General features: G+C 70.4%; 48 protein-coding genes, 1 tRNA gene and 4 pseudogenes. 29 read left to right on the top strand and 24 right to left on the bottom strand.

What is annotated here, in order from left to right; all coding sequences use genetic code 11:
* Positions 1 to 355: 355 nt before the first annotated feature.
* Both ACFYR3_RS17560 and ACFYR3_RS17555 read right to left on the bottom strand, forming a co-directional pair.
* Positions 356 to 3,331, bottom strand: a complete 2,976-nt coding sequence (locus ACFYR3_RS17560; protein ID WP_389283703.1) for an SUKH-4 family immunity protein — start codon at positions 3,329 to 3,331, stop codon at positions 356 to 358.
* A gap of 7 nt (positions 3,332 to 3,338) precedes the next feature.
* Positions 3,339 to 4,373, bottom strand: coding sequence for an SMI1/KNR4 family protein (locus ACFYR3_RS17555; protein WP_355845924.1), 1,035 nt, complete (start codon positions 4,371 to 4,373; stop codon positions 3,339 to 3,341).
* 229 nt (positions 4,374 to 4,602) lie between these two features.
* Here ACFYR3_RS17555 and ACFYR3_RS17550 point away from each other — a divergent pair, with 229 nt between their 5' ends.
* Entirely contained in the window at positions 4,603 to 5,106 is a 504-nt protein-coding gene (locus ACFYR3_RS17550; RefSeq protein WP_389283701.1) for a YwqJ-related putative deaminase, read from the top strand.
* A gap of 107 nt (positions 5,107 to 5,213) precedes the next feature.
* Complete coding sequence (locus ACFYR3_RS17545; protein WP_356785445.1) at positions 5,214 to 5,744, top strand: SUKH-3 domain-containing protein; 531 nt, start codon at positions 5,214 to 5,216, stop codon at positions 5,742 to 5,744.
* Positions 5,745 to 5,978: 234 nt separating this feature from the next.
* On the opposite strand, the gene ACFYR3_RS17540 is transcribed toward ACFYR3_RS17545, so the two are convergent.
* The gene (locus ACFYR3_RS17540) at positions 5,979 to 7,286 is read right to left on the bottom strand and encodes a histidine kinase (RefSeq protein WP_356785447.1); all 1,308 of its coding nucleotides are present in this window, start codon (positions 7,284 to 7,286) and stop codon (positions 5,979 to 5,981) included.
* A gap of 304 nt (positions 7,287 to 7,590) precedes the next feature.
* On the opposite strand from ACFYR3_RS17540, the gene ACFYR3_RS17535 reads away from it, so the two are divergent.
* The 6 genes from ACFYR3_RS17535 (at position 7,591) to ACFYR3_RS17510 (ending at position 12,449) form a co-directional block, all read left to right on the top strand.
* Positions 7,591 to 7,662 (top strand) — tRNA-Gln (locus ACFYR3_RS17535).
* A gap of 118 nt (positions 7,663 to 7,780) precedes the next feature.
* Positions 7,781 to 9,229: a bifunctional UDP-N-acetylglucosamine diphosphorylase/glucosamine-1-phosphate N-acetyltransferase GlmU gene (gene glmU / locus ACFYR3_RS17530; protein WP_355845913.1), complete on the top strand. Its 1,449-nt coding sequence runs from the start codon at positions 7,781 to 7,783 to the stop codon at positions 9,227 to 9,229.
* Between the two features lie 131 nt (positions 9,230 to 9,360).
* Complete coding sequence (locus tag ACFYR3_RS17525; RefSeq protein ID WP_355845910.1) at positions 9,361 to 10,335, top strand: ribose-phosphate diphosphokinase; 975 nt, start codon at positions 9,361 to 9,363, stop codon at positions 10,333 to 10,335.
* A 221-nt stretch (positions 10,336 to 10,556) separates the two neighbouring features.
* Positions 10,557 to 11,141, top strand: a complete 585-nt coding sequence (locus tag ACFYR3_RS17520; protein WP_355845907.1) for a 50S ribosomal protein L25/general stress protein Ctc — start codon at positions 10,557 to 10,559, stop codon at positions 11,139 to 11,141.
* 73 nt (positions 11,142 to 11,214) lie between these two features.
* Complete coding sequence (gene pth, locus ACFYR3_RS17515; RefSeq protein WP_355845905.1) at positions 11,215 to 11,826, top strand: aminoacyl-tRNA hydrolase; 612 nt, start codon at positions 11,215 to 11,217, stop codon at positions 11,824 to 11,826.
* 125 nt (positions 11,827 to 11,951) lie between these two features.
* Positions 11,952 to 12,449 carry a hypothetical protein gene (locus ACFYR3_RS17510; RefSeq protein ID WP_355845903.1) on the top strand — a complete coding sequence of 166 codons (498 nt, stop codon included), beginning with the start codon at positions 11,952 to 11,954 and terminating at the stop codon, positions 12,447 to 12,449.
* 88 nt (positions 12,450 to 12,537) lie between these two features.
* Here ACFYR3_RS17510 and ppc read toward each other — a convergent pair whose 3' ends face one another.
* A complete protein-coding gene (gene ppc, locus ACFYR3_RS17505; protein WP_355845900.1) occupies positions 12,538 to 15,270 on the bottom strand; it encodes a phosphoenolpyruvate carboxylase in 2,733 nt (910 codons plus the stop codon).
* A gap of 350 nt (positions 15,271 to 15,620) precedes the next feature.
* On the opposite strand from ppc, the gene ACFYR3_RS17500 reads away from it, so the two are divergent.
* The gene (locus ACFYR3_RS17500; RefSeq protein WP_355845897.1) at positions 15,621 to 16,634 is read left to right on the top strand and encodes a fatty acid desaturase; all 1,014 of its coding nucleotides are present in this window, start codon (positions 15,621 to 15,623) and stop codon (positions 16,632 to 16,634) included.
* The gene (locus ACFYR3_RS17495) at positions 16,631 to 17,308 is read left to right on the top strand and encodes a TetR/AcrR family transcriptional regulator (RefSeq protein WP_355845895.1); all 678 of its coding nucleotides are present in this window, start codon (positions 16,631 to 16,633) and stop codon (positions 17,306 to 17,308) included. The genes ACFYR3_RS17500 and ACFYR3_RS17495 overlap by 4 nt, the downstream gene beginning before the upstream one ends.
* A gap of 106 nt (positions 17,309 to 17,414) precedes the next feature.
* On the opposite strand, the gene ACFYR3_RS17490 is transcribed toward ACFYR3_RS17495, so the two are convergent.
* Both ACFYR3_RS17490 and ACFYR3_RS17485 read right to left on the bottom strand, forming a co-directional pair.
* A complete protein-coding gene (locus tag ACFYR3_RS17490) occupies positions 17,415 to 17,783 on the bottom strand; it encodes a VOC family protein (RefSeq protein ID WP_355845892.1) in 369 nt (122 codons plus the stop codon).
* Positions 17,783 to 18,601: a trans-aconitate 2-methyltransferase gene (locus ACFYR3_RS17485; protein WP_389283695.1), complete on the bottom strand. Its 819-nt coding sequence runs from the start codon at positions 18,599 to 18,601 to the stop codon at positions 17,783 to 17,785. Before ACFYR3_RS17485 ends, ACFYR3_RS17490 begins: the two co-directional genes overlap by 1 nt.
* A gap of 191 nt (positions 18,602 to 18,792) precedes the next feature.
* On the opposite strand from ACFYR3_RS17485, the gene ACFYR3_RS17480 reads away from it, so the two are divergent.
* The gene (locus tag ACFYR3_RS17480; protein ID WP_261703948.1) at positions 18,793 to 19,290 is read left to right on the top strand and encodes a MarR family winged helix-turn-helix transcriptional regulator; all 498 of its coding nucleotides are present in this window, start codon (positions 18,793 to 18,795) and stop codon (positions 19,288 to 19,290) included.
* Here the strand turns inward: ACFYR3_RS17480 and ACFYR3_RS17475 are convergent.
* Entirely contained in the window at positions 19,249 to 20,016 is a 768-nt protein-coding gene (locus ACFYR3_RS17475; protein ID WP_355845887.1) for a response regulator transcription factor, read from the bottom strand. The genes ACFYR3_RS17480 and ACFYR3_RS17475 overlap by 42 nt on opposite strands.
* Before the next feature lie 255 nt (positions 20,017 to 20,271).
* Between ACFYR3_RS17475 and ACFYR3_RS17470 the strand changes: the two genes are divergently transcribed.
* Positions 20,272 to 20,763, top strand: a complete 492-nt coding sequence (locus tag ACFYR3_RS17470; RefSeq protein WP_389283693.1) for a GNAT family N-acetyltransferase — start codon at positions 20,272 to 20,274, stop codon at positions 20,761 to 20,763.
* Positions 20,764 to 20,836: 73 nt separating this feature from the next.
* Here the strand turns inward: ACFYR3_RS17470 and galK are convergent, their stop codons facing one another.
* Genes galK through galT form a run of 3 tightly spaced genes read right to left on the bottom strand, consistent with a single transcriptional unit; the run spans position 20,837 to position 24,041 of the window.
* A complete protein-coding gene (gene galK, locus ACFYR3_RS17465) occupies positions 20,837 to 21,979 on the bottom strand; it encodes a galactokinase (RefSeq protein WP_355846104.1) in 1,143 nt (380 codons plus the stop codon).
* 11 nt (positions 21,980 to 21,990) lie between these two features.
* Positions 21,991 to 22,956: a UDP-glucose 4-epimerase GalE gene (galE, locus tag ACFYR3_RS17460; RefSeq protein ID WP_389283691.1), complete on the bottom strand. Its 966-nt coding sequence runs from the start codon at positions 22,954 to 22,956 to the stop codon at positions 21,991 to 21,993.
* Entirely contained in the window at positions 22,953 to 24,041 is a 1,089-nt protein-coding gene (gene galT, locus ACFYR3_RS17455; RefSeq protein WP_355845881.1) for a galactose-1-phosphate uridylyltransferase, read from the bottom strand. Before galT ends, galE begins: the two co-directional genes overlap by 4 nt.
* A 179-nt stretch (positions 24,042 to 24,220) precedes the next feature.
* Between galT and ACFYR3_RS17450 the strand changes: the two genes are divergently transcribed.
* The 5 genes and pseudogenes from ACFYR3_RS17450 to ACFYR3_RS17430 all read left to right on the top strand — a co-directional run bounded on the left by ACFYR3_RS17450 (position 24,221) and on the right by ACFYR3_RS17430 (position 28,902).
* Complete coding sequence (locus tag ACFYR3_RS17450) at positions 24,221 to 25,927, top strand: sodium:solute symporter family protein (protein WP_389283689.1); 1,707 nt, start codon at positions 24,221 to 24,223, stop codon at positions 25,925 to 25,927.
* Positions 25,928 to 25,967: 40 nt separating this feature from the next.
* Positions 25,968 to 26,282, top strand: coding sequence for a hypothetical protein (locus tag ACFYR3_RS17445; protein WP_355845875.1), 315 nt, complete (start codon positions 25,968 to 25,970; stop codon positions 26,280 to 26,282).
* A gap of 156 nt (positions 26,283 to 26,438) precedes the next feature.
* A pseudogene (locus tag ACFYR3_RS17440) lies at positions 26,439 to 26,597 on the top strand (DUF397 domain-containing protein); the annotation flags it as partial.
* Between the two features lie 94 nt (positions 26,598 to 26,691).
* Positions 26,692 to 27,969 (top strand): bifunctional GNAT family N-acetyltransferase/ATP-binding protein, encoded by a 1,278-nt coding sequence (locus tag ACFYR3_RS17435; RefSeq protein ID WP_355845872.1) that lies wholly within the window; start codon positions 26,692 to 26,694, stop codon positions 27,967 to 27,969.
* A gap of 39 nt (positions 27,970 to 28,008) precedes the next feature.
* Positions 28,009 to 28,902, top strand: coding sequence for an NAD(P)-dependent oxidoreductase (locus tag ACFYR3_RS17430; RefSeq protein ID WP_389283687.1), 894 nt, complete (start codon positions 28,009 to 28,011; stop codon positions 28,900 to 28,902).
* Between the two features lie 31 nt (positions 28,903 to 28,933).
* Here the strand turns inward: ACFYR3_RS17430 and ACFYR3_RS17425 are convergent, their stop codons facing one another.
* The 10 genes from ACFYR3_RS17425 to rsmI all read right to left on the bottom strand — a co-directional run bounded on the left by ACFYR3_RS17425 (position 28,934) and on the right by rsmI (position 42,518).
* Positions 28,934 to 29,635 carry a LuxR C-terminal-related transcriptional regulator gene (locus tag ACFYR3_RS17425; RefSeq protein ID WP_389283685.1) on the bottom strand — a complete coding sequence of 234 codons (702 nt, stop codon included), beginning with the start codon at positions 29,633 to 29,635 and terminating at the stop codon, positions 28,934 to 28,936.
* Positions 29,636 to 29,911: 276 nt separating this feature from the next.
* Complete coding sequence (locus ACFYR3_RS17420) at positions 29,912 to 31,897, bottom strand: PQQ-binding-like beta-propeller repeat protein (RefSeq protein WP_389283683.1); 1,986 nt, start codon at positions 31,895 to 31,897, stop codon at positions 29,912 to 29,914.
* A 79-nt stretch (positions 31,898 to 31,976) separates the two neighbouring features.
* Positions 31,977 to 33,905, bottom strand: coding sequence for a PQQ-binding-like beta-propeller repeat protein (locus ACFYR3_RS17415; RefSeq protein WP_355845860.1), 1,929 nt, complete (start codon positions 33,903 to 33,905; stop codon positions 31,977 to 31,979).
* A gap of 411 nt (positions 33,906 to 34,316) precedes the next feature.
* Positions 34,317 to 36,122, bottom strand: a complete 1,806-nt coding sequence (locus tag ACFYR3_RS17410; RefSeq protein WP_355845857.1) for an ABC-F family ATP-binding cassette domain-containing protein — start codon at positions 36,120 to 36,122, stop codon at positions 34,317 to 34,319.
* A 156-nt stretch (positions 36,123 to 36,278) separates the two neighbouring features.
* Positions 36,279 to 37,181 carry a 4-(cytidine 5'-diphospho)-2-C-methyl-D-erythritol kinase gene (locus ACFYR3_RS17405; protein ID WP_355845854.1) on the bottom strand — a complete coding sequence of 301 codons (903 nt, stop codon included), beginning with the start codon at positions 37,179 to 37,181 and terminating at the stop codon, positions 36,279 to 36,281.
* Positions 37,178 to 38,131 (bottom strand): 16S rRNA (adenine(1518)-N(6)/adenine(1519)-N(6))-dimethyltransferase RsmA, encoded by a 954-nt coding sequence (gene rsmA / locus ACFYR3_RS17400; protein WP_389283680.1) that lies wholly within the window; start codon positions 38,129 to 38,131, stop codon positions 37,178 to 37,180. Before rsmA ends, ACFYR3_RS17405 begins: the two co-directional genes overlap by 4 nt.
* A gap of 26 nt (positions 38,132 to 38,157) precedes the next feature.
* A complete protein-coding gene (locus ACFYR3_RS17395; RefSeq protein ID WP_389283807.1) occupies positions 38,158 to 39,663 on the bottom strand; it encodes a ubiquitin-like domain-containing protein in 1,506 nt (501 codons plus the stop codon).
* Positions 39,664 to 39,979: 316 nt separating this feature from the next.
* On the bottom strand, positions 39,980 to 40,870 hold the full coding sequence (locus ACFYR3_RS17390; RefSeq protein ID WP_389283678.1) for a TatD family hydrolase: 891 nt from the start codon (positions 40,868 to 40,870) through the stop codon (positions 39,980 to 39,982).
* Positions 40,871 to 40,952: 82 nt separating this feature from the next.
* On the bottom strand, positions 40,953 to 41,432 hold the full coding sequence (locus tag ACFYR3_RS17385; RefSeq protein WP_355845843.1) for a hypothetical protein: 480 nt from the start codon (positions 41,430 to 41,432) through the stop codon (positions 40,953 to 40,955).
* A 228-nt stretch (positions 41,433 to 41,660) separates the two neighbouring features.
* Positions 41,661 to 42,518: a 16S rRNA (cytidine(1402)-2'-O)-methyltransferase gene (rsmI, locus tag ACFYR3_RS17380; RefSeq protein ID WP_355845841.1), complete on the bottom strand. Its 858-nt coding sequence runs from the start codon at positions 42,516 to 42,518 to the stop codon at positions 41,661 to 41,663.
* Between the two features lie 96 nt (positions 42,519 to 42,614).
* Between rsmI and ACFYR3_RS17375 the strand changes: the two genes are divergently transcribed.
* The 7 genes and pseudogenes from ACFYR3_RS17375 to ACFYR3_RS17345 all read left to right on the top strand — a co-directional run bounded on the left by ACFYR3_RS17375 (position 42,615) and on the right by ACFYR3_RS17345 (position 49,827).
* Positions 42,615 to 44,354 carry a phospholipid carrier-dependent glycosyltransferase gene (locus ACFYR3_RS17375; protein ID WP_355845838.1) on the top strand — a complete coding sequence of 580 codons (1,740 nt, stop codon included), beginning with the start codon at positions 42,615 to 42,617 and terminating at the stop codon, positions 44,352 to 44,354.
* 428 nt (positions 44,355 to 44,782) lie between these two features.
* Entirely contained in the window at positions 44,783 to 46,411 is a 1,629-nt protein-coding gene (locus ACFYR3_RS17370) for a penicillin-binding transpeptidase domain-containing protein (protein WP_389283675.1), read from the top strand.
* Positions 46,412 to 46,515: 104 nt separating this feature from the next.
* Positions 46,516 to 48,186 carry a penicillin-binding transpeptidase domain-containing protein gene (locus ACFYR3_RS17365; protein ID WP_389283673.1) on the top strand — a complete coding sequence of 557 codons (1,671 nt, stop codon included), beginning with the start codon at positions 46,516 to 46,518 and terminating at the stop codon, positions 48,184 to 48,186.
* A 118-nt stretch (positions 48,187 to 48,304) separates the two neighbouring features.
* Positions 48,305 to 48,835 (top strand): YbaK/EbsC family protein, encoded by a 531-nt coding sequence (locus tag ACFYR3_RS17360; protein WP_389283671.1) that lies wholly within the window; start codon positions 48,305 to 48,307, stop codon positions 48,833 to 48,835.
* Positions 48,832 to 49,067 (top strand): annotated as a pseudogene (locus tag ACFYR3_RS17355) (EamA family transporter); the annotation flags it as partial. The gene ACFYR3_RS17360 and the pseudogene ACFYR3_RS17355, both read left to right, overlap by 4 nt.
* Positions 49,062 to 49,262 (top strand): annotated as a pseudogene (locus ACFYR3_RS17350) (hypothetical protein); the annotation flags it as partial. The pseudogenes ACFYR3_RS17355 and ACFYR3_RS17350, both read left to right, overlap by 6 nt.
* A 319-nt stretch (positions 49,263 to 49,581) precedes the next feature.
* Positions 49,582 to 49,827, top strand: a complete 246-nt coding sequence (locus ACFYR3_RS17345) for a hypothetical protein (RefSeq protein WP_355845827.1) — start codon at positions 49,582 to 49,584, stop codon at positions 49,825 to 49,827.
* A gap of 89 nt (positions 49,828 to 49,916) precedes the next feature.
* Here ACFYR3_RS17345 and ACFYR3_RS17340 read toward each other — a convergent pair.
* Positions 49,917 to 50,299 (bottom strand): annotated as a pseudogene (locus ACFYR3_RS17340) (transposase family protein); the annotation flags it as partial.
* Positions 50,300 to 50,446: 147 nt separating this feature from the next.
* Between ACFYR3_RS17340 and ACFYR3_RS17335 the strand changes: the two are divergent.
* The 3 genes from ACFYR3_RS17335 (at position 50,447) to ACFYR3_RS17325 (ending at position 52,193) form a co-directional block, all read left to right on the top strand.
* Positions 50,447 to 50,812: a hypothetical protein gene (locus ACFYR3_RS17335; RefSeq protein ID WP_356785471.1), complete on the top strand. Its 366-nt coding sequence runs from the start codon at positions 50,447 to 50,449 to the stop codon at positions 50,810 to 50,812.
* A gap of 309 nt (positions 50,813 to 51,121) precedes the next feature.
* Positions 51,122 to 51,622: a hypothetical protein gene (locus ACFYR3_RS17330; RefSeq protein WP_389283668.1), complete on the top strand. Its 501-nt coding sequence runs from the start codon at positions 51,122 to 51,124 to the stop codon at positions 51,620 to 51,622.
* Between the two features lie 226 nt (positions 51,623 to 51,848).
* On the top strand, positions 51,849 to 52,193 hold the full coding sequence (locus ACFYR3_RS17325; protein WP_355845820.1) for a hypothetical protein: 345 nt from the start codon (positions 51,849 to 51,851) through the stop codon (positions 52,191 to 52,193).
* A gap of 632 nt (positions 52,194 to 52,825) precedes the next feature.
* Here ACFYR3_RS17325 and ACFYR3_RS17320 read toward each other — a convergent pair.
* The 3 genes from ACFYR3_RS17320 to ACFYR3_RS17310 all read right to left on the bottom strand — a co-directional run bounded on the left by ACFYR3_RS17320 (position 52,826) and on the right by ACFYR3_RS17310 (position 54,282).
* On the bottom strand, positions 52,826 to 53,110 hold the full coding sequence (locus tag ACFYR3_RS17320) for a hypothetical protein (RefSeq protein WP_355845819.1): 285 nt from the start codon (positions 53,108 to 53,110) through the stop codon (positions 52,826 to 52,828).
* A gap of 219 nt (positions 53,111 to 53,329) precedes the next feature.
* Positions 53,330 to 53,611: a hypothetical protein gene (locus ACFYR3_RS17315; RefSeq protein ID WP_261703913.1), complete on the bottom strand. Its 282-nt coding sequence runs from the start codon at positions 53,609 to 53,611 to the stop codon at positions 53,330 to 53,332.
* A gap of 197 nt (positions 53,612 to 53,808) precedes the next feature.
* On the bottom strand, positions 53,809 to 54,282 hold the full coding sequence (locus ACFYR3_RS17310) for a hypothetical protein (RefSeq protein WP_355845816.1): 474 nt from the start codon (positions 54,280 to 54,282) through the stop codon (positions 53,809 to 53,811).
* A 463-nt stretch (positions 54,283 to 54,745) separates the two neighbouring features.
* Here ACFYR3_RS17310 and ACFYR3_RS17305 point away from each other — a divergent pair, with 463 nt between their 5' ends.
* On the top strand, positions 54,746 to 55,321 hold the full coding sequence (locus ACFYR3_RS17305; RefSeq protein WP_355845814.1) for a hypothetical protein: 576 nt from the start codon (positions 54,746 to 54,748) through the stop codon (positions 55,319 to 55,321).
* A 73-nt stretch (positions 55,322 to 55,394) separates the two neighbouring features.
* Positions 55,395 to 55,679 (top strand): hypothetical protein, encoded by a 285-nt coding sequence (locus tag ACFYR3_RS17300; RefSeq protein ID WP_355845812.1) that lies wholly within the window; start codon positions 55,395 to 55,397, stop codon positions 55,677 to 55,679.
* Positions 55,680 to 55,939 lie beyond the last annotated feature (260 nt).

The raw sequence follows: 55,939 nt of genomic DNA, 5'->3' as shown, positions 1-55,939 counted from the left end.
CCCGAGACGGGTCATCCGCGTGTCATTTGAGGTCAGCGGCCGGAGGCGCGACGCCGGCACGGCACCCGGAGAGGAGCGGCAGTGGAGCAGGAAAGGAGCAGTGGAGCAGCGATGGAGGAGCGGTTCGGGGTAGAGGAGCGGTTCGGCCCTTCGTACGGTCCCTGGCCGCAACGGTTCGGCCCTTCGTACGGTCCCGGGCCGTGACGCATTCCACCTTCCACCGGCATACGGGACCGCCGTGCCACCCGTACGAACGAACGAGGCGCCCGACCCGTCACACGGGTCGAGCGCCTCATCCGTACTGCCGTTGTCCCGGTTGTCCCGGTTGTCCAGCCGTTCCGCTACCGAGCCACCGCTAGAGCAGTCCGTCCCACATCTCCTCCAGCAGGACCGACCACCAGCTCTCCGGGGAGGCGAGTGCCGCCGGGTCGAGCGAGGCGAGCTGCGCCTGGAAGTCGACGGTCCAGCGGCCCGCCTGCTCCTGGTTGAGGCCGAACCGCAGCCGCCACATCCGGCCGAGCAGCGCGAGACAGCGCGCGAACTCGGGCAGACCGGTGTTCACGAACTGCGGCGGCACCGGGGCGCCCCCGGGACCGGCCTCCACCGGCACGGCGACGATGTTCGCGGTGCCGTACTGGACACAGATCGCCTTGCCGAAGTCGCTGCCCATGACGAGGTACGAGCCCGCGTCCTGGGACGCCGCCACCCCGCGCTCCTGCGCCAGTTCGGCGAGCGTCGGCACCGGGCGGCCCGGCTGGGCCTGTGCCCAGAAGAACGGCCCCATGTCGACCGGCAGTCCGGCCACGACCAGGGTGTGCGCCACGATGTTGGGCACGCCCTGCCGCGACACGGCCGCCTGGTCGAACCGGAACATCCCCGGCCCGAACGCCGCCGCCAGCTCCTGCCCGATCGCCTCCGGCGGGATCGGCGGCGCGGGCTGCACCGGCGGAATCGGCGCCCGTACCGGCGCCGGGCGCGCCGGCCCGTCCGCGACCTGGTGCAACTCTCCCTGATGCGCGAGGAGTTGATGCATCCCCTGCTGCCGACTCGCGTGATCCGTGCCGTACGGCGCGATGCTCGTGATCCGCGCCTGCGGGAAGGTCTCCCTGATCATCCGCGCGCAGTACGCGCCCGGCAGCTCACAGGACTCCAACTCCGTGTGCAGCTCCAGCACTTGCTGCGGCGGCACGTTCATCGCGCGCAGCTCGTGCAGGATCTGCCACTCCGGATGGGGTGTACCCGGCGCGGACCGCCGGATCAGCTGCTGCTCCGACCCGTCGTGCGCCCGATACCGCAGCACGGCCTGATAGCCGGGCCCGACGGTCGGCTGCCCCGGCTGCGGATAGCCGTACGCGGGCGGCTGCTGTCCCGGCATCGGCTGTCCTGGCACGGGCTGCTGTCCGGGCAGCGGCTGAGGCACGCCCGACGGCATACCGGGGGCCTGCGGAGGCGGCGGCGCACCCGGTCCCCCGACAGGAGGCCCCGCGAACATGGTCGCGGCATGGTGCATCCCACCGGGAGGCGTGCCCCCGGCAGGCTGGGGCGCACCGGGGGCGCCGGGCGGCTGCGGCGCACCCGGTCCGCCCACCGGGGGCCCGGCCAGCATCGTCGCGGCATGGTGCGCTTCACCCGGAGGCGTGACGCCCAGTGGGTTCGGCGCACCGGGACCGGCCTGCTGCCAGGGCGCGCCCGGGGCTCCGGGCGCACCAGGGGCACCCGGCGGCTGCGGCGCACCGGGCCCGCCCACCCCGGGCCCCGCCAGCATCGTGGCTGCATGGTGGACTCCACCGCCCGGAGGCGTGGCGCCGGGCGGCTGGGGCGCACCGGGCGCCCCCGGAGCCCCCTCGGGCCCGTCCGGCCCGAGCTGCGAGACAAGCTGGGTCGGCACGTACCCGCCCGCGGGCGTACCCGGAGCGCCCGGCCCGGACGGCGGAGGCGTGCTGCTCGGCCGCGCACCCGGCGCCCCGGGGGCGCTCGGCGGATGCGGAGCACTCGCCCCGCCACCGCGCGCCCCGCGGGGCGGCGCCTGCGCCTTGCTGGTCGCGGCGTCGGCGATGTCGCCGGCGTTCGGAGGCAGCGGTCGCGGCGGCGCGGCGGGCGGCGGCGTACCGAGAGTGCCAGGAGCGGGCGGGGCGCCGGGCGGCGATATGCCCGGCCCCTGGGGGAAGCCGTACGCGGGCGCGCCCGGCGGAGGCGTCCCCTGCGGGCCACCGGGAACGGGCGCACCGGGCGGCGGTGTGCCCGGACCCGCGCCCGGACCCTGCGGATAGCCGTACGCGGAGGCGCCGGGCGGCGGACCCTGCGCGCCGGGCCCCTGCGGATACCCGTACGAAGACGCCCCGGACGGCGGACCGCCGGGCACTCCGTGACCCGGTGAAGAACCGGACGGCGCGTGGGAGTTCGGGTCGCCGGCCACGGGTGACATTGTCGTACGCGGGAGTTGACTGCCCCCGGACATCATGGCGGTCTGGGCGAGCGCATCGGCGGGCGGCGGGGTGCGGGAGTCGTCGGCATCGATCAGCGGCGGCGCGAACACGGTGGCCGGCAGCGGTACGGAACGGTCGTCCCCGGGATCGGCGTTCGTGTCCGTCCCCGCCCACGGCGTCGCGTCGGCGGGAATGTCCGGCCTCGCGTCCTGCGGAGCCGGGACCTCGTCGTCGTCGGTCGCGGCGGCCGGCCACGGCGTACCCCCACCGGTAGCCGGAGCCGACGGCACACCTGGCGCGGTGGGAGGAGCCGGGTGGAGCGAGGACGGCGAACCCGGCGCCCCGGAGAAAGCGGCACGCTCCCCCGGCGTGGACGGCAATCCGTGCGCCCCGGAGTCTCCCGGCGCACCCGACAGCGAACTCCCGCCCCCGGAAGCCCCGTTCCTGGACCCGTCCCCCGCGGAGGCGGCGGCCGCACGCGACCCCGCCCCGTCGGAGCCGGACTGTCCCGACCCCGTGCGCCGGTCCGGAATCCCCATCCTGTCCGCGGCCTCCTGCAGCCACTCCGGGGGACTCAGCAGGAACGACGTCTGATTCAGGTCGACCCGGGCCGCGGGCTCCGGCGCCGGTTCGGGGGACGCGTCCGGCGCCCCGTACTCCTCCTCGTACCGGCGAATGACCTCACCCACCGGCAGCGCGGGCCACAGCGTGGCCTCCCCGCTGTCCCGCGCGATGACGAGCCGCTGCCCGCCCCCGTCGGAACGCGGACCCTCGGCGCGGTCCTCAGCCCATACGACAAACCCGAGTTCGAACTCGCGTACCCGCACCTCACGGTGCTGGTACCCGGGTACATCCCCGTTGATCCACTCTTCCGCGCGCTCCTGCGCCTGCGCAAAGGTCACCATCGCAACCTCACTCCCCCACCGAAGACGCCGAAGACCCCGAAGAGACGGGTACGGCGTACGCGAAACCGCCGTCCACCATCAGATTCGCCACCGTCTCCAGCTCCGGCGGATCACCGGCCAGCCGGGACAGGAACTGGTCGAAGTCGTCACCGCACGGCAGCAGCAGCCGCTGCACCCGCTCGGCCGGCGGCCAGGCGTCCTGGTCACGGGCGTCGTCGAACGCGCAGAACCAGACCGAACCGATCCGGTCGCCCTTCACCTTCACGGCCAGCAGACCGCCCTGCACGAAACCGATGCCAAGGTAATCCTTGGTCAGATGGTCGCGCAGACACTTGTTGACGTACACCAGGTCGTTGACGGCGGCCTCGTCGCGCACGGTGAAGAACGGCTGGTCCACCAGCAGTCCGAGCTCGGCGTCGAGCGCGGCGCCGACCGGCGCGCACCCGCCCGCCGCCTTCAGGAACGACCGGTAGGCACCGGGCAGTCGGTAGCCGAGGTCCTCCTCGACCCCCAGCACCTGCTGCTCGGTCACCGCGACCGACGACTTCGGCAGCCCGAAGTGCGCGGGCCGCGTCTCCTGCAACGGCCGCGTCCCGCGCTTGGAATGGTCGACGGCCGTGGTCGCGACACCACCGTGATGCCGCAGCAGCGCTTTCACCTCGACAGGCACCAACTCCAGCCGCCGGGTGCCCGCCACGTGATGCCACGTCCAGCCGTGCGGCGTCGCCACCGACGGAATCGTGTCCCACAGCTCGTGGCCCGACGCGGCGAGAGCGGCGTTCGCGGAGACGTAGTCCGTCAACCGCAACTCGTCGACGCCGAAACCCTCCGGGGGCTCGGCGATCTCCGCCGCGGCACGCGCGTAGAGCGAGAAGTCGGGATAGCCGCGCTCGTCGATCCGCACACCTCTGGGATGGCGTGCGGCCCGGACCGGATCCGGGAAGTGCACGACTTGCCCGGCGTAAGCCGCGTTCGGCGGCGCGGCTTGTCCCCCAGCCTGGCGGCTGGGTGGTGCCCCCAGCCCGAGCCGACCTGTCGTCATGGCGGTTGCCCCCTGCGGCGTTCTCAGTAGCTGGATGGAGTGCGGATGTCGACAGCCTATTCGGTTGTACGGCACCGGTCACCGGGCCTCCGGTTCCGTGACCAGCCGTCACCCCGCCGTGACGGTAAGCCGAAGACCTGGCGTGTCGCGGCGCCCCAGCTACCGCTCCAGCCACCGCATTTGGCAGTCTGTCTCCGCACCGGGGGATGCACGGGAGGGAAAAAAGATCATGAACGCGACGCATACGGGCACGTCCGGGGACCCCCGGGTGGGCTGGAGCAGCTCCGAGGCGCTGCACGCCCCCACCCTGCTGTACCGCCGCGACGGCATACTCCCCACTGTCGCCGCCGCCCTCTCCGTCCGCGGCGCCACCCTCACCGGCACGGCCGCCCGCGGCGACCAGCCACCCGCTCTTCACCCACTGGTCCAGGACTTCCTCGACACCCTCACCAACGGACAACGCGACCGTTTCACCGGCCGCTGCGCCGAGGCCATCCTGATCTCCCGGCACATCGCGACCGTCGACGCCGAACGCAGCAGGCGCGCCATCCGCAAGCCGATGACCAACGGCGAGGCCCGCAAGGCCCTCAAGGGGGCCAAGCTCACCGCACGCCGCATCCGCGAGGACGGCGACCCGCTGCACGGCAGTTTCGCCGCGCCCTGCCGCTCCTGCACGGCGCTCAGCGACCACTTCGGCGTACGTGTCGTCGACCCGGCGGCACCGGACGCCTGAACTCCCCTTTCCCGCGTACGTACTCCTGAACTCCTCCTTTCCCGCACACGTACTCATGACGGCGCCCCACGACGCCGATGTCCCAACCCTCGACGAACGAAGGGCAGATGCACTCCGAACGCTCCTCCTCCAGCCTCTTCTCCCCTCCCGGACAAGGGGGACCCACGTCACGCTTCCCCGAACCCGTGGACGCCGCACTGCGCTCGGCGGGATGGCAGCCGGGACGCTGGGACATAAAGCAGGCCGAGTACTGGGCCGACGAGCTGCGTGGACACGCGTCGCCGGCCGGCCACCGGCACGCCGTTTTCCCCGCGGCGGTCGAGGCATGGGCGGAGTTCGGAGGTCTGCGCGTCGGCGCCAAGGGGCCCGGGCGCCAACTCGCCCCCGCCCTGCTCCATCTCGACCCCCTGCACGGGCTGCACATGGCCCGCACCCTCGGCGACCTCGGCCGTGCGCTCGACAGCGAGGTCTGCCCCCTCGGCGAGGAGTCCGACTCCCACGCCCTGCTCGCCATCGACGCCGAGGGCAGGGTCTACACCCTCGACCACACCGGCGACTGGTACATCGGCCCCCACATCGACGCCGCCCTGACCACCCTCCTCACCGGCACGGCCCCACTCCGCCTGACCGCAACGTGACCCCCTGGGGCTCCGCCCCGGACCCCGCTCCTCAAACGCCGGAGGGGCTGGATTCCTGCCCCCCGGCCGGGTACGCGCGGGAGGGGACGTGGCGGTACATCAGATGCTCGCAGGCCGGACGGATCGGCACCCGCGCTCGCTTCGAAGCTCCGGTGGGATCCGTTCGGATGCGGGCGGACGTACCGGCGCGGCCCGACCCGCCCACCGGACCCCACCCGCAAACAACCCGGAGGGCTACGCGGGGATGACCGCCGACACCCGGAACCCGCCCGCATCGGTCGGCCCCGACACGAACACACCCCCCAGGGCGGCCACCCGCTCCTTCATCCCCAGCAACCCGTTCCCCCCACTGGGCAGCCGCACGGACGACCCCACCCCGACCTCCGGGGGACACTCGTTCTCCACCTGCATCGCGATCTCGGACACCCGATGCGCCAGCCGGACGTACGTCTTCGCCCCCGCCGCATGCTTGTGGACGTTCGTCAGCGCCTCCTGCACCACCCGGTAGGCGGTCTGCTCGATCTCCCGGGCGTACCCGCGCAGGTCCCCCTCGACCGACAGGGCCACGACCATCCCGGCCGCCGCCGACTGCCCGATCAACTCGTCGATCTCGGCCAGACTCGGCCCCTCACCGGCCCCGGAGTCGTCCGCCGCCCGCGAGGCGGCGGCCGCCGCGGCCGCCCCCACCGCCGCCAGCGGTACCGACGGCACCCGCGCGTCCAGCCCACCCGTACGCAGCACGCCCAGCATCTCCCGCAGCTCCGTGAGCGCCTGACGCCCCATGTCCCCCACCAGCGCGGCGTTCTTCACGGCCTTCTCGGGGTCCTTCCGGGCGATCGCCTGGAGGGCCGCCGCGTGCACGACCATCAGGGAGACCCGATGCGCGACCACGTCGTGCATCTCACGCGCGATCCGGGTGCGCTCCTCGTTGCGCGCCCACTCAGCCCGCTCCTCCGCCCGCTCCGCGAGCAGCTGCAGCTCCCGCTCCAGCGAGTCCGCCCGCTCCCGCAGGCTCTCCATGAGCCGCCGCCTGGCCCCCATGTACAGCCCGAGCAGCACGGGCGGCGCGGTCATCCCGATCGCCGTCGTGAGGGAGGCGAACGGGACGAACCAGTCCCCCATCGCCACGTCCCCGCGCACCACACCCTGGTGCGTCCGGACGAACGTGACGATCAGCATGCCGGCGAAGGACATCCCCGCCAGCGCCGCGATGATCCGCCGCGGCAGTTCGGACGCGGCGAGCGTGTACAGCCCGACGAGCCCCATCAGGAAGCCCATCTGGGCGGGCGTGATCGCGATGGACACCAGGACCACCGCGATCGGCCACTTCCGCCGCACCAGGAGCACGGACCCGGCGATCGCCCCGAAAGCGACGCCCACCGGAGCGGGCAGTCCCGCGTCGTGCGCGAAGCGGACCCCCTCGCCGCCGCACTCGACCGCGGACGCCAGGGCGAGCCCCGCGTCCAGCACCGCACTACGCCATCCGACCCACCACCACGGCCCGGTCCCGGCCGCGGTGTGCTCTTCCCCCGTCGTGGTCATGCCTCCAGCCTACGGTCGCCCCCCGGCCCATTTCCGGTGAGTTTTGCCTACTGGCCTACACCACACCCCGCCGGGAATCACGGGCCCGCAGAAAGCCGCCCTGCCCCAAGGCAACCCGAGAGCGCAAGCGCAGGAACGCAAACACCAGGACGCCACGAACGACACGGACACCCGCCGGGACCACCCCGTCATCTGCCGCACAGGAAGCGCCGAGTTGTACCGTCGCACGGAGGGCGCCCGGTACGGCATAGTGTTGGGTGCCGACTCGACGAGCCGACCAATTGTCTGGTTCGATCGGGTTTGATCCCCCGTGGTGTAATTGGCAGCACTGTGGCTTTTGGTGCCATCTGTCCGGGTTCGAGTCCTGGCGGGGGAGCCTCGGTCGATTCGGGTCCTGGCAGTGCCGTCAGGGCCCTCTCCCATATGTCTCCTGATTCGCCCCGGTATCCTGCGGATGTCCACCCCCCAGCCATCCGAAGCCGAAGGGCAAACCCGTGAGCGCCAATCGCCCGGCAGCCGTCGTCGTTCTCGCAGCGGGTGAGGGCACCCGTATGAAATCGGCCACACCCAAGGTCCTGCACGACATCTGTGGACGTTCCCTCGTCGGTCATGTGCTCGCCGCCGCGCGCGAGTTGGACCCCGAGAACCTGGTCGTGGTCGTGGGGCACGCCCGCGAGAAGGTCGTCGCGCACCTCACGGAGATCGACCCGGGCGTCCGGACCGCGGTGCAGGCCGAGCAGAACGGCACCGGGCACGCCGTACGGATGGGCCTCGAAGAGCTCGGCGAGGGCGTGGACGGCACCGTCGTCGTGGTCTGCGGCGACACCCCCCTGCTCAGTGGCGAGACCCTGCTCGCGCTCGCCTCGGCCCACAGCGCCGACGGCAACGCCGTCACCGTGCTGACCGCCGAGGTCCCCGACGCCACCGGCTACGGCCGCATCGTGCGGGACGGCGCCAGCGGCGCGGTCACCGCGATCGTCGAGCACAAGGACGCGAGCGACTCGCAGCGCGCGATCCGTGAGATCAACTCGGGTGTCTTCGCGTTCGACGGACAGCTCCTCGCCGACGCGCTCGGCAAGGTACGGACGGACAACAGCCAGGGCGAGGAGTACCTGACGGACGTCCTCGGGATCCTGCGCGAGGCCGGGCACCGCGTCGGTGCGGCCGTCGCCGCCGACCACCGCGAGATCGCCGGCATCAACAACCGCGTGCAGCTCGCCGAGGCCCGCCGCATCCTGAACGACCGGCTGCTCACCCGGGCCATGCTGGCCGGCGTCAGCGTCGTCGACCCCGCGACGACCTTCGTCGATGTGACGGTGACCTTCGAGCAGGACGCGATCGTGCACCCCGGGACGCAGCTCCAGGGCGCCACGCATCTCGCCGAGGGCGCCGAGGTCGGGCCCAACTGCCGCCTGAAGGACACCCGGGTGGGCGCCGGCGCGCGGATCGACAACACCGTGGCCGACACCGCCGAGGTGGGTCCGCGGGCGACCGTGGGACCGTACGCGTACCTCCGTCCGGGGACACGGCTCGGGCTCAAGGCCAAGGTCGGAACGTACGTCGAGACGAAGAACGCGACGATCGGCGAGGGCACGAAGATCCCGCACCTCTCGTACGTGGGAGACGCGACGATCGGCGACTACTCGAACATCGGTGCCGCCAGCGTCTTCGTGAACTACGACGGACAGGACAAGCACCACACGACGATCGGCTCGCACTGCCGTACGGGTTCGGACAACATGTTTGTGGCTCCTGTCACGGTCGGGGACGGCGCGTACACCGCGGCGGGCTCGGTCATCACCAAGGACGTGCCGCCCGGTTCACTGGCCGTGGCCCGTGGCCAGCAGCGGAATATCGAGGGCTGGGTGGCCCGCAAGCGTCCGGGAAGCGCGGCGGCGAAGGCCGCGGAGACCGCCTCCCGGGAGCCGGAAGGCGAAAGCTGACCGGAAAGCGGCACGTCCGGGACGGCGTACCGTGATAAGTGCACACCCGCACCCCAGCTGAGAAGACCTCTCGCAACCCAGCCGAGAAGACCTCTCACGCCCACTGAGAAGACCTCTGAGGAGACAGTGCTGTGACCGGGATCAAGACGACCGGCGAGAAGAAGATGATGTTCTTCTCCGGCCGCGCCCACCCCGAGCTTGCCCAGGAGGTCGCCCACAAGCTGGGTGTCGGGGTCGTCCCGACGAAGGCCTTCGACTTCGCGAACGGCGAGATCTACATCCGCTACCAGGAGTCCGCTCGGGGCGCCGACTGCTTCCTGATGCAGAGCCACACGGCTCCCATCAACAAGTGGATCATGGAGCAGCTGATCATGATCGACGCTCTGAAGCGGGCCTCCGCTCGGAGCATCACGGTGATCGTGCCCTTCTACGGTTACGCCCGCCAGGACAAGAAGCACCGCGGACGTGAACCGATCTCGGCGCGTCTGATCGCGGACCTGATGAGCACGGCCGGTGCGGACCGCATCCTCACGGTCGATCTGCACACGGACCAGATCCAGGGCTTCTTCGACGGCCCGGTGGACCACCTGTTCGCGCTGCCGATCCTCGCGGACTACGTGGGCGCCAAGGTCGACAAGTCCAAGCTCACCGTCGTCTCCCCGGACGCCGGCCGCGTGCGGGTCGCCGACCGCTGGTGCGACCGTCTCGACGCTCCGCTGGCCATCGTGCACAAGCGCCGCGACAAGGACGTCGCCAACCAGGTCACGGTCCACGAGGTGGTCGGTGACGTGGAGGGTCGCGTCTGCGTGCTCGTCGACGACATGATCGACACGGGTGGCACCATCTGCGCCGCGGCGGACGCGCTGTTCGCGCACGGCGCGGAGGACGTCATCGTGACGGCCACGCACGGCGTGCTCTCCGGTCCGGCGGCCGACCGTCTGAAGAACTCCAAGGTCAGCGAGTTCATCTTCACGGACACCCTGCCGACCCCGGGCGAGCTGGAGCTCGACAAGATCACGGTGCTGTCGATCGCGCCGACGATCGCGAACGCGGTGCGTGAGGTCTTCGAGGACGGCTCGGTGACGAGCCTGTTCGAGGAGCAGTAGGCCCTCGCCCCACCGGTCGCCTAGATCGATTTCATGTACGGCCTCCCCGCCCCGTAAGCTGTCACAGTTGCTCGGCGAGGGAGGCCGCACTTCTGTGCGGCAATCCGTTATCGACGCGCTCTTCGTAGCAGGCCGATGGTTCGGCCGGGTGACCTCCCCCGAGCTCTCCACTTCGGTCGAGCAGGGGGGACCCCCATCCCCAGGATCTACGAGGAGTGAACATGTCCGAGGTCAAGCTCGCCGCCGAGACCCGCACCGAGTTCGGCAAGGGCGCCGCCCGCCGCATCCGCCGCGAGGCCAAGGTCCCCGCAGTCGTCTACGGTCACGGCACCGAGCCGCTCCACATCACGCTGCCGGGCCACGAGCTGCAGCTCGCCCTGCGTACCCCGAACGTCCTGCTCACCCTGGACCTCGAGGGCAAGACCCAGCTGGCGATCCCGAAGGCCGTCCAGCGTGACGCCATCAAGGGCAGCCTCGACCACGTCGACCTGCTCCTCGTGAAGAGCGGCGAGAAGGTCACCGTCGAGGTCTTCGTGCAGACCGAGGGCGAGCTGGCCCCGGGCAGCTTCCTCGTCGAGAACGTGCTGAACACCCTGACGGTCGAGGCCGAGGCCACCCACATCCCGGAGTCGGTCACCGTCTCCATCGCGGGCCTGGAGGCCGGCGCCTCCATCCACGCCAAGGACATCGAGCTCCCCAAGGGCACCACGCTGGCGATCGACCCGGACGCGGTCGTCATCCAGGTCCTGTCGGCGCAGGCCGAGGAGCCGGCCGCCGAGGGCGAGACCGCGGCCGCCGAGGCCTGATCCCCCCGGGAATCTTCATCTGTGTCAGCCGCCGCTCCTGTCGGGAGCGGCGGCTGCCGCGTATCAAGGACACATGGGAGACACGGACGTGACGACCGACGCCAACGCGCCCTGGATGATCGTGGGCCTCGGCAACCCGGGCCCCGAGTACGCCATGAACCGGCACAACGTGGGCTTCATGGTGGCCGATCTGCTGGCGGAGCGGATCGGCGGGAAGTTCAAGCGGGCGGGCAAGGCGCAGGCCCAGGTGATCGAGGGGCGGATCGGGCCGCCCGGTCCGGCGAACCGCCGGGTGATCCTGGCCAAGCCGATGTCGTACATGAACCTGTCCGGTGGCCCGGTGACCGCGCTGCGGGACTTCTACAAGGTGCCGACCGCGAACATCGTGGCGGTCCATGACGAGCTCGACATCGACTACGGCGTGCTGCGGCTGAAGCTGGGCGGCGGCGACAACGGCCACAACGGGCTGAAGTCCATGACGAAGGCGATGGGCGCCGACTATCACCGGGTGCGGTTCGGCATCGGGCGCCCTCCGGGCCGTATGCAGGTCGCGGACTTCGTGCTGAAGGACTTCGCGTCGGCCGAGCGCAAGGAGCTGGGCTACTTCGTGGACCGCGCGGCGGACGCGGCGGAGTGCCTGGTGATCGAGGGCCTGGAGCGGGCCCAGGGCACGTACAACTCCTGAGGGACTGGCCGAGAGCCCGCGGGGCCGGGCGGGAAGACCGGAAGGGGGCGGCCGGGCGGTCGATGTACTCGTACAACTGCCGACTTGTCCCCCACCGGAGTTGACCGAGCGCGCGGCCATGGCCAATGATCCCCGCCATGCGTGCCGTCACCTCCAGTCAGAGCGCGTTCGCGGCGCTGCGGATCGGGCAGCTCGCGGCGATGGGCCTGGTCACCGGGCTCATCTTGATCGCGGGCATCTGGGCCTCCTGGGGCACCGCGCAGCACGTGATGCTGAGCAAGGGCCGGGAGCAGGGCACGATCGCCGTGCGGGCGTGCTCGGGCGAGGTGTGCACGGGCCCGTACACGCCGGTGTCGCCGGGTTCACGGGCGCGGGCCCGCGTCGTCATCGACCAGTCGGTGGCGGTGAAGAAGGGCCGGACGTACACGGTCACGGTGAAGCCCGGCAGCGACGAGGTCGTACGCAGTGGTCCGGCGGGCCTGCTCTACGCGTGGGTCCCCCTGGCGGGCGCCCTGCTGCTCGCCTCGGTGGTGGTCGCGGGCGGTCTGCGGCTGACCCGCGTGGCCTGGCTGATGGCGGGCACGGGGATCGCGCTGCTGACGGCCGCGTTCCTGGCCCTGTAGGTACAGCCCTGCGGGCACCCGCGCGGACACATGAAGGCGCCCTCCGCGCTCGTACGGGTACGAGCGCGGAGGGCGCCTTCATGTGTACTCAGCCGGTGTTGCGCAGTCCCGCCGCCACGCCGTTGACCGTCAGCAGCAGGGCCCGCGAGAGCAGCGGGTCGGCCGCCTGGCCGGCCGCGGCCTCGTCGCGCTGGCGCTTGAGGAGGGCGACCTGAAGGTAGGAGATCGGGTCCAGGTAGGCGTCACGGATGGCGAAGGTCTGCTGGAGCACCGGGTTGGTGTCGAGCAGGGTCTCCCCGCCGGTGATGCGCAGCACCTCGCGCACGGTCAGCTCGTGTTCGGCCTCGATGACGTCGAACACGTGCTTGAGCTCGTCGGGGACGAGGGTGTCGACGTAGTGGCGGGCGATCCGCAGGTCGGTCTTCGCGAGGGTCATCTCGACGTTCGAGAGGAAGTTCCGGAAGAAGTGCCACTGCTCGTGCATCTCGTCGAGCACGGTGTCCAGGCCCGCCTCGCGAAGCGCCTTGAGACCGGAGCCGACGCCGAACCAGCCAGGCACGATCTGCCGGGACTGGGTCCAGCCGAAGACCCACGGGATGGCGCGCAGTCCGTCGAGCGAGACGCCCGAGCCGGGGCGGCGGGAGGGCCGCGAGCCCAGGTGCAGGTCGGCGAGCTGGTCGACCGGCGTGGAGGCGAGGAAGTACGTCGGCAGGTCGGGGTCCTCGACGAGCCGCCGGTAGGCGGAGTGGGCGGCGTCGGAGACGACGTCCATCGCCGCGTCCCAGCGGGCCAGCGACTCGTCGGACTGGCGGGGCGAGGTGTGCAGGGCGGAGGCCTGGAGGGTGGCGGCGACCGTCAGTTCGAGGTTCTCGCGGGCCAGCGAGGGGACCAGGTACTTGTCGGAGATGACCTCGCCCTGCTCGGTCACCTTGATCTCGCCCTCCAGGGTGCCCCAGGGCTGCGCGAGGATCGCGTCGTGCGAGGGGCCGCCGCCGCGGCCGACGGTGCCGCCGCGGCCGTGGAAGAGGCGCAGACGTACGCCGTAGCGGTGGGCGACGTCGCGCAGTCGGCGCTGGGCGCGGTGGATCTCCCACTGCGAGGTGGTGATGCCGCCGAACTTGGAGGAGTCGGAGTAGCCGAGCATGACCTCCTGGACGTCCCCGCGCAGCGCCACCAGACGGCGGTACGAGGGGTCGGAGAGCATGTCCTCCAGGATCGTGTCCGCGGCCTTGAGCTCGTCGGTGGTCTCCAGGAGCGGCACGATGCCGATCTTCGCCCAGCCGGCGTGCAGGTCGAGCAGTCCGGCCTCGCGGGCGAGGACGGCGGCGGCGAAGACGTCGTCGGCGCCCTGGCACATCGAGATGATGTACGACTCGATGACCTCGGGCCCGAAGATCTTCAGGGCGCGCTTGACGGTCTCGAAGACGCCGAGCGTCTTGTGGCCGGCGGCGTCCAGCGGCGCGGGGGTCGGGGCGAGCGGGCGCCGGGACCGCAGCTCCTTGGCGAGGAGCTTCGCCCGGTACTCGCGCGGCATGTCCACGTAGCGCCAGGACTCCTCGCCAAGGCGGTCGAAGAGCTGGCCGAGGGCGTGATGGTGGGCGTCCGCGTGCTCGCGTACGTCCATGGTGGCGAGCTGGAGGCCGAAGGCGGCCAGCGTGCGGATGGTGCGGTTCATGCGGCCGTCGGCGATCAGGCCGCCGCGGTGCTCGCGCAGCGAGGTCTGGATGAGCTTGAGGTCGCGCAGCAGTTCGGCGGTGCCGAGGTAGTCGCGGCCGTCCTCGTGGGGCGTGCCCTTGGCCAGCCGGAGCTTGGTGTTCTCCAGCTTCTGCCGGACGCAGGTGGCCTTGAGCCGGTAGGGCTCCTCGGCGTTGAGGCGCTTGTAGCGGGGGCTGATCTCCGGCAGGCGCTCCAGGTCGGTCTGGAGGGATTCCAGCAGGTCCTCCGTCGCGCCCGTGTAGCGGATGGAGTTCGACAGGAAGCCCCGGAGCTCGTCGATGAGTTCCAGGGCGTCGTTGATGCCGTGCTCGTGCTGGAGGATCAGGACGTCCCAGGTGACGTCGGGGGTGACGTTCGGGTTGCCGTCGCGGTCGCCACCGATCCAGGTGCCGAAGGTGAGGGGCCGGGTCTCGTCCGGGAGGACGACGCCGACGCGCTCCAGTTCGGCCGTGAGGTCCTCCAGGACGTCGCCGACGGCACCGGCGTGCAGCTCGTCCAGGTAGTAGATGGCGTTGCGTGCCTCGTCGGCGGGCTCGGGACGGACGACCCGGAGCTCGTCCGTCTGCCACACCAGGTCGATGTTCTCGGCCAGGCGGGTGTCGTAGCGGCGGCGGTCGGCCTCGATGACCGGGGTCTCCAGGAGCGCGGCGATGCGCCGCAGCTTGTTGAGGACCGAGCGCCGGGCCGCCTCCGTGGGGTGGGCGGTGAACACCGGGCGCACGTTGAGGTTCTTGACCGTCTGGCGCAGGTGCTCGGGGTCGGCGTCCTTGAGCCGGTCGGCCGTACGGGCGAGGAGGCCGCCCTCGGCGGCGCGCTTGGCGCGCAGCTCGCGTCCGCGGTGCACCTGCTCGGTGACGTTGGCGAGGTGGAAGTAGGTCGAGAAGGCGCGGACCAGCTTGGCGGCGGTCTCCAGTTCGGTGCCGCGCAGCAGCTCGGCGGCGGCCTCGCCGTCCTCGCGGGTCAGGCGGCGGACCTTCTCGACCAGTTCCAGGAGCTCGGGGCCCTCCTGACGTACGAGGGTCTCACCGAGCAGATCGCCCAGGCGGCGGATGTCGGCGCGCAGTTCGCTGCTGGTCGTCGTGGTCTGGTCGTCGGCACTGCTCACAGGTGCGGCTCCTTGCAGTGTTGAAGCTCGTCTGAAGAGTGGGGAATCTCGTCTGAAGCTCGTCTGGGAGGGAACCCGGGTGACGACCGCGCGCGGCGGGTGCCGCTTAAGGAGGTGGCATCCGGGAAGAAATCAGAACGGACCGCGCTGTCCGACCGATACCAAGGATAGGTGTCCCCTCGGACGCGCAGGCTCACGGGCTCTTGCCGCCGGGCTACGCGCTGACATACTTACGACGCCGTAGGTTACGGACCCGTAGGTATTCCCGTCGGACGGCGGGAGGACGCTGGGTTCGCACCCGGACACCCTTCCCCGCCCTTCCTCACCCTCGAACCCCACAGGGGACGCCCATGACCACGAGTTCCGATGTGATCGACGACGCCCCGCAGGCGGACAACGACGACACCTCGCTCCCCGCCGCCACCCTCGGTGGCGAGAAGAAGGGGTCACTCGAACAGATCACTCTTCTTCTCTTCATCACCGTTCCGTTCCTCGCGCTGCTCGCGGCGGTGCCGCTGGTCTGGGGTTGGGGGGTGAGCTGGCTGGATCTCGGCCTGATGGTCTTCTTCTACTATCTGGGATGCCACGGCGTCACGATCGGCTACCACCGCTACTTCACCCATGGCTCCTTCAAGGCGAAGCGCCCCTTGCGGATCGCGATCGCCATCGCGGGATCGATGGCGGTCGAGGGCCCTCTCGTGCGCTGGGTCGCCGACCACCGCAAGCACCACAAGTTCTCCGACGCGGAAGGCGACCCGCACTCGCCGTGGCGTTACGGCGAGACGGTCCCGGCGCTGATGAAGGGCCTGTGGTGGGCACACATCGGGTGGATGTTCGACGAGGAGCGGACCTCTCAGGAGAAGTACGCGCCGGATCTGGTCAAGGACCCGGTGATCCGGGCGATCTCGCGTCAGTTCATCCTCTGGACCCTGCTCTCGATCGCCCTGCCGCCGCTGATCGGCGGCCTGGCGACGATGTCCTGGTGGGGCGCGTTCACCGGATTCTTCTGGGGCTCCCTCGTCCGGGTGGCGCTGCTGCACCACGTCACCTGGTCGATCAACTCGATCTGCCACGCGGTCGGCAAGCGCCCCTTCAAGTCGCGTGACCGCTCGGGCAACGTGTGGTGGCTGGCAGTGCTCTCGTGCGGCGAGTCCTGGCACAACCTCCACCACGCCGACCCGACGTCGGCCCGGCACGGTGTGGACCGGGGCCAGATCGACTCCTCGGCCCGGATCATCCGCTGGTGCGAGCAGCTCGGCTGGGCGTACGACGTGCGCTGGCCGTCACGCTCGCGTATCGATTCGCGCCGCAGCGACGACGGGAACAGCTCCCGACGCAAGACGGAAACCGCTGAAGCGGCATGATTGACGGCGTGGCGACCGACTCCAGCAGCACCCCGAGCAATGAAAAGCCGCGGCGTGCACGCCGCACCCGCATGACCGGCGCCGAGCGCCGTCAGCAGCTGCTGGAGATCGGCCGCACCCTGTTCGCGGCCAAGGGCTTCGAGGGCACGTCGGTGGAGGAGATCGCGGCGAAGGCCGGTGTCTCCAAGCCGGTGGTCTATGAGCACTTCGGCGGCAAGGAGGGGCTGTACGCGGTGGTGGTGGACCGCGAGATGCGCCGGCTCCTTGACATGGTGACCAGTTCGCTGACGGCGGGCCATCCGCGCGAGCTTTGCGAGCAGGCCGCGTTCGCCCTCCTGGATTACATCGAGGAGTACACGGACGGCTTCCGCATCCTGGTCCGCGACTCCCCCATCCCCCAGTCGACGGGGTCCTTCGCGTCGCTGATCTCGGACATCGCCACCCAGGTGGAGGACATCCTGGGCCGCGAGTTCAAGAGCCGCGGCTTCGACTCGAAGCTGGCGCCCCTGTACGCCCAGGCCCTGGTCGGCATGGTCGCGCTGACGGGCCAGTGGTGGCTGGACGTCCGCAAGCCGCGCAAGGCGGAGGTGGCCGCGCACCTGGTGAATCTGGCGTGGCACGGGCTGGACGGCCTGGAGCCGAAGCCGCGGTTGATAGGGCATCGCAAGGCCTAGAGCGCGAGGCCTGGATCCCAAGGCCTGGATCGCGCTCCCGGCTCGGCTCCGGGCCCGCGCGAGAGCGACGAAAAGCCCCCGGGAGCTGAGCCTCCCGGGGGCTTTGTCACGTGCGGACGAGCGGCTCCAGGAATTCGAGGCGGTTGCCGACGGGGTCCTCGGAGAAGAATCGCCGGTGGCCGGGCAGGTCCTCGTCCCAGGTCACGGGGGCGCCCGCGGCCGCGATCCGCTCGGCGTACGCGTCGATGCCCGTGACGCGCAGTCCGGGGTGGGCCTTCTTCGCCGGACGGAAGGAGGCCTCGATCCCGAGGTGCAGGTGGACGTCCCCCGCCCGGAACCAGCAGCCTCCGCGGGCGGCGAGGACGGGCGGCTTGGGGATCTCGGTCATGCCGAGCGCGTCGACGTAGTACGCGCGCAGGCGGTCCTCGGAGCCCGGCGGGGCGGCGAGCTGGACATGGTCGAGGGCGGCGAGCATCAGGCCTCCTTCCGGGCGACGGCGAACAGTCGGCGAAACGGCAGCACCGTGCCGTACGGCCGCGCCGGGTAGGCGTCGCGCAGCAGGTCCCGGTAGGCGGCGACGAAGGCGTCCAGGGCCTCGGGATCGTCCGCGAGGGCGGTGAGCACGGGCCGCAGCGCGGTCCCCTTCGCCCAGTCGAGCACCGGGTCCGGCCCGGTCAGCAGCTGCATGTACGTCGTCTCCCAGACGTCCGTCCGGCAGCCGAGGGACTCCAGGCGGTCCAGGTAGACGAGCGGGTCGTGGACCGAGTCCGTGCGGCGCGGGGTGTCGCCGAGCAGGCCCTTCCAGCGCGGGGAGGCGACGAGTTCGCGCAGCAGGACGTGCAGCGGGGCGTCGGTGTTGTTGGGCATCTGGAAGGCGAGGGTGCCACCGGGCGCGAGCGCGTCGAGCCAGCCGGGGAACGACTCCAGGTGTCCTGGCACCCACTGGAACGCGGCGTTCGAGGTGATCAGGTCGTACGTCTCGGTGGGCGCCCAGTCGGTGAGGTCCGCGTGGGCGAAGTCGAGCCGTCCGCCGCCGGCCGTGGGACCGGCGTGCTCCTCGGTCCTGGCGAGCATCTCGGCGGAGTTGTCGTAGCCGGTGATGCGGGCGGTGGGCCAGCGGTCGGCGAGCTGGACTGTGACGTTGCCGGGGCCGCAGCCGAGGTCGGCGATGCGGGCGGGCTCGCCGGGGAGTTCCGGGACCTGGGCGAGGAGGTCGGCGAAGGGGCGGGCTCGGTGCCGGGAGTGGCGCAGATACTGGCCCGGGTCCCAGCTGGGGGTGGTGGCGGCAGTCATGGGTGGCCTCCTCGAAAGTCGCCGGAGAGGTCGCGGACCGCGGAGTGGGACAGCGGTGGCCGGACCGTTCTGGGTCTCCAGCCTCACAGAAAAAATATCTCGACGTCAAGAAACTCTCCATCAAGAAACTCGATTTAAAGAGACTCCATCTCAAGAGACTTCATGTCGACACAACCACTACACTGATCGTCATGGAGGACGAGGTCGATCGGCTGGTCGCTGCGTGGCGCCGGGAGCGCCCGGACCTCGACGTGGAACCGCTCGAGGTGCTGAGCCGGGTGAGCAGGCTGGCCCGGCATCTGGACCGTGCGCGTCGGCTGGCGTTCGCCGAGCACAGCCTGGAGCCATGGGAGTTCGACGTCCTGACGGCCCTGCGGCGCGCGGGATCCCCCTACCAGCTCTCCCCCGGACAGCTGCTCACCCAGACGCTCGTCACCTCGGGCACGATGACGAACCGCATCGACCGTCTGACGAAGAAGGGTCTGGTGGAACGCCTCCCGGACCCGAGCGACCGCAGGGGCGTGCTCGTACGCCTCACGGACGAGGGCTGCGACCGCGCCGACCAGGCGCTGGCCGGTCTGCTCGACCAGGAGCGGGCGATCCTCGCCGAGCTGAGCCGGGCACAGCGCGGTGAACTGGCCGGGCTGCTACGCCAGTTGACCGCCCCGTTCGACAACATCCCCGGATAGGTCCACGGGTCCGACCCCGGCGCGCCTGGCCAGTGCCACGGCGGCGAGGGTGGAGTGCACACCGAGCTTCCCGAGAACGTTCTGCATATGCGTGCGGACGGTGTGGGGTGACAGGAACAGCCGCTCCGCCACCGCCTTGCGCCCCAGCCCGGCGACCATGCACCGCAGCACTTCGCGCTCCCGGGGCGTCAGCGACTCGACGAGCCGCTCGCTCTCGGTCCGGTGCTTGCGCGCCGCGGTGAGCTCCCGGAGCACCCCGGTGAGCAGCGCCGGCGGCAGATGGGTCTCGTCGCGCAGCACACCCCGTATGACGGTGAGCAGCCGCGACAGCGAACAGTCCTTGGCGACCCACCCGGAGGCCCCGGCCTGCAGGGCGAGCGCGGCCCGGCGCGGATCGTCCTTCTCGGCCAGCACGACGATCCGTACGCTCGGCTGCCCGGAGCGCACCCCGGCGACGAGCGAGATGCCGTCCACCAGACCGTCCTCGTTGCTCTCCTGGACGGGCACCGCCGGACGCATGCCGGGCAGATTGCCGCCCAGGTCCGCGTCGACGAGCAGCACGTCGAAGCGGCGGCCCTCGGCCGCCGCGCGCTCGAGGCAGCGCAGCGCGGCGGGACCGCTGCCCGCGGCGGACACGTCGACGTCGGGCTCGGCCGCGAGAGCGGCGGCGAGCGACTCGGCGAAGATGCGATGGTCGTCGACGACCAGTACTCGGATGCGAACCACAGAAACCCCCACTGTCGGGGGACGGTCCGTACGGGTACGGCGCCCGAAGCGATTCCGAGCCCGCTTGCGACCCGAAACCGAGGTGCCGCAGCCGCACGGCCGCCGCCGTGCTGGAAGTGCTACCCCCACTTCGGGCGTCGTACCCGACTGTCTCGCCCCCTGATCAGCACCGGCCCCCACCGGCACTGTTCATCAGGGTACGGCCGGGGGCGAGGAGCGGAAGGCAATTTGCAGAACTGGTTGGCCGGCCCGTTTATGGTGAGCCGTATGTTTCGTATCGAGACAGGAGACGACAAAGACCGTCGGGATCTGCTCCGCAGACAACTGCTGGACACGAACACGGCGGCGTCCCCGGTGCTGCGCGCGCTGCGCGGAACCCCGGGCGAACGTGAACTCCCGCTCCACATCTGGGTCCTTGACGAGGACGGCGCGCTGGCCGGCGGTCTGGTGGGCCACACCTGGACGACCTGGCTCCACATCACCTACCTGTGGGTCGACGCCCGCCACCGCGGCGCGGGCCTGGGCACCCGTCTCCTCACCGAGGCCGAACGCGCCGCCACCGAACGCGGCTGCACCGCCGCCCGCTTGGAGACCTGGGACTTCCAGGCCCCGGACTTCTACCGCAAGCACGGCTACGAGGTGGTGTGCGTGATCCCCGACTACCCGCCGGGAATCACGGAGTACACCATGACGAAACGGATTTCAGCCCCTCCGGCCGTTGAGAGTCGCAGCCCCTCCGGCGTTTGAGGAGCGGGGATTCGGGGGGCGGAGCCCCTGAGTACGGGACGGGAAGGGGCGGAGGGGGCGAAGAAACCGGGGGTCAGCCGATGCGCCGGGCCCCCGCCGAAGGAACGGCCGGGAACACCCGGGGGGCAGTGAAGCCCGCCGCGGCGAAGGCCTCCGAGACAGCCTTGGTGACGCTGTCCACGTCGGTGGACTCCACCAGCACGACGGCGGAGCCCCCGAAGCCCCCGCCCGTCATACGGGCCCCCAGCGCACCGGCGGCGTTCGCCGTGGAGACCGCGAGGTCCAGCTCGGCGCACGAGATCCGCAGATCGTCGCGCAGCGAGGCGTGACCGTCCGTCAGGATCGGCCCGATCGCCCGGACGTCGCCCGCGTCCAGCAGGCCGATGACCCGGTCCACCCGGTGGTCGTCGGAGACGACGTGGCGGACGTAGCGGCGGACGCGCTCGTCGGAGAGGCGGGCGAGAGCCCCGTCCAGGTCGTCGTACGCGACGTCGCGCAGATGGGACACGCCCAGCCGCCGCGCCCCCTCCTCGCAGCCCGCGCGCCGCTCGGCGTACGCCCCGTCCCCGAGCGCGTGCTTCACCCGGGTGTCGACGACGAGGAGTTCGAGGCCCTGGGAGGCGAGGTCGAAGGGGATCTGGCGGATCGACAGGTCACGGCAGTCGAGGTGCAGGGCGTGGCCCTCGGTGCAGCACGCCGACGCCGTCTGGTCCATGACCCCGCACGGCACGCCGACGAAGTCGTTCTCGGCGCGCTGCGCGAGGAGTGCCAGCTCGGGGCGGCCGAGCCCGAGTTCGTACAGGTCGTCGAGGGCGAGGGCCGTGACGACCTCCAGGGCCGCCGAGGAGGACAGCCCCGCGCCGGTGGGGACCGTGGAGGCCAGATGGATGTCAGCGCCGCCGACGGCGTGGCCCGCCTCGCGCAGCGCCCACACCACACCCGCCGGATACGCGGCCCAGCCGGTGTCCGACCGGGGCACCAGCTCGTCGACGCGCAGCTCGACGACCGGGCCGTCGATGTCCGCCGAGTGCAGCCGCAGCACCCCGTCGGACCGGCGGGACACCGCCGCGACCGCTGTGTGCGGCAGCGCGAGCGGCATCACGAACCCTTCGTTGAAGTCCGTGTACTCGCCGATCAGGTTGACCCGGCCCGGTGCCGCCCAGACGCCCTCGGGCGCGGCACCGTACAGCTCCTCGAAGCCCTCACGTACCCCCACCTGCTCCACTGCTACCCCTTCGCTACGTTCTGTGCGAACTCCCACGCGTCCGCGACGATGCCCGCGAGATCCGCGCGGGACGGGTTCCAGCCGAGCCGCTCCCGGGCGGTCTCCGCCGAGGCGACCAGGACCGCCGGGTCGCCGCCGCGGCGCGGTGCCACGACCTCGGGGATCGGGTGCCCGGTCACCTGGCGCACGGTCTCGATGACCTCGCGGACGGAGAAGCCGTTGCCGTTGCCGAGGTTGCAGATGAGGTGCTCACCGGGGGTGGCGGCCTCGACCGCGAGCAGGTGCGCCTCGGCAAGGTCCGCGACGTGGATGTAGTCGCGGACGCAGGTGCCGTCCGGCGTCGGGTAGTCGTCGCCGTAGACGGAGATCGCGTCGCGGCGGCCCTGCGCGACCTGAAGGACCAGCGGGATGAGGTGCGACTCGGGGTCGTGCCGCTCGCCGCTGTCGCCGTAGGCGCCCGCCACGTTGAAGTACCGCAGGGAGACGGCGCCGAGTCCGTGGGCGGCGGCCTCGCCGGTGATCATGTGGTCGACGGCGAGCTTGGAGGCGCCGTAGGGGTTGGTGGGCCGGGTCGGCGCGGACTCGACGATCGGGGTGGTCTTGGGCTCGCCGTAGGTCGCGGCCGTGGAGGAGAAGACCAGCTTGCGCACGCCCGCCTCGCGCATCGCGGCGAGCAGCGCCATGGTGCCGCCGACGTTGTTGTCCCAGTACTTCTCGGGCTTCACCACGGACTCGCCGACCTGCGAGAACGCGGCGAAGTGGAGGACGGCGTCGTAGGAGGGGTCCAGCCACTTGGCGGCGTCGCGGATGTCGCCCTCGATGAACGCGGCACCGGCGGGCACGCCCTCGCGGAATCCCGTCGAGAGGTTGTCGAGGACGGTGACCTCGTGGCCGGCCTCGATCAGGTGGCGCGCGACCACGCTGCCCACATAGCCGGCTCCACCCGTGACCAGATACTTCCCACTCATGAACTCGCTACCTCTCGCAGTCGCTGAGCCGCGGATTCCGGCGGCACGTCGTTGATGAACACGTTCATGCCGGACTCGGAACCCGCGAGGAACTTCAGCTTGCCGGAAGTGCGGCGAATGGTGAAAAGCTCGAGGTGGAGCGCGAAGTCGTCCCTGTTGACGCCTTCGAACTCCTCCAGCGGGCCGAAGGGAGCCTGGTGCCACGCCGCGATGTACGGCGTCGGCGGCTCGCCCGTCCCTTCCTTCCCACCGTCCGGTCCGTCGAAGATCCGGTCGAAGCGCCTCAAGAGTTCCAGATAGACCTGGGGGAACTCTGTGCGCGCGTCCTCGTCGAGGCCGAGCAGGTCCGGCACCCGGCGGCGCGGGTAGAGGTGGACCTCGTACGGCCAGTGGGCGGCGTACGGGACGAAGGCGACCCAGTGCTCGCTCGACAGGACGATCCGTGAGCCGTCCGCCAGCTCCCGTGCGAGGACCTCGTCGAACAGGTTCTCGCCGCCGGTCGCCTCCTTGTGCGCGGCGAGCGAGCGCAGCATCAGTGCGGTACGGGGGGTGGTGAAGGGGTAGCCGTAGATCTGCCCGTGCGGGTGACCGAGTGTCACACCGATCTCGGCGCCACGGTTCTCGAAGCAGAAGACCTGTTCGACGGAGGGCAGATGCGACAGTTCGGCGGTCCGGTCCGTCCACGCCTCCAGGACGAGACCGGCCTGCGCCTCCGTCAGATCCGCGAAGGACGCGTCGTGGTCGGAGGTGAAACAGACGACCTCGCAGCGGCCGGAGTCGCCGGCCAGCGAGGGGAAGCGATTCTCGAACACGACGACGTCGTACGAGGAGTCGGGGATCTCGCTCAGCCGGTCGCCGGAGGACGGGCACAGCGGGCACTCGTTCGCCGGGGGGTGGTAGATGCGCCCCTGGCGGTGCGAGGCGATCGCCACCGAATCGCCGAGCAGCGGGTCGCGGCGTACCTCCGAGGTGGTGACGGTCGGATCGAGCGGGCGCCGGTCCACCGCGTCGCGCACCTGGTCGTCGCCCGCGTCGTAATAGATGAGCTCACGACCGTCGGCGAGCCGGGTCGAGGTCTTCTTCACAGTCGGACTCCCCATCAACACCCGATCAAACCTTCAAACATAACCGAACACAACAAACCACAAGCCACCACCACAGTCAACGTCACAATCAAACAAGGGACACCGCTCGAAGGGGGCATTTCCTCCACGCGGAGACATAGGTTCCGGTCCGACAGGTTCACGCGACGAAGCGAGTTCTGATGCAGTCCCCCACATATCCGCCCCAACCGGGCACCCTGCTCGCCGCCGAGCTGCGACTCCCCACGAACGCACTCGACTACACAATCCTCGGCATCTACTTCGTGGTCGTCCTGGGCATCGGCTTCGCGGCCCGCCGCTCGGTGAGGACGAGCCTCGACTTCTTCCTGTCCGGGCGCTCACTGCCCGCCTGGATCACCGGTCTGGCCTTCATCTCGGCCAACCTGGGCGCCACCGAGATCCTCGGCATGGCCGCCAACAGCGCCCAGTACGGCGTCTACACCGTGCACTGGTACTGGATCGGCGCCATCCCGGCGATGGTCTTCCTGGGCCTGGTGATGATGCCGTTCTACTACGGCTCCAAGGTCCGCTCGGTGCCCGAGTTCCTGCTGCTGCGCTTCGACAAATGGGCGCACCTGCTGAGTTCGATCCTGTTCGCCTTCGCCGCCGTCCTCATCGCCGGCGTCAACCTCTACTCGCTCGCGATCGTCGTCGAGGCACTGCTCGGCTGGCCGCAGTGGGTGGCGATCGTGGTCGCCGGCTTCTTCGTCCTCGCGTACATCACCCTCGGCGGCCTCTCCTCCGCGATCTACAACGAGGTGCTCCAGTTCTTCGTGATCCTCGCGGCGCTGATCCCGATCGCCGTGCTCGGCCTGAACCGGGTGGGCGGCTGGAACGGTCTGACCGACTCCCTCGACAAGACCCACGGCGCCGACTTCACGACGGCCTGGGACGGTACGGGCATCGGCAGCGACAACCCGCTCGGCGCCAACTGGCTGACCATCGTGCTCGGTCTCGGCTTCGTGCTGTCCTTCGGCTACTGGACGACGAACTTCGCCGAGGTGCAGCGCGCGCTGTCGGCCAAGAACCTCTCCGCGGCCCAGCGCACCCCGCTCATCGCGGCCTACCCGAAGATCTTCATCGTCTTCCTGGTGATGATCCCGGGGCTGGTCGCGGCCGTCCTGGTCCCGAAGATCGGGACGAGCGGCTCGGATCTCCAGTACAACGACGCGATCCCGTATCTCATGCAGGAGTTGCTGCCGAACGGTGTCCTCGGCATCGCGGTGACCGGTCTGCTGGCCGCCTTCATGGCGGGCATGGCGGCCAACGTCTCGTCCTTCAACACGGTCTTCACGTCGGACATCTGGAGGAGGTACGTGGTGACGGACCGCGAGGACTCCTATTACGTCCGCTTCGGCCGTCTGATCACGGTCGTCGGCGTCCTGGCGTCGATCGGCACGGCCTTCCTGGCCTCGTCCTTCTCCAACATCATGAGCTACCTCCAGACGCTCTTCTCCTTCTTCAACGTGCCGATGTTCGCAGTCTTCATCGTCGGCATGTTCTGGAAGCGGGCGTCGGTGAAATCGGGCTTCTGGGGGCTGCTGGCCGGCACGACGGCCGCGATGGTGAACTACTTCGTCCTCTACAAGCAGGACATCGTCGGCTTCCCCTCCGACCAGGGCGCCAACTTCGTCTCCGCGATCGTCGCCTTCGTGGCCGGTGGCGTGGTGATGGTGGGGGTCTCGCTCTTCACCGCTCCGAAGCCCGCGGAGGAGCTGCGGGGCCTGGTCTACGGCACGGTGTCCCCCGGTATGGCCGAGCCGCCGGCCCCCGGCGACGACGCCTGGTACCGCAGGCCCGCCCTGCTGGGCTGGGGCGCGCTGATCCTGGCGGCCGCCTGCTACATCCCGTTCTCGATCTCGTTCTGACGAGTTGCGACCGGCTGCGACGAGGGAGAATCAAGAAACCATGTCCGACTATTCGGAAAGCGACGCGCAGCGCGAGGTCTCGGACCTTGAGAAGAAGTCCACGACCGCTGCTCGGCTGTTCGACATCCGCCGCATCATCGGCGGCCTGTTCGTGATCTACGGCGTCATCGTCACCATCGCCGGCATCACGGTCTCCGACGCCGACCTCGCCAAGGCGGGCGGCATCAACATCAACCTCTGGACCGGCCTCGGCATGCTCGCCCTCGGCCTGTTCTTCCTGACCTGGCTGTGGCTGCGGCCGTTGCCGGTGACGGAGCCACCGGCCGAGGAACACCCTCCGCCGACGGCGGAGTAACACCCATGCAGGGGGCCGGGGTTCGCTGTGGGGACTCCGGCCCTTGGCAGCCATCGGACTACTCGGGCCGCTCGGGGGTGAACAGGTGGGCCGGGTCGGTCACGTGGACGGCCCGCTCCGACCATGCTTTGAGCTGCTCCAGGCTTCTCCGGCGGCGGTGAAGGGAACGACTGCGTCGAGCTCGCCGCCACCCCTCGCGCCATCCACCTCCGCGAGAGCGACGCCCCCGCGACCCGTCTCTCGACCGCCCCCGGCCCCCTCGCCCAACTCCTCCACCGCATAAAGTCCGGCGGACTCGGCGCACCCGAGGTCTGAGCGACGGAGTCACGGCTGATCACGCCTCCGGTGGCAGCCGGGTCGCCACGCATCCGATCTGCGCGGAGAATGGGTACCCGGCGAGGTGGCGACGATGCCGACATGGCGATTGCGGGACTTCCGCGACGACGATCTCGACCGTGCCATCCAGATCTGGGACCAGGACCGGCAGCGGGACGATTCGCCTCCCGTGTTCCCCGTGTCCGAGGTCATGGCCGCGGCCCGGACCGGCGGGTCCGCGGTGGTCGCGGTCGTCGGCGACGACCTGGTGGGCATGGCCGTGGCGCAGGCCCAGGGCGACCGGGCCTGGATCACGCTGGTGGCGCTCGCGGGGAACTGGCGCAGCCGTGGGATCGGGAGCGCCCTGATCGCCGAGCTGGAGCGGCGGCTGCGCGCGCAGGGGATACGCCGGATCGGCGCGCTGCTCGCCCCGGAGGCCACCGGCACCGCGGCCCTGGAGAACTCCGGCTACCGGACCCGCGAGGGTCTGGTCTTCTACGAGAAGGTCGAGCATCTCGGCGCGGGCGACGCCGGTCTCCTCGCGGAACTCGGCGGGCGGGTCCAGCCACCGGGACTCTGGGGTTCCCTCGCCGGGATGGAGCGTGAGAAGGAAGCCATCGAGCGGCGGATCGTGCTGCCGCTGGCCGAGCCCGCGCTGGCCGACCGGTACGGGGTGAGGCCGCCCAAGGCGGTCATCCTCTTCGGCCCGCCGGGCACCGGCAAGACCAGCTTCGCCAGGGCCGTCGCCTCACGGCTGGAGTGGCCGTTCGTGGAACTCTTCCCCTCCAGGCTCGCCGCGGGGGACGGGAGTCTGGCCACCTCGCTGCGGGAGACGTTCACCGATCTGGCCGGGCTGGAGACCGTTCTCCTGTTCATCGACGAAGTCGAGGAGATCGCCGGCGTACGGTCCGGCACGGCCGTCGACCCGGGCCACGGAGTCACCAACGAACTGCTCAAGCTGATCCCCGGCTTCCGCGATCACGACGACCGTCTGCTGATCTGCGCCACCAACTCCGTGCGCTCCCTCGATCCGGCGTTCCTGCGCCCCGGCCGGTTCGACTACGTCATCCCGGTCGGTCCCCCCGATCCGGCCGCCAGGGAAGCGATCTGGCGGCGCTATCTCGGCCCCGCCGCCGACGGGGTCGAACTGCGTCGGCTGGTGGCGGCCAGCGAGATGTTCACCCCCGCCGACATCGAGTTCGCCGCGCTCAAGGGCTCCCAGGCCGCCTTCGAACGCGAAGTCACCGACCGCCGGGGCGCACCGGCCGACACCGAGGACTACCTCACCGCCATCGCCGACACCCGTCCCTCCCTCACCGCCCAGGCGCTCACCGAGTTCAGGGAGGACATCGAGCACCACGTCCGCATGTGATGCCTGGCTCTCCCCACCCGGAGGGGGGAAGCTGACTTCATGACCGACAAACCGACCGTCAGCGTCCTCGGCACCGGAATCATGGGGGCCGGTATGGCCCGCAACCTCGCCCGCGCCGGACACGACGTCCGCGTCTGGAATCGCAGCCGCGCCAAGGCCGAGCCGCTGGCCAACGACGGTGTGCGCATCGCGGACACCCCGGAAGAGGCCGTGCGGGGCGCCGATGTCGTCCTGACCATGCTGTACGACGGGCCGGCCGTCCTCGACGTCATGCGCCGGGCGGCACCCGGGCTGCACGCCGGGGCCGTCTGGGCGCAGTGCACGACCGCCGGGACCGAGACACTCGGCGAGCTCGCCGAGTTCGCCGGCGCGCACGGGCTCGTCTTCTTCGACGCGCCCGTCCTCGGAACGCGCGCACCCGCCGAGTCCGGACAGCTGACGGTGCTCGCCGCCGGCCCGAGCGCGGCCCGGGACACCGTGACGCCCGTCTTCGACGCCGTCGGCGCCCGTACCGTGTGGACCGGCGAGGACGGCTCGACGGGCAGCGCCACCCGGCTCAAGCTCGTCGCCAACAGCTGGGTCCTCGCCGCCACCGCCGCGACCGGCGAGGCACTCGCCCTGGCCAAGGGCCTCGGCGTGGACCCGCAGGACTTCTTCGACCTCATCGTCGGCGGCCCGCTCGACATGGGCTATCTGCACGCGAAGGCCGCCCTCATCCTGGAGGACCGGCTGTCCCCGGCGAGCTTCGCCGTCACCACCGCCGAGAAGGACGCCCGCCTGATCGTGCGGGCGGGGCAGCGGCACGGCGTGCGTCTGGACGTCGCCGAGGCCACCGCCGACCGCCTCGGCCGCGCGGGCGCCCTCGGCCACGGGGACGAGGACATGGCCGCCGCGTACTTCGCGAGCTTCGAGGAGGGCAAGCCCCCCTCGTAGCCCCTGTGGATCTCGTAGAGTCCCGTACGCCTCAGAGGGAGTTGTCCGTATCCCCGAGCGGTGTCGGGACCGGGCCCGCCCGGTCCAGCAGTCCCGTGCGGGCCGCGAGAGCCGCCGCTTCGAGGCGGGAGCCCACGCCCAGTTTCATCAGGACCCGCTGGACATGGGTGCGGGCCGTGGACGGGGCGATGCCCATGCCCGCCGCGACGAGCCGGGTGTCCTCCCCGTCGGCGACCCGCACCAGGACCTCCACCTCGCGGGGTGTGAGCATCTGGAGCAGTCGCTGGCCCTCGTCGTCGGGCTGGGCGGCGGGGTTGAGCAGTTCACTGAAGGCGCCCTGGAGCAGTTGCGGGGCCACCGCCGCCTCGCCCGCCCTCGCCTTCATGATCGCGCGCTCGACGCCCTCTATGCGTTCGTCATGGCGTACATATCCGGAGGCGCCGGCGGCGAACGCGGCGGCGATCCCGCGCGGGTTCGGTACCGGGCCGAGCACCAGGACCGCCACCTGGGGGCGCTCCCGCTTGATCCGCACCACCGGGTCGAAGATCCCCGGCTCGTCAGGTGTCGCCGTACCGATCAGGCACACCTCGGGTGCCCGTGTGATCACCAGCTCCGCCGCCCCCGCGGCGGGCGCGGCCGCGGCGAGCACCCGGTGCCCGCGCAGCTTCAATGCCGAGGCCAACGCCTCGGCGAGCAGTCGGTGGTCGTCGACCACCATGAGCCGCACTCCCATCAGGCAACCCCCCAGTCCCCCCAAGCATCCCCACTGGTTCCCCGTGGATTAGGAGCCCCCCGGCTCTCCATCCCCCGGAAGCTACACGCTTGTTCGACGTTGCGCTTCCCCTACTGGAGAGAAGTGCCCAGGAATATCGAAATCCCTCCCAATAGGGAGTGATGAGGGGTACGCGTGCGGCCCCGCCCCTGAGCAGGGACGGGGCCGCACGCGATGTTCCGGCCCGAACGAATTCAACCGGAGAACGATCACCGCGTTCTTACGAAGATGATCGCCCTACTTCGTTCCGAAGGCGATCGCCAGGTACGCCTTGTCGTCCGCGGAGGTCGGCTTGTCCGCGTAGACCTGGGACATGTACAGCCTGCCGTCGCGGTAGAGGATCTCGGCGTACTCCGGGAGCATGCTCGACTCCGCGTCACGCGTCGACTGCGTCGCCGGGTTCTCCATGAGCACGGTCTCCTTGAAGGAGGTCCCGTCGACCGTGACGATCTGCCCGCCCTTGTCGTACGGCGGCCGCTTGTACGCGAGGAGGTTGGTGCCGTCCATGCGCAGCGGGGTGATGGTGTAGCCGTCGCCCGCGTCCGCGCGCTGGCCGGTCTGCTTCCCGGTGGCCAGGTCGAAGGCGACGATCTCGTTGGTCCGGCTGTAGTCGCCGGTGCCGTCGTGCTCCTCCGTCGGGATGTACAGCTTGTCGTTGCCGACGGCGAGCGACGAGCAGTACTCGATCCTGGTGATGCCGTCGCAGTGGGCCGCGTACGTCTTGCCGGGCGCCGAGATCTTCGACCGCAGCTTGCCGGTCTTGTTGTCGATGGAGAAGAAGTCCGAGATGCCGCTGCCGTCACCGGCGGAGTCGCCGACGTCGGCGGCCACCACCAGCGGGTCGGTGGAGACGACGCTGGCGTACTCGATGCCGGGCGACATCTTGTACTCGGAGATCACCTTCCCGGACGTCGGGTCGATGGTCTGGATGTGCAGCTGGCGCGTGCTGCCGTACTCGCCGCACTTGCGGACCGCGACGAGCTTGTCGCCGCCGCCGTAGCCGGAGTCGTAGCAGTTGTCGCCCGACTTCGGCGCCCACAGCGGCTTGCCGGTGGAGATGTCGAACGCGCCGCCACCGCTGGTGCTGCCCGCGGCGACGGTGTTCCCGCTGACCGTCACGTTGTCGAGGTTGATCGGTTCGTCGGCGGACTTGATCGTCCGGGTCCACAGCTTCTTGCCGGCGTCGAGGTCGATCGCGGCGAGCTGGCTGCACCCGTGCGAGGGGTTCGCCTTGGTGGGCATGGCCGGCTCGTAGATGATCGCCGTGCGGTCGGCGTCCGTGCTGTGCCGGCTGGCCTGGCACACCGGGCCGGGGAGCTTGATCGTCCAGGTCTTGGCGCCCGAATCCGGGTCGTAGCCGTTGATCTCGGCGTTGCCGGTCTTGGCGTACACCTTGTCGGTGAGCCATGAGCCGACCGTGGTCACGCTCGTGATGTCCTTGGCCACGGCCGGCGCGGGGATCTGGAACAGCAGCGTGGAGCCGGTGTCGGCCGGCACCTTCTCCTTGCCGTTGGAACCGGTGGTGCCACCGCCCTTGCTGGCACCGCCCTTGCCGCCGGTGCCGCCGCTCGACCCCGCGGAGTTGTTCTTGTCGTCCTTGCCCTTGGAGTGCTGGGAGTACAGGACGCCGACGCCGACGATCAGCGCCACGGCCACCACGGCCGCCACGATGATGAGCACCTGACTGTTGAGCTTCCGCCCGCCGCCGCCTCCTTGCGGAGCCTGCGGCTGCATCGGCATGGTCTGCGGCTGCGGGTAGCCGTAGGGGCTCGGCTGGCCCGGGGCACCGTACGGGGGCTGGGGCTGGCCCGGATAGCCGTAGCCCGGCTGGGCCGGGGGCTGGGGCTGGCCCGGATAGCCGTAGCCCGGCTGGGCCGGGGGCTGGGGCTGGCCCGGATAGCCGTAGCCCGGCTGGGCCGGGGGTGGCGTCTGCGGGTAGCCGTACGGCTGCTGCGGCGGGGCCGCGGGCGGAGCCGTCTGCGGGGACGACGGCGGGGGCGTCTGCGGATAGCCGTAGCCGGGGCCCGGGGCGGGCGACGGAGGCGTAGGCGCGCCGAAACCGCCCGCGTTGGGGTCTCCCCTGCTCGAACTCTGTTGAGAGCTCGGGGAAGGCTCCTGCGGGGCGCCGAAGCCCGCCGGGGGCGGGTCCTGCGGAGGCGGGTCCTGCGGTGCGCCGAAGCCCGGCGGGGGCTCGTTCGGCGGTGGCGGGGGCGGCTGGCTCATGACGTGAGTACCTCTGAAGACGAAGGGAAGGCGGGCCTGTGCGCGTGCGGAGCACTACGGAACTGGGGTTGGGCGTCGGTCACTTGCCGTAGGCCAGCATCAGCTTCTCCTTCGCCTGGTCATTGCCCGTCAGCCGGGTGGTGGAGATGTAGAAGCGTCCGTCCACGTAGTCGACGGCCTTCGAGTAGAAGCCGGTCTCGATGTTCGCGGTGCCCTGCGGGTTCTGGAGCAGCTTGGTGAGGGGGTGACTGCCGCCGGTCGTCGGAACCGACACGATGCGGCCGCCGCCGTCGTACGACGCCTCGACGTAGGCGATGAGATGGGTGCCGTCCGTCCTCATCGGCATCATCGCCGCGTCCGCCGGGGACTTGACGCGCCACTTCTCCTTGCCGGTCGCCAGGCTGAACGCGACGACCTCATTGGGGCCGCTCTTCGCCTGGGTCGGCAGATAGAGCGTGTCGGCGTCGGCGACGGCGCCGAAACAGCCGGTCAGGTCGCGGTTGAGGATCGCGAAGCCGCACTCGGGCGCGAAGCCGTTGTCGCTCTTGAGCTGCGAGCGCAGGTCGCCGTTGTCCTTCAGCACGGTGATGTTCACCGTCTTCTTCGCGTCGTTGGTCATGTAGAGCACGACAGGGTCCACGGAATAGGCGCGCTCGACCCGCCAGCCCTTGGGGATCTTCGTCGTCCACCTGGCTTTGCCGGTGGCCGGGTCCAGTTCCTGCACCTCGTCGTGCTCGGTGTCGCTGCCGACCCCGCAGGACGAGACGGCGAGCAGCTTGGAGCCGCCCGCGAATCCCGCCGGGTAGCAGCCGGCGCCGTACTTCTCCTTGTCCCACAGCTTCTTGCCGCTGGAGACGTCGTACGCCGTTCCCGACATCGAGCGGCCGACCGTCAACGTGTGGCCGGTGATGGACATTTCGACCGAGAGCGTGCTGTCGAAGAGGGTGCCGTCCGCGACCTTCCCGCTCCAGCCCTTCGCGCCGGTGTTCAGGTCGATCTGCTGGAGCTGGTTGCACTTGGCGCTGCCGGCGGTGCCGCTCATGTAGGCGATGACGACCTTGTCGTCGGCCGTCTTCTGCGGGGTGACCGCGCAGATCTTCTGCGGGAACGTCAGCGCGGGCCAAGCGGGCTTGCCGTCCCCGACGTTGAAGGCGAAGAGCTGCTTGTACGCGGCCTTCACCGCCGCCTTGCCGGTGATCCACATCCCGGGGGCGTCGGCGCCCGAACCGGGCGCGTCGGGTGCCGACTTGTACCAGAGCACCTTCGCCTCGCCCGCCTTGCGGTCCGCGTTCAGGTTCTCCTCGTCCTGGCCGCCGTCACCGCTGCCGTCACCGGGGTTGACCGGATCGTCCGACGCGGACGCGGTCGGAGTGTGGCTCGGGCTCTGCTGTGCGACGGGCTTCTTCCCGTCGTCGCCACCGCCGGTGACGGCCCATACGGTGCCACCGACGACGAGCAGCCCGGCCACCGCGGCGGCGACGACGAGCGCGGGCCTGCCCTTGAACGGGTTCTTCGAGCCCCCGCCCGGACCGCCGGGCGGCGGGGTGCCGGGCGCGCCCGGGTACGGCGCCTGGGGCGGATACCCGTACCCCGGCTGCGGCTGCTGCCCGTATCCGTAAGGTCCGGACTGGCCGTACGGGCCCGGCTGCTGGGGCTGGCCGTACGGACCCGGCTGGGCGTAGGGGCCGGGCTGCTGGGGGTATCCGTAGCCGGGCTGCGGGGCCCCGGCGGGCGGCGCGTACTGAGGCGCGGGCGCCTGGGGCGGCTGCGCGGGAGGTGGGGGCGCACCCTGGGGTGCGGGGGGCGTGTTGGGGGGCGCGCCCTGCGAACGCGGGTCCTGCGGATTGCCCGACGGCGCACTGTGCGGCGGGCCCTGCGGTTCGCCCTGGGGCGCACCGAAACCGCCCTGCGACCGGGGGTCCGGCTGCGCGTCGGCAGCACTCGTCGGCGGCTTGTCCTGCGGTGCTCCGAAACCGCCCTGCGGCGGCTGACTCGGCGGCTGACTCATCAGCGCTTCCCCCTCTTCACTGATGTGGCGCTCCACCGGCGGCGCTGGATTCGCGCCTCGTCCGGTGGTTCTCAGACTGTTCTCAGACCGCTCTTTCTATCACTTTGGGGGGCGCGGGCAGGGGGCCGGTGCGCGCCCTGTTCCCAAGGGAGGACCGGGCTGTGATGTCGTCGTTACGCGCCTTCACGTGCCCGCACGCCGGGCGCGCAACGCGAGTTCAGCGCCGTGAGGGGTGGTGTGGCGAGGGGCGAGGGGCGCCGCGGCGAGGGGCGCATACGGCAACTCGGGGGCGCCTGACGGGAATTACGCGCCCTTCGGCGGGCTGCGCACGCCGCATGGGCGCGCCCGCTCGCGGCGCCTTGCGCCCCAGGAGACACCGCGAGCTCGACGAGGGACGTGTGCCCCTCCGTGTCATGCGTCTTCCGCCAGCTCCAGCCAGCGCATTTCGAGTTCCTCGCGCTCCCCCGCCAGATCGCGCAACTCGGAGTCGAGTTGGGCGACCTTCCCGAAGTCGGTGGCGTTGTCGGCGATTTGCGCGTGCAGCTTGCTCTCCTTCTCGGAGATCTTGTCCAACTGGCGCTCGATCTTCTGAAGTTCCTTCTTGGCGGCACGGGTGTCGGCGGCGGAAGCAGCCTTGACCGGGGCGGGAGCGGCGGCGAGCACGGCGGCCGCGGCCACCTCCTCCATCTTCTTGCGCCGCTCCAGGTACTCGTCGATACCGCGCGGGAGCATCCGCAGGGTGGCGTCACCGAGGAGCGCGAACACGTTGTCCGTGGTGCGCTCGATGAAGAAGCGGTCGTGGGAGATCACGATCATGGAGCCGGGCCAGCCGTCGAGGAGGTCCTCCAGCTGGGTGAGGGTCTCGATGTCGAGGTCGTTGGTGGGCTCGTCGAGGAACAGGACGTTGGGCTCGTCCATCAGCAGGCGCAGGATCTGGAGGCGCCGTCGCTCACCACCGCTGAGGTCGCCGACCGGCGTCCACTGCTTCTCCTTGTTGAAGCCGAACGTCTCGCACAGCTGCCCGGCGGTCATCTCGCGCCCCTTGCCGAGGTCGACGCGGTCGCGGACCGACTGGACGGCCTGGAGGACCCGCCAGGTGGGGTCGAGTTCGGCGACCTCCTGGGAGAGGTAGGCGAGCTTGACGGTCTTGCCGGTGACGATCCGGCCGGCGGCGGGCTGCTGGTCGCCGTCGCTGCGGGCGGCCTCGGCCAGGGCCCGCAGCAGGGAGGTCTTGCCCGCGCCGTTCACGCCCACCAGACCGACGCGGTCGCCGGGGCCGAGCTGCCAGGTCAGATGCTTGAGCAGCACCTTGGGCCCGGCCTGCACGGTCACGTCCTCCAGTTCGAAGACGGTCCTGCCGAGCCGCGAGTTGGCGAACTTCATGAGCTCGCTCTTGTCGCGGGGCGGCGGCACATCGGCGATCAGCTCGTTGGCGGCCTCGACGCGGAAGCGCGGCTTGGAGGTACGGGCGGGCGCCCCGCGGCGCAGCCACGCCAGCTCCTTGCGGACCAGGTTCTGCCGCTTGACCTCTTCGGTCGCGGCGATGCGCTCACGCTCGGCCCGGGCGAACACGTAGTCGGAGTAGCCGCCCTCGTACTCGTACACCGCGCCCTTCTGCACGTCCCACATCTGGGTGCAGACCTGGTCGAGGAACCACCGGTCGTGCGTCACGCAGACGAGGGCGGAACGACGCTCGCGCAGGTGCTTGGCGAGCCAGGCGATGCCCTCGACGTCGAGGTGGTTGGTGGGCTCGTCGAGGATGATCAGGTCCTGCTCCTCGATGAGCAGCTTCGCCAGCGCGATACGGCGCCGCTCGCCGCCGGAGAGCGGGGCGATCACGGTGTCGAGCCCCTGCGGGAACCCGGGCAGGTCGAGACCGCCGAAGAGACCCGTCAGTACGTCCCTGATCTTGGCGTTGCCCGCCCACTCGTGGTCGGCCATGTCGCGGATGACCTCGTGGCGGACGGTGGCCGTGGGGTCGAGCGAGTCGTGCTGGGTGAGCACGCCGACGTGCAGGCCGCCGGAGTGCGTGACACGGCCTGTGTCGGGCTCCTCCAGCTTGGCCAGCATGCGGATCAGGGTGGTCTTGCCGTCCCCGTTCCGGCCGACCACGCCGATCCGGTCGCCCTCGCTGACGCCGAGGGAGACTCCGTCGAGCAGTGCACGGGTGCCGTACACCTTGCTGACGGACTCGACATTGACCAGGTTGACGGCCATTTCTCTCCTGAACAAGGGGGACGATCGACCCTCAAGGGTAGTCCGCGCGGTGAGCGTCCCCCGCCGCGCGTTCCTCGCCCCTCCGCCCCTGCCCGGCCCGTGCCCGGGGGCGCCGCCCCCGCAGGCCTGCTCCTCCGTCGCCGGAGGGGCCGATTCTCAGCCGAGCACGGTCGCGCCCGGCGCCGGGGACTCCGTGACGCGGACCGCCCGGCAGGTGCCCGAGGCGAGCAGCACCTCGCCGATCGTCCGCGCGGACTCCGCGTCGGGGGCGAGGAACGCCGTGGTCGGGCCCGAGCCGGAGACGATCGCGGCCAGGGCGCCGGCCGCTCGGCCCGCCGCGAGGGTGTCGGCGAGGGCCGGGAAAAGGGAGAGGGCGGCGGGCTGGAGGTCGTTGGAGACGGTGCGGGCGAGGGCCCCTGCGTCCCCCTTGGCCAGCGCGTCCAGCAGGTCCTGCGAGGCGACCGGCTCCGGAACGCGCAGGCCCTCGTTCATCCGGTCGAACTCGCGGAAGACCGCCGGGGTCGACAGCCCGCGCTCGGCCATCGCGAACACCCAGTGGAAGGTCCCGCCGACCTCCAGGGCACGCAACTGCTCGCCCCGCCCGGTGCCGAGCGCCGCCCCGCCCACCAGGGAGAACGGCACATCGCTGCCCAACTCGGCGCAGATCTCCAGGAGTTCGTCGCGCGAGGCGTTCGTGCCCCACAGCGTGTCGCAGGCGAGCAGCGCGCCGGCTCCGTCCGCGCTGCCGCCGGCCATGCCGCCGGCGACGGGGATGTCCTTGGCGATGTGGAGATGGACGGCCGGGTCGATGCCGTACCGGCGGCCGAGTTCGATGGCCGCGCGGGCCGCGAGGTTCGTGCGGTCCAGGGGCACCTGTCCGGCGTCCGGGCCCGCGCAGGTGACGCGCAGTTCGTCGGCCGCGGTGACCGTCACCTCGTCGTACAGCCCGACCGCGAGGAACACGTTGGCCAGGCCGTGGAACCCGTCGGGGCGGGCGCCGCCGACCGCGAGCTGGACGTTGACCTTGGCAGGGACGCGTACCGTCACCGTCTCCGTCACGGCTGGGTCGACTCCTCGTTCTCGGCGCCGTTGTCACCGGCGTTCGCGTCGGGGTACTGACGGGCGCCCTTGGTGTCCCCGCCAGTCGCCCGTCCGCGGTTCTCCGCGATCCGGACGAACTCCTCGACCGTCAGGGACTCCCCACGGGCCTGCGGCGAGACCCCGGCGGCGACGAGCGCGGCCTCCGCGGCGGGCGCCGAACCGGCCCAGCCGGCGAGGGCGGCGCGCAGCGTCTTGCGCCGCTGGGCGAACGCGGCGTCCACCGCGGCGAACACCTCGCTCTTCGTGGCGGTCGTCCTGATCGGCTCGGTGCGCCGGGTGAGCGCCACGAGTCCGCTGTCGACGTTGGGCGCCGGCCAGAAGACATTGCGCCCGATGGAGCCGGCCCGCTTCACGTCGGCGTACCAGTTCGCCTTCACGGACGGCACGCCGTACACCTTCGAGCCGGGCGGGGCGGCGAGCCGGTCCGCGACCTCCGCCTGGACCATCACGAGGGTGCGTTCGATGGTCGGGAAGGTGTCGAGCATGTGCAGCAGGACGGGCACGGCGACGTTGTACGGGAGGTTCGCGACCAGCGCGGTCGGGGGCGGGCCCGGCAGTTCCCGGACCTGCATGGCGTCCGAGTGCACCAGCGCGAACCGGTCGGCCCTCTTCGGCATGCGGGCCGCGATCGTCGCGGGGAGCGCGCTCGCGAGGACGTCGTCGATCTCGACGGCGACGACCCGGTCCGCCGTCTCCAGCAGGCCGAGCGTCAGCGAGCCGAGGCCGGGACCCACCTCCACGACCACGTCGTCGGGCCGCACCGCCGCGGTCCGCACGATGCGGCGCACCGTGTTGGCGTCGATCACAAAGTTCTGGCCGCGCTGCTTGGTGGGCCGTACGCCGAGGGCTGCCGCGAGTTCGCGGATCTCGGCGGGGCCCAGGAGGGCGTCGGAGGTGGGGCTGGTCACGAGCCAAGGGTACGGGGGGTCCGGCCTCAGCCGTGCAGCCGTGGCCCGCAGTGCGGCCAGGCACTCGTCCCCCGGCGCACGTACAGCTTCTTCGCCCGGAGGGTCTGTTCCGCGGCCGGGGCGTCCTGGGGGCGCCCGCTGCCGCCGAGGGTGTGCCAGGTGTGGGTGTCGAACTGGTAGAGGCCGCCGTAGGTGCCGGACGGGTCCACGGCGCCGGGCCGGCCGCCGGACTCGCACGCGGCGAGGCCGGACCAGTTCAGCTGGTCGACGCCGCCGGTGGCCGGGGGATGCGGCTTCGTGCCCACCCTGACCAGCTGGTTCTGCGGCCGCCGCACCACCTCGGACCGGACGAGCCGCGGCCGCTGCCTGACGCCGTTGACGGTGCGCAGGGTGTAGGTGATGCGCAGCGCTCCGTACTGGCCGGGGCGTTCGACGACCTCGGTGCCCTTGAACAGCGAGGAGTCGTCCGCCCGCCGCACCTCGAACGGAATCGGTTCCTCGCGGACCTCCCTGGCCCCGGTGACCCGCAGGACCGTGACGGTCTGCCCGTCCCGCGGAAAGCTCCCGGCCGGCACGGAGGTCATGTCCTGTCCGTGCAGGGTGATCCCGGCCTCCTGGACGGCCTCCCCGACGCTCGCGGCGTTCGTACGGATCGTCCGCGCCCGGCCGTCGGCCATGATCGTGACCGCGCGCTCGGTCCGCACGTCGAGCGCCAGGCCCTCGCGCCCGATGGGCCGCGAGCGCGAGGTCGACAGGTACGCGCCCTCGGCGCGCACCCCCAGCTGGCTGAGCGCCCCGTCCACGGTGTGCGCCGTCGTCCACACACTGCGCCGCTCCCCGTCGAGGGTGAGGTGCACCGGGCGCCCGTAGCGCACCGCGACCTCGTCCCCGTTGGTGAGGGCGGTGCCGGGGGCGGGCGCGACCACGTCGTACGCGCCCACCTTCACGCCTTCGTCGGCGAGCAGTTCCGTCACGTCGTCGGCGAACGTGTGCAGTGTGCGCGGTCGGCCGTCGACGCTGAGCTCGATCGCCTTGTCGTTGGCGACGAACGCGGAGGTGCCGCCGGCCAGGAAGGCCACGACCAGGGCCTGCGGGAGCAGTCGGCGCAGGGATTCGGGGCGCTCGAGAACGCGCCTGCGCCGGGCCGCGCGGCGCGCCTCGGCCCGCCCACCCGTCGCGCGCTCCCCGTCACGCGCGTCCCGCCCGCCGTAACGCCCGCCGGCGCGCCCCGTGCCGGCCGTACCGCCCGCAGGGGGCGTGATGACCACGGTGTCCGCCTGCTGACGCGGCAGGCGGGGCTCGGTCGGCGCGTCGGACACGCCGGGCACACCCCGTGCACCGGGCGTTCCGAGTGCACGGGGCGTGCTCGGTGCCGCGGGCTCGGGCATGCGCGTCTCGTACGCCGGGCGGTACGGGTCCGGGTAGCCCTGGCCGTACGGCCCGTAGCGCGGGTACTCCGCGTAGCCCACGTAGCCCGAGTACTCCTCGTAGCCGGGGTAGGGCGCGGCGGGTGCGGCGGGCGCGCCCGGCATGCCGGGCGGACCAGGAACACCGGGCGCTCCAGGCGCGCCGAGCGGGTCCGCCGCGGCGGCCGCACCGGCCATGGCGGCGGCGCCGGTGACGCCGACGACGACGGTGGTGGCTTCAGCGCCACCGGTCGGTCCATACGTCTCGTACTGCTCGTACCGCGAGCTGCTCACGACGACACGCTCCAGGGTCCGGATCGGGCGACCAGAACCTAGCGGAGCGGCCGTCACTCTCCCAAGCAAACGCGGCTACGCTGTGTCGCGACACTCCCTCGCGATAGTCCCTTGTCCGGCCAGGAAAAACCCCGGGGAGCGTTACAGGTCAGTAATCGAACGCGCGCGCGGTGTTGGCGGAGATCGAGGTCGCCAGCGTGTCTTCGTCGATCCCCCGCACCGCGGCCATGGCGCGCACCGTGACCGGAATGAGATACGGCGCGTTGGGCCGTCCGCGGTACGGCACGGGGGTCAGGAAGGGCGCGTCGGTCTCGGCGAGGACGAGTTCGAGCGGGGCCACGGCCAGCGCGTCGCGCAGAGGCTGGGCGTTCTTGAAGGTCATGTTGCCGGCGAAGGACATGAAGTAGCCGGCGCGCGCGCAGACCGCGGCCATGTCGGCGTCGCCGGAGTAGCAGTGGAACACGGTCCGGTCCGGGGCGCCTTCCTCCTCCAGGACGCGCAGAACGTCGGCGTGGGCGTCGCGGTCGTGGATGACCAGGGCCTTGCCGTGCCGCTTGGCCATCTCGATGTGGGCACGGAAGGAGCGCTCCTGCGCCTCTTTGCCCTCGGGCCCGGTGCGGAAGAAGTCGAGTCCGGTCTCACCGACGCCCTTGACGTGCGGGAGGGCGGCGAGAGCGTCGATCTCCGCGAGCGCCTCGTCCAGGGCCGCTTCGCCGCCCGGTACCCGCGCGCCCTGCCTCGACCAGCCGTCGGGATCGCCGAGCACGATACGGGGCGCTTCGTTGGGGTGCAGGGCGACGGTGGCGTGGACGGCGTCGTACGCGGCCGCCGTCTCGGCTGCCCAGCGGGAGCCCTTCACGTCGCAGCCCACCTGGACGACCGTCGTCACTCCGACGGACGCGGCCTTGGCGAGGCCCTCCTCGACCGTGCCGGACTGCATGTCGAGATGGGTGTGCGAGTCGGCCACGGGAACGCGCAGGGGCTCGGGGAGCGGAGGCGCGGCGTTCTTGTCGGGGGCGCCGGAAGCGGAGGAAGGCATGCCCCGATCCTACGAAGGGGGCATGCCCGGCCTCACCTCGCGGGGAGCCGGGAGGCCGTCCCGTGGGTCCCGCCCGGCTCCGTCAGCCCGCCCGGCGGTGCTGGAACGGGTGCAGCAGATCCGACAGGTGCCAGTGGTGCGGCTCCTTCGGGGCGTCGGACGAGCTGCCCGGCACCTCCCCCTCCGGGCCGTCCTCGGGCTGTCGCGGCACCGGACGGTGCGGACGGTGCGGGCGGTGCGTCATGGAGTGCATGGAGTCGAGAACGGAGGACACCTGACCGGCGCGCATGATGCGCACCACGTGGCTGTCGCAGTTCAGACAAGTGGGCCGGCTGAGCGGCGACGGCACGACATGGCCGTTCGCCACGTACATCACGAACTCGCCGCCCCCTGCGTCGCGGTGGTGTTCGATCTCGTACGACTGTTCCCAGCCGTGCCCACAGCGCATGCAGGCGAAGGAATACGACTCGTGAACCACGGCCGTCGCCGCCCCGCGATGCCCGGTCTGTTCGGTGACCTGACCAGCGGTGATACCGCCGGTGTGTCCTGTGATCTCACTCATGCCAGCTCCTCTTGTCCGCTGGACAAGCACCTCCGTCGACGGAATTCCCCCTGAATTCCATCGATTCGCCGAAGGCGAGGGACGGGTGCGTCCCTGCGTCCAGTGGACGCCTCTCCCGGCACGAACGCATCCGGCCTGTCGAGTGTTGGAGGCGTTTTGGCCTTTCCTTGTCGGAAGGCTCCTGTTACGCGGCCTGATCTTTGCTTTTCACGATAGTCCTTTGCCCTTCTATGGGCCGCTTCGTGCGGCGTTCTTTGCCGCGACGACCGCATCGAAGACGTCCCGCTTGGGAATTCCGGCCTCCGCGGCGACGGCGGCGATGGCCTCCTTGCGCCGCTCCCCCGCCTCCTCGCGCACCTGGACCCTGCGCACCAGCTCGGCGGCGTCCAGTTCCTCGCCACCCTTTTCGGGGGCGCCCTCGACGACGACGGTGATCTCGCCGCGGACACCCTCGGCGGCCCAGGCGGCCAGCTCGCCCAGCGGGCCGCGCTTGACCTCCTCGTACGTCTTGGTCAGTTCGCGGCAGACGGCGGCGCGCCGCTGGGTGCCGAAGACCTCCGCCATGGCAGCGAGGGTGTCGTCGAGCCGGTGGGGGGCTTCGAAGTAGACGAGCGTCCGGCGCTCCTCGGCGACCTCTCGCAGCCGGGACAGCCGCTCGCCCGCCTTCCTGGGCAGGAAGCCCTCGAAGCAGAAGCGGTCGACGGGCAGGCCGGACAGCGCGAGCGCGGTGAGTACGGCGGACGGGCCGGGTACCGCGGTGACCTTGATGTCCTTCTCGACCGCGGCCGCGACCAGCCGGTAGCCGGGGTCCGACACGGACGGCATCCCGGCGTCGGTCACGAGCAGCACCCGTGCCCCGCCGACCAGCGCCTCGACGAGTTCCGGGGTCCGGGCGGCCTCGTTCCCCTCGAAGTACGACACGACACGCCCTGTCGTCTGGACACCGAGGGCCTGGGTGAGCCTGCGCAGCCTGCGGGTGTCCTCGGCGGCGACGACATCGGCCCCGGTCAGTTCGGCCGCGAGCCGTGGCGGCGCGTCGGAGATGTCGCCGATGGGGGTGCCTGCCAACACAAGGATTCCTGTCACGGTTCCATCCTCGCAGGGGCGCGGCCCGACAAGCTCATCCGACCGGAAGGGACCCATGCACGGGACTCCCACAGACCTGTTCCCTACGATGGCGCGGTGACCAGTACCGCGTCCTCCACGGACACCCGGCAGGGCCAGGCCGCAGCGCAGCGGCCGTCGTGGCAGCAGCGGCTGCGCCGATTCGGCTACACGACGCCGCCCAGAAGTGATGTGCGCGACCGGCTCGTACCGCCGTACGCCGAGCCCGGCCCCGGAATCTGGGCCGCTCTCGGGCTGCGCCAGGAGGTCGCCGACCGTTTCAACCGCTGGTCGGGGTGGGTGGGCCCACTCCTGGTGACCCTGCTCGCCGGGCTGCTGCGGTTCTGGAACCTGGGCAGCCCGAAGGCGGTGATATTCGATGAGACGTATTACGCGAAGGACGCCTGGGCGCTCTTCCACCGCGGCTACGAGGTCAACTGGACCAAGGACGCCAACAACCTGATCCTCCAGAGCAACGGCCATGTGCGGGTCCCGAGCGACGCCGCCTACGTCGTGCACCCGCCGATCGGCAAGTACGTCATCGGGCTCGGCGAGTGGATGTTCGGGTTCAACCCCTTCGGCTGGCGCTTCATGACGGCGCTGCTCGGCACGCTGTCGGTGCTGCTGCTGTGCCGGATCGGGCGGCGGCTGTTCCGCTCGACGTTCCTCGGCTGCCTCGCGGGCACGCTGATGGCGGTGGACGGTCTGCACTTCGTGATGAGCCGCACCTCACTGCTCGACGGTGTGCTGATGTTCTTCGTGCTGGCGGCCTTCGGCTGCCTGGTCGTCGACCGCGACAAGGCGCGGGCGAGACTGGCGGCAGCGCTGCCTGTCGACTCGGACGGCGCCGCCCACCCGGACGCGCACGCCGCCGAGACCACCCGGCTGGGGTGGCGGCCCTGGCGCTGGACGGCCGGCCTGATGCTGGGCCTGGCCATCGGCACCAAGTGGAACGGGCTGTACGTCCTCGCCGCGTTCTGTGTGATGGCGGTCCTGTGGGACGCGGCCTCGCGCCGGGTGGCGGGCGCCCGGCAGCCCTATCTGGCGGCGCTCAAGCACGACACGGGCATCACGTTCCTGGCGACGGTCCCGGTCGCCCTGGCCGTGTACCTGGTCTCCTGGACCGGCTGGATCCTGTCGCCGGCCAACGGCAAGGGCGGCTACTTCCGCAACTGGGCCGTGACCGACGGCAAGGGGGGCAACTGGACCTTCCTCCCGGACTGGCTGCGCAGCCTGTGGCACTACGAGCACGAGGTCTACAAGTTCCACGTCGGGCTGGTGTCGCCGCACACCTACCAGTCCAACCCGTGGAGCTGGCTCGTCCTCGGCCGCCCGGTCTCGTACTTCTACGAGTCCCCGCTGCCCGGCAAGGACGGCTGCCCCTCCGACGCGGCGGGCGGCAAGTGCGCCCGTGAGGTGCTGGCACTCGGCACGCCCCTGCTGTGGTGGGCCGCCTGCTTCGCGATCGCCTACGTGCTGTGGCGCTGGGCCTTCCGCCGCGACTGGCGGGCGGGCGCCATCGCCTGCGGCGTCGCGGCCGGCTACCTCCCCTGGTTCATGTACCAGGAGCGGACCATCTTCTTCTTCTACGCCGTCGTCTTCGTCCCGTTCCTCTGCCTCGCCGTCGCGATGATGATCGGCGCGATCCTCGGCCCACCCGGCTCCGGAGAACGCCGCCGCGTCATCGGCGCGGCGGGAGCAGGCGTCCTGGTCCTCCTGATCATCTGGAACTTCATCTACTTCTGGCCCCTGTACACGGGCACGGCCATCCCGATCGACCAGTGGCGGTCGCGGATGTGGCTGGACACCTGGGTCTAGCCGGGCGGACACACGACGAGGGCACGGCTTCCCGCCGTGCCCTCGTCGTCGTTGCCGGGCGGTCGCGGCTGACGCCGGACACCTGCGCTGCCGCGGCCTGGTGCGCCGACTCCCGGCCAGGCCGCCGAGGCCGGCACGTCGCTGGAGTTCACCTCCACCCATCTCGGCGATCCGGTCACCATGGATGCAGTACGACCGGCCGGCCCCGGACGACCCGCACCGTGATCTCCTCGTCGACCTGACCGGCCGGTAGAGCTGGGAAGTCCGCGTCCGTGAACGTTGTTCACGGACGCGGCCGTCGCCTGAGGCTAACAATTCGGCGAAGGTCTGCACCATGAGCCCCACCCGCGCCTAGAGTGCGGGGTGAACCGGCTTTTCTGAACGCGTTCAGAAGTTCGGAAGAGGGTTCACGGGGAGGGATTCGCGCGATGCGCAAGGGGGCAAAGGCTGCCGTCATCGGCAGCGTGTTCGCGGTGATGGTGGGCGGTGCCGGGTACGGCGCCTACAACGTGGTGACCTCGATCAGCGGGGACGGCGGGGGCGGCGCCGCCGGTCCCGCTCCTGTGAACACCGGGCCGCCGAGCGGCGCCGAGGTCAAGGAAGCCAGCCGCGCGTTCTTCGCGGCCTGGGAGAAGGGCGACGCGGCCAAGGCGGCCGCGTACACGAACTACGCGTCGAACGCCGAGGGGCTGCTCGCCGGCTACCGCGACGACGCGCACCTGACCGGTGTGAGGATCACGCCGGGCGCGCCGTCCGGGGCGACCGTGCCGTTCTCCGTCAAGGCGACGGTGTCGTACGACGGGAAGAGCAAGCCCTTCGCGTACGACTCCGAACTGACCGTCGTACGCGGGGAGACCACCGGGAAGGCACTGGTCGACTGGAAGCCGTCCGTCGTCCACCCGGAGCTCAAGGACGGGGACACCCTGGTCACGGGCGAGTCGGCGAGCCCGGCGATCGAGGCCGTGGACCGGAACAACGTTGTCCTGACGAAGGAGAAGTACCCGTCCCTGGGGCCGATCCTCGACGCGCTCCGCGAGAAGTACGGCGACACGGCGGGCGGCACGCCCGGCATCGAGCTGTCGATCCGGCACGGCGGCGAGGCCGGCGGCGACACGACCCTGGTCACTCTCGCCAAGGGGCGGGCGGGCAAGGTCCGCACGACACTCAGCGCGCGTGCGCAGGCCGCCGCCGAGAAGGCGGTCGCGCAGTACTCCGAGTCCTCCGTGGTGGCGGTGAAGCCGAGCACCGGCGAGGTGCTGGCCGTCGCCAACCACCGCACGGACGGCTTCAACGCGGCCTTCCTCGGCAAGCTCGCGCCCGGCTCCACAATGAAGATCATCAGCGCGGCGACCCTCATCGACAACGGCATCACGACGGCGAACGGTCCCGCGACCTGCCCTGACACCGCGGTATGGCAGAGCCAGACCTTCCACAACCTCACGGGCATGCAGCCGCAGGAGAACGCCACGCTCTCCGACAGCTTCGCGCGCTCGTGCAACACCGCCTTCGTGAAGTACGCGGACGATGTGAAGGTCGACTCGCTGACCAACGAGGCCCAGCAGCGCTTCGGACTCGGGCAGAACAACTGGAAGACCGGCATCGAGTCCTTCGACGGCTCGGTGCCCGCCTCCGGCGGCCCGGACACCGCGGCCAACATGATCGGCCAGGGCCAGGTCCAGATGAGCCCGCTGAACATGGCGTCGGTGACGGCCACCGCGATGACGGGCGTCTTCCGGCAGCCGGTCATCGTGCCGCGCGCCCTCGACGACCGTGAACTGGCCTCCGCCAAGGGCCTGCCCAGCGGTACGGTCGCGCAACTGCGTTCGATGATGAACCGCACGGCGGTCAGCGGCACCGCGGCCCGGGTGATGGCCGGGCTCGGCGGCAGGATCGGCGCCAAGACCGGCTCCGCCGAGGTGGACGGCCAGGCCAAGTCCAACAGCTGGTTCACCGGATACCGGAACGACATGGCCGCCGCGGCCATGACCCAGGAGGGCGGTCACGGCGGAGAGGCTGCCGGACCGATCGTCGCAGCTGTGCTACGAACAGGCGGCTGAAGCCGCTCCTCACAGAACGGGACCCTAGGGTGGTGCTCCTCGTTGAGGAGCGAGGGGCGCGAGGGCATCACGGGGCATCAGGGGACGGCGGAGGACGGGAAGCTGTGGGCAAGAGAAGACGCGTCGCCGAGCGACGGAAGACGAAGCAGCCCGCCGTACTCGGCGGGGTGATCGCCGTGGCCGTCGTCGGCGGCGCGTTCGGTGCCTACAGCCTGTACGGCAGTGGCGCGGCGGCCGAGGAGGGGACCACGGCCACCACCCGCAAGGCCGTCAAGACGGGCCCGCTGTCGGCGGCCGAGATCAGCATGGCGTCCACCGCCTTCCTGACCGCCTGGCAGAGCGGCGACGTCACCCGGGCGGCCGCGGCGACCGACGACTCGGCCGCCGCCACGACCACCCTGACCGGCTTCGGCAAGGACGCCCACATCAGCGGCGTGACCCTGACGCGCGGCAAGCCGTCGGGCGCCGACGTCCCCTTCAGCGTCAAGGCCACCGTCACCTACAAGGGCAGGACCAAGCCGCTGGCGTACACGTCGAAGCTGACGGTCGTACGCCGGGTCAAGGACGGCGTGGCCCTGGTCGGCTGGAAGCCCTCGGTCGTCCACCCGGACCTCCAGGACGGCGACCGGCTGGAGACCGGCGAGTCCGGGACGCCGCCGATCACCGCCCTCGACCGGCACGGCGGTGAGCTGACCGCCGCCAAGTACCCCTCTCTGGGCACGGTCCTCGACGGACTGCGCGAGAAGTACGGCAAGACGGCCGGCGGCAAGGCGGGCATCGAGCTGCGAGTGGTCCGCAAGGCCGCGGCCAAGGGGGCCCAGAAGACCCCCGCCAAGACCCTGCTGACGCTCAGCGCGGGCACGCCGGGCACCGTGAAGACGACACTCAGCCCGACCCTCCAGGCGGAGGCCGAGCGTCTGGTGGCCGCCAAGCCCAAGGCGTCGGTGGTCCTGATGCGCCCCTCGACGGGCGAGATCATCGCCGTCGCGAACACGGACCACGGCTTCAACACCGCCTTCCAGGGCTCCCTCGCGCCGGGCTCCACGATGAAGGTCATCACGGCGTCGATGCTCTTCGAAAAGGGCCTCGCCTCCCCCGACAAGCCGCACCCCTGCCCCAAGACGGCGACGTACGGCGGCTGGAAGTTCCACAACGACGACGACTTCGAGATCAAGAACGGCACGTTCAAGGCGAGCTTCGCGCGGTCCTGCAACACGGCCTTCATCACGCAGGCGAAGAAGTTGCAGAACGACGACCTGACCAAGCAGGCCCAGCAGGTCTTCGGGCTGAGCCGGAACAACTGGGCCATCGGCGTTCCGTCGCTCGACGGTTCCGTGCCGGTGCAGAGCGCCGCGCAGATGGCCGCGTCGCTGATGGGCCAGGGCGGGGTCCGCATGAACCCGCTGAACATGGCGTCCGTCGCCTCCACGGTCCAGTCCGGCAGCTTCCACCAGCCGTACCTGGTCGACCCGTCGGTCGACCACCGCACGCTGGCCACGGCGTCCCGCACCCTGTCCGCGACCACGCTCGCCCAGCTGCGCGAGGTCATGCAGTACACGGCCTCCGCCGGCACCGCCGCCTCGGCCATGGCCGGCCTCGGCCCCGACTTCGGCGCCAAGACCGGCTCCGCCGAGGTCGACAACCAGGAACAGCCCAACGGCTGGTTCACGGCCTGGAAGGGCGACCTCGCGGGAGCGGGCGTCGTCCAGCAGGGCGGCCACGGCGGCACCACGGCCGGCCCGATCGTGGCAGCCCTCCTGAAGGCCGGCAGCTGACACCCGCCCTCCGGCTCCAGGAAGCGAACGGGCCCCGGGAGCACAACTGCCAACGGCCACGGTGACCTGGCCGGGCCCCGGTCGCGTGGCGCGTACACCGACCGCTAGCGTGCCGTTCATGAACGCCACCGATGAGAACGCCGGCGAGGAGCAGTCCGCCGCCACGAACGCCGCCGACCCCCGTTTCGTCGAGGCACTGCGGGAGCTGGGTCTCGGCGATGTGATCGGACGGGTCCGGCGCTTCCCCGACACGGCCCGCAGCACCGCCGAGGCCGCCGCGGCGATCGGCTGCGAGCCGAGCCAGATCTGCAAGTCGCTGTTCTTCGCGGCGGACGGGGTCCCGGTGCTGGTGCTCCTGGACGGCTCGGCACACGTCGGCATGGAGCTCGTACGCCGGGAGCTGGGCGCCGAGAAGCTCACCCGGGCCGGGGCCCACCTCGTGCGGGAGTCGACGGGGTACGGGCCCGGTGCCGTGCCGCCCTTCGGACACCGTACGAAGATCCGTGTCCTGGTGGACAGCTCGCTGCTCGGCCACGACACGGTGTGGGCCTCGGCGGGCACCGCGTACACCGTCTTCCCGATGGACCCGAAGAGCCTGATCGCCCACGCGGGCGGCACGCTGGTGGATGTGCGCGAGCCGATCGCGTGACACCGCTCGTCACCGCGGCCGAGCTGCTGCCGCGGTCACCCACGCCGACTGGGACGCGCTCGCGCACCGCATCGAGGACGAGCTCGTCGGCTTCACGCTGATAGCGGGCGGCGGCATGCTGATCGGGTCAGTCATGGTGCCGTTCGTGGCGTTCCCGGCGTCCGGGGCGTGGCCGTGCCTCATCGTCTCGGCCCTCGTTCACATCGCGTACTACGTGCTGCTGATGCGCTCCCACTTTCCGAGCGAGCAAGCAGCGTTGAAGTGTGTCTACATGGCGATCATCTCGCGCGATCCCACCGGCAGGGGCCACGCTCGCTGGACCATGCGCTGGAACACCGCGCTGAACGCCTTCGACATCACCTTCGACGACCTCCTCTCAGCGGCCCGTCAAAAACCCCAACTACCCCCAGTTGCACCGCTCGTTTGACAGCCCCCACCCCGGCATCACCCTGACGCCAAAGATGCAGGACAGCGAGTTAGTGGCCTGCAAGCCCCAACCCCCGCTCCAGGCCACTGAGTTGATGCGACGGTGTGCCGTACCGGACTGTCGCCTGCGGTGCGCCCATACCGTATGCCGAATGGCAAAGCGTCCTTCTGCAGCGCCAGTTGGTGTCCACGCCGGGTCCGGCTCCTCCGTAGGACACGTACGACCTTCGTGCACAGAGCACTCGACGCTACTGCTAGTGTTTATCCAGTCACGCTAGGCAACTAGCATCATGTGTAAGCAATGGAGAACCGAGGGTTCCATGCGTAAGTTTCAGCAGATCGTGATCGCAGCCACAGTGGCGGCCGGTGGCCTGTCCGCCGTCGGTGCCGGAACGGCTGTCGCCGGCACCCATGACAACGGACCGCGGGCGGTGGACGTTTACCGCCCCTACCAGGAGTGCAGCCCGCAGACGGTGTCGGAGAACGACATCCCGATCGGAGTGCTCGGTTTCGGTCAGACCCTGGACACCACCTGCGGCCAGCACAACCGCGCCTTCACCGGCTGAGGTCAGCGACGTCATCATCGCGACGGTCGGTACGGATCCCTTCGGGTTAACCCGAAGGGATCGAATGCCGGCAGCCGGCCGCCTCGATCTCAGTGCGAGTCGGCCAAATGGAGGGCGAGGACCGCTTGGACGAGGCCGGTGACCCCGGGTCGTCGAGCAGCGGAGCTTGCGGAGAGGCAAGCCGGGACTTGAGGGTGGCGATGGCTCGTTCGACCAGTGCCCGGATCTCGCACGGGACCGGTTGACGGCCTGCCGACCGGCCGAGAGGGCGTCCCATCGACCACGGCAAAGGAGATGGACGAGCCGCCCGCACCGATGTAGCCCGTGTCCGACCGGCAGGTGATGCTGGCCTCGGCGAGGGCGTCGATGATGCCGTGCCCACGTGCTGCCCCAGCGTCATGACGGAGCCGGCCAGGGCCGGTGAAGCCCAGGGGAGACGGCCTTTCGGGTCGACTGTGCCCTGCACGTTCACCATTGCCAGCAGCTTCATCCGCCTGTCAGGCCAACTGTCCAGCCGACGCGGAGAGTTGGAAAAGGCTCAATTTCGCAGACCACGCCTGCGGCGCGGCCGATCGTGAGGGAGCGGCGCCCGGGCGCCCGTACTAAGGACACGCATCATATGTTCAGCAGGAAAAAGATCGCGGCCCTCTCCGGACTCATCGGCGGGCTCGCCGTGGCGTCCACGGGCATCACTTATGCGCACGCCGCGGGAGACCCGGCATCTTGCACTCGGAACCCGCAGGGGGACGTCATCTGTGTGCAGCACATCGAAGGTGAGACCGTGCAGCACATCGAAGGTGAGAGCGCCGGGCGCGGCGCCATTCCTCATCAGGAGACCTGCATGCCGGTGAAGTCCGTGACGCTGCCCGCCTATACGGGCAACGGCACGACACAAATCGGCCCTCAGGTGACCTGTTCGCCTGCCACGTCCGGAGCACCTCGCTCGATCGACAGGAAGCAGGAACTACCCGCCCTCCTCCCCTGAGGAGCACGCCGACTGAACCCCGCCCTACGGCCTCATTGGCGCTTTACCCCATACGGGGCTGCGGCGCGACATGGGGTATAAATCCCCGATTGATTACACCCAGCGTGCTTACGTTTACGGCAAGTGGTCATTCCAGGCGGGTAGGCCTGGATCAGGAAAGGGTCATCTATGCGTAAGTTTCAGCGCGCCATGGTCGTAGCGGCAGCCATTGCGGGGATTTCCGCCCTCGGCGCTGGCATCAGCTTCGCCGACGGTAGCGGCGGCGCGCCTGTACCGGTCTCCACCGTCGCCAACTCGTCTGCCAGCGCCGTGGCCGTCGGGGGTGGCTACTACTTCCAGCCGCCGGAGCAGGCTCTGGAGCAGGCCCAGCCCCAGGCGCAGGCCCAGCCGGAGGAGCAGAAGCAGGCTCAGGACCAGGCCCAGCCGCAGGTGCAGGCCCAGCCGCAGGACCAGGCCCAGCCGCAGGAGCCGGCACAGGCTCAGGACCAAGCCCAGCCCCAGGTGCAGGCCCAGCCGCAGGAGCCGGCACAGGCTCAGGACCAGGCCCAGCCCCAGGTGCAGGGCCAACCGCAGGACCAGGCCCAGCCGCAGGAGCCGGCACAGGCTCAGGACCAGGCCCAGCCCCAGGTGCAGGGCCAACCGCAGGAGCCAGCACAGGACCAGGCCCAGACCCAGCCGCAGGACCAGGCCCAGCCGCAAGAGCCGGCACAGGCTCAGGACCAGGCCCAGGCGCAGCCCCAGATGCAAGAGCAGCCGCAGGCCCAGGACCAGGACCAGGCGCAGCCGCAGGACCAGGGTGGTAACGACTAAGAGCCAGAGCTCCGAGTCAAGGCCCGCCGCGGCCTCGCTCAGCGTCGGGGATACGGACCGAGCGGTGCGCTGAGTGATAGCCCGTGGTGCAGGTAGCCCGGACGCTGAGTTCGCGTCCGGGCTACAACCATCCTGCCGGCGGACAAAGAATTAATTACTTTCTCGGCGCGGGCAACGCCGGTCAATAAAGAACTGTCCGATTCTTCACCACAAAGGAATGCAACGCATGCTTTTTTCGCAGAAGACTGCGGCCGTCGCAGCATTCGCCGGAAGCCTCGCCGCCATCTGTCTCGGCGCTACACATGCATACGCCGAGGGAAACCCAGGCGCCTGCCCCACCACCGCGCAGAAGGACGTCGTGTGCGTTCAGAAAAATGATACGTACGTCGACAAGGACGGCACGCACGTTATCAAGCAGGACCAGCAGTGCTCGACAACAGACCGGCCGCACGTGGTCACGCAGCAGGACCAGCTCCTGGGAAGCGAACCTGCCAAAGTGGGGCCGGTTGTGGAGTGCTCCAACACGGCCAAGCTGCCTGAGGGGTTCAAGAAGCCGCACATCGGCATCTGAACGCTCACGGAAAATGCTGGTCCGGGGAAGGGTTCCCGGACCAGCATTTTCGTTTTCGAAGAGGCAGGTCTCCTACCCGAAGCGGTCCAGAGTTCCCCGTCCCCGGTAGGCCAAGCTCCTTCGTTGCCGCCGGGGAGCCGGGCCGGACGTCCGGAGGGCCGTGGTGCACGATCTCCGACTGCGGCGCGATGCCGTCACCTCCGCCCCAGCCGGCCGGCAGGCGCGGGCACTCAGGCTCCGACGACGGCTCCGGCCACCGACCTCACGGGACTGCACACAGCAGGGCATCACTCAGCTCGAACAGCGCATCGCGCCGCCCGGTCGGACCCGCACAGAGTCCCGTCGAAAAGCATGACGGTTCGGCAATCGCATCCCTCGGGACGCCGTGGTGCAACAACCTCATAGCTACGGCCTCCGCGTTGATCCCATGCTTTCGTGACGGAGCACAGGATCAGGCGAAGGCCGCTGCTATGTTCGGAACTCAGGCAAACCCATCGGCATGTTCGGAGCCGCTTCCACGGCAGGCCCGACATGCCAAGCTCAGGGCTTGCAGACAGCTGAACTGCGGGTTTTGGGACTTGACCTTGCAGGTCGATGAGTCACTCGCCCACATGTCGTTCATCTGTTAGCTCTTAGCCGCCAAAATGGTTGCTGCAACCCACGGTTGAGCCCAGCGACGTCTTCTGGGCCCCCGGGTTGCCCTCGCCGCCCAGCAGGTTGCCGCCCAGCCCGTTGCCGATGCCGACCTGACCGAGGATATCGAGGTTCAGGTCGTGCGACTGGCAGGTGTTGCTCTGCGAGATGCTGAACTGGTCGCCGCCGCCGCCCTCCTGATCTGCGTGGGCGACGCTGACGCCCAGAAGTCCGACGTTTCCGAGGACGGCCATCAGGACAGCGGCCGTGCGGAGCTTGCGCATGTCATCTCCAGAAGAATTCAGGTGAATGCGACCTGCGAGGGATCGCCTCTATGTGACGCGAAGGGTTCAACGGCGCCAGAATGAAGCGCCCGGAAGCGTCCAGCGCTACGCGGTGCCGCCTCGGAAGGGGTTCGGCGCACGTGAAACGGTCCCGGCACTTTGCCTGAGGCCCAGTGCCGGGACCGCTCATGGGTCGGCGTCTTTACGCCTGAGGGGACTTCAGAAGGCGCTGTTGTTGCAGCCCATGCTGGAGCCGAGGGAGGTGGACTGGGCGCCCGGGTTGCCTTCGCCGTTGAGGGCGTTGCCCAGCAGGCCGTTCAGCACGCCGACCTGGCCGAGGACGTCGAGGTTCAGGTCGTGCGACTTGCAGTTGGAGCTCTGCGTGACGCTGAACTGGTCGCCGCCGCCCTCGCCGTGGCCGCCAGCGTAGGCCGTACCGCCTACGAGTCCGATGCTGCCGATGGCAGCGACCAGGACGGCAACGTTGCGAAGCTTGCGCATTTCATCTCCGTGGGGGTGAGTTTTTGCGATCTGTGGGTAGATCGCGGTTACAGGGCAGAACATTAGCGACAAAAGCCTTGAATTGGACAACGACACGCTGGCTTCATATCGCCACGGAAGCACCGAAAGCCGTGTCGCAGGGCGAGCCGAGCCCCGGTCCGTCCGCCACCCGTGCCCGGCATCGACGTGGTCGCCCGTCAGTGCTGCTGCACGTTGGCGAAAGAATTCGTCTGGCTGTTGGCCTGGGTGCACTCGACGCCCCGGGTCTGGGCCGCGGCGAGCAGGGCGACCGGGACGTTCGCATCGAGCAGGGTCTGCGGGCTGCACTCCTGGTACGGACGGAACAGGTTGGTCTGCCCCGCCGAAGCGCCCTGCTGCTTCTGCGGCGCTTCAGGAGAGATCCGCGGGCTGAGCTGCGGATTCAGCTGCGGGTTGACCTGCGGGGAAACCTGAGTGCCACGCGACGGTGCCAGCTGTTGCGGAGCCGGCGAGCCATAGGTCTGCGTGGTCGCCTGCGCGGAGGACGCCGAGACCGCCTGTGCGTCGGGCTGCGAAACCGGGTGCGGTGCAACGCCGTTGGGGGCCGACGGGGTGACGGCGGAGCTTGGGCCGGCGCCGACGCCGGCCAGGCCGCCGGCTGTTGCGGCGACGAGCGCGATCTTGTGAAGCATACGCATGAGTTTCCTCGGCTCTTCAATTGACCTGTGCACGGAAGCTGATGTGCCGATGCGGCAGCGCAGTCTTCGCTGTCCTCGCTGCTCCATTCGGCTGCGATGGGCCATCCCTATCGCCCCGTGGGGAACGAAAAAACCACGGACTCGAAACGGGCGCGGGGGTGTGGTCACCCATTCGGTGCGGCGTGCGAGCCGTGACGCACGGGTCGGCTGACGGCAAATGGGTGACGACCCGTCGAGTGCCGTGACCACGGCGCCGAAACCTCGTTCCTCGGAGGAGAGGGCAGCGACCGTAAACCTTTGACAGGTAGAGGATCCGCTGCCAGCTCCGATACGAAGTCCGCGTGCTCCTCGAGATAACCGTAGCCTCCGGCGCGATGCGAGTGACGCACCAACTGCACGCGTGACCGCATTGAATGCAATGGACTCACATCTCAGGTAACGAAGGGCCGAGGGTTTCATGCGGAAGCTTCACAAGGCCGCGCTCGTCGTCGCAGCGGCCAGCGGTTTGGCCGGCATCGGCGCCAGCGGCAGCTATGCCAACTCACCGGAGGGGCGCCTCAGTACCACCCCGGCATCGGTTCCGGATCAGCAGACCGCTCCGGCCGCGGCTCCCCAACCAGCCGCACAGGCCGCCCCGTCAGGACAACAGCAGACCGGATACGCCTCGGCCTCGGCCTCATCACAGGGAACAGCCCAAGCCTCCAGCTCGGCGAACCCGCAACAGGCCGCGCCCGCACAGTTCGCGCAGCCCGCACCCGCACAGCCGGCGCAGGCCGCCCCGTCACAGGTCGTGCCCCAGGTCATGCCGCAGGTCATGCCGCAAGTGGCCCCGCAGGTAGCAGTACCCCAGGTGCTCGGCTCAGAGCCCCCGACGGTTGTCGCCCCCCAGGTGAACCCGCAGCTCAACCCTCAGGTAAACCCGCTCGTGAACCCGACGATCACGCCCACGAGCGCACCGGAACTGGCTCCGGTCGCCCTCGGGCAGATCGCGGCCCCTCCCATCGGACAACTGGGACTTCCCCGACTCGGCTGACAGCCCGCCCCCTGCACATCCGCAGTCCTGACCCGACAGGTCAGATCCCCGCACTTCCCCCAAGGAGCTTCAAATGCGCAAGTTGCACAGGGTAGTTCTCCTGAGCGTCCTCCTCGGCAGTGTCGGCTCCTTGAGTGCCAACACCGCTTCCGCATACGGCGATCGCGGCCACGACACCGACAGCATCGACATCACCCAGGGCGCCGAGTGCCGCTCGCACGACATGAACATCGAGGTGCTCGGCAGCGTCGGCGCCCTCACCGGCCTGGCCGGTAACCTGCTGAACGGAGAAGGGGCCGCGGGCGCACAGAAGAGCCATCTCGGTTCCGACATGGGTTGCAACAGCCGGGCTCTCTGACCGGCCTCCCACTCGCGCCCTCCATTCCGTCGGCGCGGTGCCACTGCATTTACGCGTGGCGCAAGGTCTTTCACCCGCATACCTTTCGATTCAGCCGGCACCATCTCTGCATCGGGTTGCACGGAGGCGGGGGGGGGGGCCCCCCCCCGCCCCCCCCCCCCCCCCACGCACCGGCACCCCCCCCCCCCACCCCCCCGGGACAACCAGAGTGTGAAATAAACCCCCCGCCCGCGCCGGGATGAGAACGGGAACACCAACAG

Origin of the sequence: Streptomyces sp. NPDC005784, from assembly GCF_042871525.1 — a bacterium.
Taxonomy (GTDB): domain Bacteria; phylum Actinomycetota; class Actinomycetes; order Streptomycetales; family Streptomycetaceae; genus Streptomyces.
Note: the sequence above shows the minus strand (reverse complement) of the source record. Positions and strands in the feature narration are given on the sequence as shown.

What these genes read in the sequence shown, in the direction of transcription:
- ACFYR3_RS17560 (WP_389283703.1), bottom strand. Translation starts at nt 3,331, where the DNA reads ATGGTGACCTTTGCGCAGGCGCAGGAGCGCGCGGAAGAGTGGATCAAC.
- ACFYR3_RS17555 (WP_355845924.1), bottom strand. Translation starts at nt 4,373, where the DNA reads ATGACGACAGGTCGGCTCGGGCTGGGGGCACCACCCAGCCGCCAGGCT.
- ACFYR3_RS17550 (WP_389283701.1), top strand. Translation starts at nt 4,603, where the DNA reads ATGAACGCGACGCATACGGGCACGTCCGGGGACCCCCGGGTGGGCTGG.
- ACFYR3_RS17545 (WP_356785445.1), top strand. Translation starts at nt 5,214, where the DNA reads ATGCACTCCGAACGCTCCTCCTCCAGCCTCTTCTCCCCTCCCGGACAA.
- ACFYR3_RS17540 (WP_356785447.1), bottom strand. Translation starts at nt 7,286, where the DNA reads ATGACCACGACGGGGGAAGAGCACACCGCGGCCGGGACCGGGCCGTGG.
- ACFYR3_RS17520 (WP_355845907.1), top strand. Translation starts at nt 10,557, where the DNA reads ATGTCCGAGGTCAAGCTCGCCGCCGAGACCCGCACCGAGTTCGGCAAG.
- pth (WP_355845905.1), top strand. Translation starts at nt 11,215, where the DNA reads ATGGGAGACACGGACGTGACGACCGACGCCAACGCGCCCTGGATGATC.
- ACFYR3_RS17510 (WP_355845903.1), top strand. Translation starts at nt 11,952, where the DNA reads ATGATCCCCGCCATGCGTGCCGTCACCTCCAGTCAGAGCGCGTTCGCG.
- ACFYR3_RS17500 (WP_355845897.1), top strand. Translation starts at nt 15,621, where the DNA reads ATGACCACGAGTTCCGATGTGATCGACGACGCCCCGCAGGCGGACAAC.
- ACFYR3_RS17495 (WP_355845895.1), top strand. Translation starts at nt 16,631, where the DNA reads ATGATTGACGGCGTGGCGACCGACTCCAGCAGCACCCCGAGCAATGAA.
- ACFYR3_RS17490 (WP_355845892.1), bottom strand. Translation starts at nt 17,783, where the DNA reads ATGCTCGCCGCCCTCGACCATGTCCAGCTCGCCGCCCCGCCGGGCTCC.
- ACFYR3_RS17485 (WP_389283695.1), bottom strand. Translation starts at nt 18,601, where the DNA reads ATGACTGCCGCCACCACCCCCAGCTGGGACCCGGGCCAGTATCTGCGC.
- ACFYR3_RS17480 (WP_261703948.1), top strand. Translation starts at nt 18,793, where the DNA reads ATGGAGGACGAGGTCGATCGGCTGGTCGCTGCGTGGCGCCGGGAGCGC.
- ACFYR3_RS17470 (WP_389283693.1), top strand. Translation starts at nt 20,272, where the DNA reads ATGGTGAGCCGTATGTTTCGTATCGAGACAGGAGACGACAAAGACCGT.
- galE (WP_389283691.1), bottom strand. Translation starts at nt 22,956, where the DNA reads ATGAGTGGGAAGTATCTGGTCACGGGTGGAGCCGGCTATGTGGGCAGC.
- ACFYR3_RS17450 (WP_389283689.1), top strand. Translation starts at nt 24,221, where the DNA reads ATGCAGTCCCCCACATATCCGCCCCAACCGGGCACCCTGCTCGCCGCC.
- ACFYR3_RS17445 (WP_355845875.1), top strand. Translation starts at nt 25,968, where the DNA reads ATGTCCGACTATTCGGAAAGCGACGCGCAGCGCGAGGTCTCGGACCTT.
- ACFYR3_RS17435 (WP_355845872.1), top strand. Translation starts at nt 26,692, where the DNA reads ATGCCGACATGGCGATTGCGGGACTTCCGCGACGACGATCTCGACCGT.
- ACFYR3_RS17430 (WP_389283687.1), top strand. Translation starts at nt 28,009, where the DNA reads ATGACCGACAAACCGACCGTCAGCGTCCTCGGCACCGGAATCATGGGG.
- ACFYR3_RS17425 (WP_389283685.1), bottom strand. Translation starts at nt 29,635, where the DNA reads ATGGGAGTGCGGCTCATGGTGGTCGACGACCACCGACTGCTCGCCGAG.
- ACFYR3_RS17420 (WP_389283683.1), bottom strand. Translation starts at nt 31,897, where the DNA reads ATGAGCCAGCCGCCCCCGCCACCGCCGAACGAGCCCCCGCCGGGCTTC.
- ACFYR3_RS17415 (WP_355845860.1), bottom strand. Translation starts at nt 33,905, where the DNA reads ATGAGTCAGCCGCCGAGTCAGCCGCCGCAGGGCGGTTTCGGAGCACCG.
- ACFYR3_RS17410 (WP_355845857.1), bottom strand. Translation starts at nt 36,122, where the DNA reads ATGGCCGTCAACCTGGTCAATGTCGAGTCCGTCAGCAAGGTGTACGGC.
- ACFYR3_RS17395 (WP_389283807.1), bottom strand. Translation starts at nt 39,663, where the DNA reads ATGCCGGGCGCGCCCGCCGCACCCGCCGCGCCCTACCCCGGCTACGAG.
- ACFYR3_RS17390 (WP_389283678.1), bottom strand. Translation starts at nt 40,870, where the DNA reads ATGCCTTCCTCCGCTTCCGGCGCCCCCGACAAGAACGCCGCGCCTCCG.
- ACFYR3_RS17385 (WP_355845843.1), bottom strand. Translation starts at nt 41,432, where the DNA reads ATGAGTGAGATCACAGGACACACCGGCGGTATCACCGCTGGTCAGGTC.
- ACFYR3_RS17370 (WP_389283675.1), top strand. Translation starts at nt 44,783, where the DNA reads ATGCGCAAGGGGGCAAAGGCTGCCGTCATCGGCAGCGTGTTCGCGGTG.
- ACFYR3_RS17360 (WP_389283671.1), top strand. Translation starts at nt 48,305, where the DNA reads ATGAACGCCACCGATGAGAACGCCGGCGAGGAGCAGTCCGCCGCCACG.
- ACFYR3_RS17345 (WP_355845827.1), top strand. Translation starts at nt 49,582, where the DNA reads ATGCGTAAGTTTCAGCAGATCGTGATCGCAGCCACAGTGGCGGCCGGT.
- ACFYR3_RS17335 (WP_356785471.1), top strand. Translation starts at nt 50,447, where the DNA reads ATGTTCAGCAGGAAAAAGATCGCGGCCCTCTCCGGACTCATCGGCGGG.
- ACFYR3_RS17325 (WP_355845820.1), top strand. Translation starts at nt 51,849, where the DNA reads ATGCTTTTTTCGCAGAAGACTGCGGCCGTCGCAGCATTCGCCGGAAGC.
- ACFYR3_RS17320 (WP_355845819.1), bottom strand. Translation starts at nt 53,110, where the DNA reads ATGCGCAAGCTCCGCACGGCCGCTGTCCTGATGGCCGTCCTCGGAAAC.
- ACFYR3_RS17315 (WP_261703913.1), bottom strand. Translation starts at nt 53,611, where the DNA reads ATGCGCAAGCTTCGCAACGTTGCCGTCCTGGTCGCTGCCATCGGCAGC.
- ACFYR3_RS17310 (WP_355845816.1), bottom strand. Translation starts at nt 54,282, where the DNA reads ATGCTTCACAAGATCGCGCTCGTCGCCGCAACAGCCGGCGGCCTGGCC.
- ACFYR3_RS17305 (WP_355845814.1), top strand. Translation starts at nt 54,746, where the DNA reads ATGCGGAAGCTTCACAAGGCCGCGCTCGTCGTCGCAGCGGCCAGCGGT.
- ACFYR3_RS17300 (WP_355845812.1), top strand. Translation starts at nt 55,395, where the DNA reads ATGCGCAAGTTGCACAGGGTAGTTCTCCTGAGCGTCCTCCTCGGCAGT.